General features: G+C 69.9%; 33 protein-coding genes, 1 tRNA gene and 15 pseudogenes (1 of these 49 only partly in view). 21 read left to right on the top strand and 28 right to left on the bottom strand.

Features of this window, described 5'->3' with window-relative positions; genetic code table 11:
* From CES90_RS48530 to CES90_RS51085, 3 genes and pseudogenes are all read left to right on the top strand, one after another.
* A protein-coding gene (locus CES90_RS48530) for an SDR family NAD(P)-dependent oxidoreductase (RefSeq protein WP_208921781.1) crosses the window boundary here: on the top strand, positions 1-159 show its final stretch. The gene continues 2,154 nt to the left of window position 1, outside the view; only the last 159 of its 2,313 coding nucleotides appear in the window; the start codon falls outside the window, past its left edge; the stop codon is at positions 157-159.
* A gap of 188 nt (positions 160-347) precedes the next feature.
* Positions 348-1,655 (top strand): annotated as a pseudogene (locus tag CES90_RS48525) (type I polyketide synthase); the annotation flags it as partial.
* Positions 1,656-1,666: 11 nt separating this feature from the next.
* Positions 1,667-1,873, top strand: a pseudogene (locus CES90_RS51085) (helix-turn-helix domain-containing protein); the annotation flags it as partial.
* 38 nt (positions 1,874-1,911) lie between these two features.
* On the opposite strand, the pseudogene CES90_RS52555 reads toward CES90_RS51085, so the two are convergent.
* Positions 1,912-2,082 (bottom strand): annotated as a pseudogene (locus tag CES90_RS52555) (HAD domain-containing protein); the annotation flags it as partial.
* A gap of 68 nt (positions 2,083-2,150) precedes the next feature.
* Between CES90_RS52555 and CES90_RS48520 the strand changes: the two are divergent.
* On the top strand, positions 2,151-2,312 hold the full coding sequence (locus tag CES90_RS48520) for a hypothetical protein (RefSeq protein WP_189788470.1): 162 nt from the start codon (positions 2,151-2,153) through the stop codon (positions 2,310-2,312).
* Between the two features lie 400 nt (positions 2,313-2,712).
* A complete protein-coding gene (locus CES90_RS48515) occupies positions 2,713-3,738 on the top strand; it encodes a hypothetical protein (RefSeq protein ID WP_189788471.1) in 1,026 nt (341 codons plus the stop codon).
* Between the two features lie 178 nt (positions 3,739-3,916).
* Here CES90_RS48515 and CES90_RS51080 read toward each other — a convergent pair.
* Positions 3,917-4,253 (bottom strand): annotated as a pseudogene (locus CES90_RS51080) (HAD domain-containing protein); the annotation flags it as partial.
* Positions 4,250-5,504 (bottom strand): annotated as a pseudogene (locus tag CES90_RS48510) (IS256 family transposase). The pseudogenes CES90_RS51080 and CES90_RS48510, both read right to left, overlap by 4 nt.
* A 440-nt stretch (positions 5,505-5,944) precedes the next feature.
* On the opposite strand from CES90_RS48510, the gene CES90_RS48505 reads away from it, so the two are divergent.
* Entirely contained in the window at positions 5,945-6,949 is a 1,005-nt protein-coding gene (locus CES90_RS48505) for a helix-turn-helix domain-containing protein (protein WP_189788791.1), read from the top strand.
* A gap of 105 nt (positions 6,950-7,054) precedes the next feature.
* Here the strand turns inward: CES90_RS48505 and CES90_RS48500 are convergent, their stop codons facing one another.
* Together CES90_RS48500 and CES90_RS48495 are read right to left on the bottom strand one after the other, a co-directional pair.
* Positions 7,055-7,453 carry a hypothetical protein gene (locus tag CES90_RS48500; RefSeq protein ID WP_189788790.1) on the bottom strand — a complete coding sequence of 133 codons (399 nt, stop codon included), beginning with the start codon at positions 7,451-7,453 and terminating at the stop codon, positions 7,055-7,057.
* 134 nt (positions 7,454-7,587) lie between these two features.
* Positions 7,588-7,875, bottom strand: a pseudogene (locus tag CES90_RS48495) (transposase); the annotation flags it as partial.
* A gap of 65 nt (positions 7,876-7,940) precedes the next feature.
* Here CES90_RS48495 and CES90_RS52550 point away from each other — a divergent pair.
* Positions 7,941-8,544 (top strand): annotated as a pseudogene (locus CES90_RS52550) (transposase); the annotation flags it as partial.
* A 47-nt stretch (positions 8,545-8,591) separates the two neighbouring features.
* Here the strand turns inward: CES90_RS52550 and CES90_RS48485 are convergent.
* The 3 genes and pseudogenes from CES90_RS48485 to CES90_RS48470 all read right to left on the bottom strand — a co-directional run.
* Positions 8,592-9,083 carry an SRPBCC family protein gene (locus CES90_RS48485; protein ID WP_189788789.1) on the bottom strand — a complete coding sequence of 164 codons (492 nt, stop codon included), beginning with the start codon at positions 9,081-9,083 and terminating at the stop codon, positions 8,592-8,594.
* A complete protein-coding gene (locus CES90_RS48480) occupies positions 9,080-9,472 on the bottom strand; it encodes a metalloregulator ArsR/SmtB family transcription factor (protein WP_229914566.1) in 393 nt (130 codons plus the stop codon). Before CES90_RS48480 ends, CES90_RS48485 begins: the two co-directional genes overlap by 4 nt.
* A gap of 199 nt (positions 9,473-9,671) precedes the next feature.
* A pseudogene (locus CES90_RS48470) lies at positions 9,672-14,609 on the bottom strand (SDR family NAD(P)-dependent oxidoreductase); the annotation flags it as partial.
* 192 nt (positions 14,610-14,801) lie between these two features.
* Between CES90_RS48470 and CES90_RS48465 the strand changes: the two are divergent.
* Positions 14,802-15,230 (top strand): hypothetical protein, encoded by a 429-nt coding sequence (locus tag CES90_RS48465; protein WP_208921777.1) that lies wholly within the window; start codon positions 14,802-14,804, stop codon positions 15,228-15,230.
* A 350-nt stretch (positions 15,231-15,580) separates the two neighbouring features.
* On the top strand, positions 15,581-16,624 hold the full coding sequence (locus CES90_RS48460; RefSeq protein WP_208921775.1) for an acyl-CoA dehydrogenase family protein: 1,044 nt from the start codon (positions 15,581-15,583) through the stop codon (positions 16,622-16,624).
* A gap of 137 nt (positions 16,625-16,761) precedes the next feature.
* On the opposite strand, the pseudogene CES90_RS51060 reads toward CES90_RS48460, so the two are convergent.
* Positions 16,762-16,985 (bottom strand): annotated as a pseudogene (locus CES90_RS51060) (LLM class flavin-dependent oxidoreductase); the annotation flags it as partial.
* A 34-nt stretch (positions 16,986-17,019) separates the two neighbouring features.
* A complete protein-coding gene (locus tag CES90_RS48455; protein ID WP_208921773.1) occupies positions 17,020-17,403 on the bottom strand; it encodes a hypothetical protein in 384 nt (127 codons plus the stop codon).
* Positions 17,404-17,576: 173 nt separating this feature from the next.
* Between CES90_RS48455 and CES90_RS48450 the strand changes: the two genes are divergently transcribed.
* Together CES90_RS48450 and CES90_RS48445 are read left to right on the top strand one after the other, a co-directional pair.
* Positions 17,577-18,020, top strand: a complete 444-nt coding sequence (locus CES90_RS48450) for an SPW repeat protein (protein WP_208921771.1) — start codon at positions 17,577-17,579, stop codon at positions 18,018-18,020.
* 181 nt (positions 18,021-18,201) lie between these two features.
* The gene (locus tag CES90_RS48445; protein ID WP_232791406.1) at positions 18,202-19,431 is read left to right on the top strand and encodes an aminoglycoside phosphotransferase family protein; all 1,230 of its coding nucleotides are present in this window, start codon (positions 18,202-18,204) and stop codon (positions 19,429-19,431) included.
* A gap of 118 nt (positions 19,432-19,549) precedes the next feature.
* Here CES90_RS48445 and CES90_RS48440 read toward each other — a convergent pair whose 3' ends face one another.
* Positions 19,550-20,773 carry a hypothetical protein gene (locus tag CES90_RS48440; RefSeq protein WP_208921769.1) on the bottom strand — a complete coding sequence of 408 codons (1,224 nt, stop codon included), beginning with the start codon at positions 20,771-20,773 and terminating at the stop codon, positions 19,550-19,552.
* Between the two features lie 48 nt (positions 20,774-20,821).
* Positions 20,822-21,760, bottom strand: a complete 939-nt coding sequence (locus CES90_RS48435) for an aldo/keto reductase (RefSeq protein ID WP_208921767.1) — start codon at positions 21,758-21,760, stop codon at positions 20,822-20,824.
* Positions 21,761-21,903: 143 nt separating this feature from the next.
* Between CES90_RS48435 and CES90_RS48430 the strand changes: the two genes are divergently transcribed.
* The gene (locus CES90_RS48430; RefSeq protein WP_232791405.1) at positions 21,904-22,416 is read left to right on the top strand and encodes an NUDIX hydrolase; all 513 of its coding nucleotides are present in this window, start codon (positions 21,904-21,906) and stop codon (positions 22,414-22,416) included.
* 111 nt (positions 22,417-22,527) lie between these two features.
* Positions 22,528-23,010: a hypothetical protein gene (locus tag CES90_RS48425; protein ID WP_208921765.1), complete on the top strand. Its 483-nt coding sequence runs from the start codon at positions 22,528-22,530 to the stop codon at positions 23,008-23,010.
* Positions 23,011-23,258: 248 nt separating this feature from the next.
* Here CES90_RS48425 and CES90_RS48420 read toward each other — a convergent pair whose 3' ends face one another.
* Together CES90_RS48420 and CES90_RS48415 are read right to left on the bottom strand one after the other, a co-directional pair.
* The gene (locus CES90_RS48420) at positions 23,259-23,915 is read right to left on the bottom strand and encodes a response regulator (protein ID WP_208921763.1); all 657 of its coding nucleotides are present in this window, start codon (positions 23,913-23,915) and stop codon (positions 23,259-23,261) included.
* Positions 23,912-24,478 (bottom strand): annotated as a pseudogene (locus CES90_RS48415) (sensor histidine kinase); the annotation flags it as partial. The gene CES90_RS48420 and the pseudogene CES90_RS48415, both read right to left, overlap by 4 nt.
* Positions 24,479-25,169: 691 nt before the next feature.
* Between CES90_RS48415 and CES90_RS48410 the strand changes: the two are divergent.
* Positions 25,170-25,667: a hypothetical protein gene (locus CES90_RS48410; RefSeq protein WP_189787991.1), complete on the top strand. Its 498-nt coding sequence runs from the start codon at positions 25,170-25,172 to the stop codon at positions 25,665-25,667.
* A gap of 186 nt (positions 25,668-25,853) precedes the next feature.
* On the opposite strand, the gene CES90_RS48405 is transcribed toward CES90_RS48410, so the two are convergent.
* The 3 genes from CES90_RS48405 to dcd all read right to left on the bottom strand — a co-directional run bounded on the left by CES90_RS48405 (position 25,854) and on the right by dcd (position 27,495).
* A complete protein-coding gene (locus CES90_RS48405) occupies positions 25,854-26,150 on the bottom strand; it encodes a hypothetical protein (protein WP_189787992.1) in 297 nt (98 codons plus the stop codon).
* A gap of 257 nt (positions 26,151-26,407) precedes the next feature.
* On the bottom strand, positions 26,408-26,917 hold the full coding sequence (locus CES90_RS48400; RefSeq protein WP_189788019.1) for a phosphoribosyltransferase: 510 nt from the start codon (positions 26,915-26,917) through the stop codon (positions 26,408-26,410).
* 2 nt (positions 26,918-26,919) lie between these two features.
* Positions 26,920-27,495, bottom strand: coding sequence for a dCTP deaminase (gene dcd, locus CES90_RS48395; RefSeq protein WP_189787993.1), 576 nt, complete (start codon positions 27,493-27,495; stop codon positions 26,920-26,922).
* 534 nt (positions 27,496-28,029) lie between these two features.
* Between dcd and CES90_RS48390 the strand changes: the two genes are divergently transcribed.
* The 3 genes and pseudogenes from CES90_RS48390 to CES90_RS48380 form a co-directional block, all read left to right on the top strand.
* Positions 28,030-28,103, top strand: a tRNA-Gly gene (locus tag CES90_RS48390).
* A 452-nt stretch (positions 28,104-28,555) separates the two neighbouring features.
* Positions 28,556-29,416: a hypothetical protein gene (locus tag CES90_RS48385; RefSeq protein ID WP_189787994.1), complete on the top strand. Its 861-nt coding sequence runs from the start codon at positions 28,556-28,558 to the stop codon at positions 29,414-29,416.
* Positions 29,417-29,573: 157 nt separating this feature from the next.
* Positions 29,574-35,024: pseudogene (locus CES90_RS48380) on the top strand (SDR family NAD(P)-dependent oxidoreductase); the annotation flags it as partial.
* 138 nt (positions 35,025-35,162) lie between these two features.
* Here the strand turns inward: CES90_RS48380 and CES90_RS52365 are convergent.
* Positions 35,163-35,654 (bottom strand): annotated as a pseudogene (locus CES90_RS52365) (ISAs1 family transposase); the annotation flags it as partial.
* A gap of 160 nt (positions 35,655-35,814) precedes the next feature.
* On the opposite strand from CES90_RS52365, the gene CES90_RS48375 reads away from it, so the two are divergent.
* Entirely contained in the window at positions 35,815-38,634 is a 2,820-nt protein-coding gene (locus CES90_RS48375) for a glycoside hydrolase family 2 TIM barrel-domain containing protein (RefSeq protein ID WP_229914564.1), read from the top strand.
* Between the two features lie 368 nt (positions 38,635-39,002).
* Here the strand turns inward: CES90_RS48375 and CES90_RS48370 are convergent.
* Positions 39,003-39,331 (bottom strand): annotated as a pseudogene (locus tag CES90_RS48370) (ABC transporter permease); the annotation flags it as partial.
* A 327-nt stretch (positions 39,332-39,658) separates the two neighbouring features.
* Between CES90_RS48370 and CES90_RS48365 the strand changes: the two are divergent.
* From CES90_RS48365 to CES90_RS48355, 3 genes are all read left to right on the top strand, one after another.
* On the top strand, positions 39,659-40,921 hold the full coding sequence (locus tag CES90_RS48365; protein ID WP_232791404.1) for an extracellular catalytic domain type 1 short-chain-length polyhydroxyalkanoate depolymerase: 1,263 nt from the start codon (positions 39,659-39,661) through the stop codon (positions 40,919-40,921).
* A gap of 467 nt (positions 40,922-41,388) precedes the next feature.
* Positions 41,389-44,499, top strand: coding sequence for an RICIN domain-containing protein (locus tag CES90_RS48360; RefSeq protein WP_208921759.1), 3,111 nt, complete (start codon positions 41,389-41,391; stop codon positions 44,497-44,499).
* Between the two features lie 201 nt (positions 44,500-44,700).
* Positions 44,701-46,554, top strand: a complete 1,854-nt coding sequence (locus tag CES90_RS48355; protein WP_232791403.1) for a family 43 glycosylhydrolase — start codon at positions 44,701-44,703, stop codon at positions 46,552-46,554.
* 249 nt (positions 46,555-46,803) lie between these two features.
* On the opposite strand, the pseudogene CES90_RS48350 reads toward CES90_RS48355, so the two are convergent.
* From CES90_RS48350 to CES90_RS48310, 9 genes and pseudogenes are all read right to left on the bottom strand, one after another.
* A pseudogene (locus tag CES90_RS48350) lies at positions 46,804-47,121 on the bottom strand (DUF5701 family protein); the annotation flags it as partial.
* Positions 47,064-47,948 (bottom strand): GNAT family N-acetyltransferase, encoded by an 885-nt coding sequence (locus tag CES90_RS48345; RefSeq protein ID WP_189788764.1) that lies wholly within the window; start codon positions 47,946-47,948, stop codon positions 47,064-47,066. The pseudogene CES90_RS48350 and the gene CES90_RS48345, both read right to left, overlap by 58 nt.
* Before the next feature lie 148 nt (positions 47,949-48,096).
* Positions 48,097-48,294 (bottom strand): hypothetical protein, encoded by a 198-nt coding sequence (locus CES90_RS48340; RefSeq protein WP_229914559.1) that lies wholly within the window; start codon positions 48,292-48,294, stop codon positions 48,097-48,099.
* A gap of 112 nt (positions 48,295-48,406) precedes the next feature.
* Positions 48,407-49,072, bottom strand: coding sequence for a response regulator (locus CES90_RS48335; RefSeq protein ID WP_208921978.1), 666 nt, complete (start codon positions 49,070-49,072; stop codon positions 48,407-48,409).
* The gene (locus CES90_RS48330) at positions 49,069-50,229 is read right to left on the bottom strand and encodes a sensor histidine kinase (protein WP_189788762.1); all 1,161 of its coding nucleotides are present in this window, start codon (positions 50,227-50,229) and stop codon (positions 49,069-49,071) included. Before CES90_RS48330 ends, CES90_RS48335 begins: the two co-directional genes overlap by 4 nt.
* A 13-nt stretch (positions 50,230-50,242) precedes the next feature.
* The gene (locus tag CES90_RS48325; protein WP_189788761.1) at positions 50,243-51,544 is read right to left on the bottom strand and encodes a DUF418 domain-containing protein; all 1,302 of its coding nucleotides are present in this window, start codon (positions 51,542-51,544) and stop codon (positions 50,243-50,245) included.
* A 362-nt stretch (positions 51,545-51,906) separates the two neighbouring features.
* Entirely contained in the window at positions 51,907-52,209 is a 303-nt protein-coding gene (locus CES90_RS48320) for an LPXTG cell wall anchor domain-containing protein (RefSeq protein WP_189788760.1), read from the bottom strand.
* A gap of 272 nt (positions 52,210-52,481) precedes the next feature.
* Positions 52,482-53,294: pseudogene (locus CES90_RS48315) on the bottom strand (beta-ketoacyl synthase N-terminal-like domain-containing protein); the annotation flags it as partial.
* 131 nt (positions 53,295-53,425) lie between these two features.
* Positions 53,426-57,671, bottom strand: a 4,246-nt coding sequence (locus CES90_RS48310) for a type I polyketide synthase (RefSeq protein ID WP_208921757.1), incomplete at its 5' end; no start/stop codon positions are given.

Genomic DNA, 57,671 nt, shown 5'->3' with positions numbered 1-57,671 from the left:
CTCGTCGCCCGCATGGCCGACGCCGGCCAGGGTGGCTCGGCCCTCGCCGGCTCCACTGGTACGGGTTCGGCGGCGGGCCTCGGCCCGGACGTCGAGCTGCTCCTCGACGGAGCCTCGGACGACGAGCTCTTCGATTTCATCAGCAAAGAGCTGGACTGACCTCTCCTCCCTACTCACCCAGTACGTCTCCTGTTCAGGGAAGCACGGCCTCGCGTGGTCCCTTATTCACGCATACATCATGACATCACGTATTTCCCTGAACTCTCCCCCTTTTCTTTGCGGTTCTCGCACCCGGTGCGATCGAGCTCCCTGAGCGACCGCGCCCTGCGCGACGGAGGTTGACTGACATGTCGAACGAAGAGCAGCTTCGCGAACACCTGAAGCGCGTCACGGTGGATCTGTACAAGACTCGCCTCCGGTTGCGTGAGAACGAGCAGAAGGCCCAGGAGCCGATCGCCATCGTGGCGACCAGTTGCCGGTTCCCGGGTGGGGTGACCTCGCCCGAGGAACTGTGGACCATGGTGGCGTCGGGCGGCGACGCGATATCGGAGTTCCCCGCCAACCGCGGCTGGGACCTGGAAGGGCTTTACCACCCGGACCCGGAAAACCACGGCACGTCGTACACCCGTCAAGGTGGATTCGTCTACGACGCCGATGAATTCGACCCCGCCTTCTTCGACCTGAGCCCGCGTGAGGCGCTGGCGATGGACCCGCAGCAGCGGCTGCTCCTGGAGGCATCGTGGGAGGTCGTGGAGCGGGCGGGCATCGAAGCCGGCTCGCTGCGCGGCAGCCGTACCGGCGTTTTCGTCGGGGCCTCCATCCTCGGCTACGGATCCGGATTGGACGAAATCCCGGAGGGTGCCGAGGGTTACCTGCTGACCGGCACTGCGGCCAGCGTGCTCTCCGGCCGGGTCTCGTACACCCTGGGCCTGGAGGGCCCGGCGGTGACCGTGGACACCGCGTGCTCGTCGTCCCTGGTCGCGCTGCACCTCGCCGTACAGGCCCTGCGGGCGGCCGAGTGCGATCTCGCGCTGGTGGGCGGCGTGGCCGTGATGTCCACGCCAGGGGTGTTCGTGGAGTTCTCGCGGCAGCGGGGACTCGCCGTCGACGGCCGGTGCAAGGCGTTCGCATCGGGCGCGGACGGTACGGGCTGGGGCGAGGGCGCCGGTGTGCTGCTGGTGGAGCGGCTGTCCGACGCGGTACGCAACGGCCATCAGGTGCTGGCGGTGGTGCGGGGCAGCGCGGTCAATCAGGACGGTGCGAGCAACGGGCTGACGGCTCCGAATGGTCCCTCGCAGCAGCGGGTGATCCGGCAGGCCCTGGCCGCCGCGGGTGTTTCTGCGGCTGAGGTCGACGCCGTCGAGGCACACGGCACCGGGACCCGGCTCGGTGACCCGATCGAGGCGCAGGCGCTGCTGGCGACGTACGGCAAGGAGCGCAGTGCGGACCGGCCGCTGTGGCTGGGCGCGGTGAAGTCGAACATCGGGCACACCCAGGCCGCCGCGGGTATGGCCGGTGTGATCAAGATGGTGGAGGCGATGCGGCACGGCGTGCTGCCCGCCACTCTGCACGTCGATGAGCCGTCGGATCAGGTCGACTGGTCGTCCGGCACTGTCCAGCTTCTGACGGAGGCGCGGGAGTGGCCGGAGGCCGATCGATCTTGGTTGTGCAGCTCCGCTACAACTACCGGGCCTACCCGGACGCCGCACAGCGCCGTGCGCTGGCCAGTGCGTTCGGGTGTGCCCGCGTGGTGTGGAACGACTGCCTGCGCGACCGGAAACAAGCGCACGCGGCGGGGCTGCCGTATGTGAAGTCGGCCGAGCTGTCCCGGCTTCGCATCACCCAGGCCAAGCGCATCGAGGAACGCGCCTGGGAGTAACTGTCAAATCCTGTGGATCATCGCGGAGAACCTCAAGCCAGCTGGAGCCATTGATCGAGGACTGCGAAGTCCTGGTCGGTGAGGCCGCGGGACGACGCGACGCGATGGAGGATCGCCTGGGCGGGGTGGTGGGTGGATACCCAGTCTCGGTCGGCGTCGGTCATCTCGTCGTCGACCCAGGCGAACGGGCGTCCGTCCGCCCAAGGCCCGGCTCGTCTGGCTGATCGCCGGACTCACCCGGCGGCCGGGCACGGTGCCATACCGGCAGGCGGTGCCGGACGGTCCGTACGAGGCGCTCGCCGCACGCCTGTACGACGGCCGGGTCATCGTCGTCACCCAGCCCACCGGCAGGCCGGTGCCCGACCTCGTGTCGTACGCCCCCGAAGTCCCCGCCTCACGCGAACAGCCCGGCTTGCCGCTTCGCCGCCCCTGACCAGTACTTCAGCGCTACGGTTATCCGTAGATCGGCCCTGGTGCCGCCCTCCCCCCCCGTGGGGCGGCACCAGGGCCGTCTACGTACTCACCATCGGCGAGCTGCTCAACTTCAAGGGGTTCGGCCACGGCCTGCCGGCCGATGGAGATCGTGATGGACCATCTCCTGACCGGCGGCGGTGCGGACGGAATGGACGCGTCAAGGTCGTCCCTGTCCAGGTGGTACGTGGCGACGAACCGCGCGCGTGGACGGACATCCACGCGGCGATCGTGGACCTGCTCGCGGGGCATCTGCCGGCAACGGACCGGCGGTAGCGCTCTCCCGGGTGGCGCCCGTGCCGGAGCTCTTCGTGGGGCGGCCACGAGGGCCGTTGTCAGAGGCGATTGGCAAGATTGCGGCCATGAATGTCACTCCTGTCACTCCGCCACGGCCGATCGACGTTGCCGCGGTCTTTCCCCAACTGGCTCCGCTGGCCCGCACGGCGACCCGCCTGCACCCCCGCCCTGGGGCGCCGACGTGGCACGACAGCTCGATCGGCGGGCCGCTGCTGTGGCCCGCCGAGGAGCCGTGGCCGCACTGTGAGGAACCGCATGTGGTGGATGGCATCAACCCAGCCCAGTCCCCGGCGGATCTGCGGCTGGAACGACGGATCTTCGCCGCCTCGCAGGGCCGGGACCTGACTCCGGAGGAACGGGAGACTCTCGAGCGGATCCGGCCCCCTCGGACGTATCCGGTGAGGCTGGCGGTCCAGGCGTACGACGGCCCCATAGCGATGCTGCCCGTCGCGCAGCTGTACGTAAGGGATGTGCCCGATCTGAGCCCGCCGGAGGGCAAAGACCTGCTGCAGGTTCTGTGGTGCCCCTTCGATCATCCGATCATGCCCAGGACCCTGCTCTTCTGGCGTTCGGCAGCCGCCGTCACCGACGTTCTCGACACGCCCCCCGAGCCGCCCGCAGTGCAGTTCGACGGCTATCTACCGGAACCGTGCATGCTCGAACCGGAGCAGATCACCGAGTACCCCGACCATCTGGAGCTGAGCGAAGAACTGCGGGAGCAGCTCAAGCAGTGGAGTGTGCCGCAGGCAGCAGAGGAAGACATGGACCCGGACACGTACTACGACTGTGTGCTGTCCAACGCACCCGGCTGGAAGGTCGGCGGCTGGCCCGCTTGGAACTCCACCGACCCCAGCCCGCAGCCCTGCTCCGAGTGCGGCACCGGCATGGAGGTCCTGATGACCGTCGCCACGTTCGAGGAAGGGGACGACGCCGGGAACAGCTGGTCTCCGCACCCCCACCCAGGTGCTGGACCGTACCCCGGCCACCGCGGCTACAACGCGACCGGTGTCCAGATAGGCAGCGGCTACCGGCAGCACCTGTTCGTCTGCCCGGCGGAGCCCGAGCATCCGCACATCGAGTTGATGACGTAGCCCGTCCGCAGTGTGCAGCCGGGGCGTCACGTGCGGGCATGCCGTGACGCCGGGTGGCCGCGAGGCTCAGGGTGCCTACCTGCGGCCCGACATCCGAGAAGGAAGCAGGCCGTCCCTGACACGACCGCGACGCATCGCCCCAGGTTGAGCGCGTCCCGGTGAGCTCGCCGGTCGGTAAAGCCGCGCGCGCGACGAGGGTTCGGGTCTTCCAATGGAGCCCGAACCACTGGTCTTCGCGTTCGTGGGTGGCTGAGGGCTCTGGCCAGTTCACGACCGGCAACTGCGGCAGGCCGAGTCGCGGTGCCAGCTCGATATTGGCCTCTTCCTCCCAGGTGGTGGCCCAGACCAGGTCGCACGGCAGCGCCGCGAGCTGCGGCCCGATCTGCGGGTTGAGCCGCGCCAGGTGCGAGTTGGATGCGGTGCCCGCGAGATCGCGCTGCGGGTCGTCACCGAACGGCAGGAGCGGGCCCGTCGACGTCCAGGAAGAGCAGTGGGCGGTTCCCGTGCCTGGTCATGCTGCGCTCACCTCGGGACGCTCGACGAGGTAGCCGTTGTGGAATGTGGCGCCGTTGCGGACGAGGGCGACGCGGTGGGGTGCGGTGATCGCGCGCCAGCGGGTCTGGGCGGACTCGGTGCGCTCGAACACCATGGCCAGGGCCGCTGCGGGGCTGCCAGCTCCGCGGGTGACCCGGGTCCTCAACTTGACGGTGCTGAAGGTGGATTCGATCGGGTTCGTTGTTCTGAGGTGGATCCAGTGTTCGGCGGGGAAGTCGTAGGACGCCAGGAGTTCATCGGTCTCGTCGGTGACCTTCTTCACCGCCTTGGGCCACTTCGCGCCGTAGGCGCGATCGAAGTCCTTGACGGCCTTCTCGGCGTGGTCGCGGTCTTCGGCGTTGTAGATCTCCTGCAATGCCTTCTTCGCTCCGGGCTGGGACGACTTCGGCAGGGCGTTGACCACGTTCCGGGTTTTGTGAACCCAGCACCTTTGGTGCCTGGCCTGCGGAAACACCTCCGTGAGAGCCCGCCACAGGCCCATCGCGCCGTCACCGACCACGAGCTCGGGGGCCCGCATGCCGCGCCGCCGGCAGTCACGTAGCAGGTCGGCCCAGGACTCGGTGGACTCGCGCAGTCCTTCGGCGAGTGCGATGAGCTCCTTGCGGCCGTCGGTGCGCACTCCCATGAGGACCAGGACGCAGGAACGGGCCTGGCCGAGGCGGATCTTGGGGGTGGACGCCGTCGGCCCACACGTAGACGTAGTCGGATTCCGACAGGTCGCGGGCTTGGAAGACGGCGTGGTCATCGCTCCATTGCTTGGTCAGCCGGGTCACGGTGGCCGGCGAGAGCCCGGCCGAGCTGCCGAGGAACTGCTCCATGGCGGGCACGAAGTCGCCGGAGGACAGTCCGTGCAGGTAGAGCAGGGGAAGGACCTCGCTGATCTTCGGGGACTTCCGGCACCAGGGGGCCAGGATCCTCGACGAGAACCGCTCGCGCTCGCCCGTGGCGGCGTCAACGCGCTTGTCGTTCACGCGCGGCGCCTTGACCGGGACCGGGCCTGCGGCGGTGGTCACGGTGCGCTCGCGGTGGTGGCCGTTGCGGACCACCAACCGGCGACCGGCTTCGTCACGCCGGTCGGCCAACTCGGCTATGTACTGGTTGACTTCGGCCTCCAGGGCCGCGGCGAGCATCCGCCGGGCGCCCTCGCGGACGATGTCGTCCATCAGGAAGCCGGTCTCGGTGGTTCCGTCGTTGTTGACTACGCTGAGCACGGGCGTGCCTTCCCGACCCGCGCGCCAACGCGGGCCTACTCGATGACCAGAAGTCGATCACCCGGGAAGGTACGCCCTCCGCGTTCCGCGAGGCACCCTTCCCGAGGCCGATCCACAGACATCCGAGCTTGCTAAGAAGTCAAGCCGCGAGCGTTACCGGCGCCGTGGACACGGCGGGGAACGCCTTGCCGGCTCATCCGACGACGGCTTCACCTGTCCGGGCCTTGGCACACCACACCCAACGACCCGAAAGCCCCAAAGTCACCGGTATTGCATCTAGGCGCGGGCAGTCGCCTGGGGCTCAACTCGGCCGAATCGTCCCGCGATCCGGGCCATGGTCTGGTCGAACAGGCGCCTCACGTCTGTTGAACCCCCGTTTATCGCGTATTGATCTCCGCGACCTACGATCTCCCAGCCGACCATGCCGAATGGGGGACGACATGCTCCGCATTCATTTCAGCGATACAGATCTGGCGAGAACCAGGATTGCCGCCGCGCCTGATCCGCTCTGGGAAGTCGCCTCGAGTCTGCACCGATTGCAGTCGCGCAGAGGGCGGTGGGCCTACGCCGGGTGGTACCGCATGGCAAGGCAGCAGACGCGGGAGAGGGGGCTGGGGCGTGTCCTGCGGAGCGTCTTCCTGCCTTTGTATCCAAGGGCCGCTTACTTTCCGGACTTTCTAACGCCCGCTGATGCGGTGGGTGATTTGGACGCCGGACTGGAATCCATTCTGGCCACGCCTCCGCGACGGGTCCTGAAGGAAGTGACCATCCTCGACCGGACCGTCGGTGCTCCCGCGTGGGCCGGGCAACTGGCCCGGCTGGAGGCGCGCAAGGAGTTCGTGGGGATGCTGCGGGCGTACCACGACGCGGTGATCGCCCCGTACGAGGAACAGGCACAGTCCCGGATCGAGGCGGAGCGAGCGTCGCGTGCCCGTGGGCTTCTGGACGGCGGAGTCGAGGGCATGCTCTCGGGACTCGGGCCGATGCTGCGCTGGCGCCCTCCCGTCCTGGAGGTCGTCTATCCCAAGCAGGTCGAGGACCGGAACCTGTATCTGAACGGACGTGGGCTCACCCTCGTCCCTTCGTATTTCAACTGGGGGGAGCCGGTCGCCTTCGCCGACCCGGAAATGCCGCCCGTGCTCTGGTACTCGCTCCTCCACGAGCCGAGCCCCCCGGATGCCCCGCATGGCGTCGATGCCCCCGAGAAGTCTCTGATCACCCTGCTCGGGCGCGCCCGAGCGGTCGCCTTGCGCGCCGCGTCCACTGGTGCCACGACCGGCGAGATCGCCCGTGCCGCCGGAGTATCGGCATCCTCCGCCAGCAGACACGCCACCGTGCTGCGCGACGCGGGCCTCATCACCACCATCCGCAACGGCCCGACCGTGCTGCACACCCTCACCCCGGCGGGAGCGTCCTTGCTGCGCGCCGCGAGCCCGATGGAGTGACCAGCACTGGTTCGTCGCCGTCGGCACGAGCATGAAGCGGGCCCGCCGGTTGTCCACCGGCGGGCCCGCCCCTTGCGTACCGACGAGTCAGCGCGGTTGTTGCGGTCAGGCGGCGTATGAGCCCGACGCGGAGCTGGTGGAGTCGAAGAAGAACACGAACTCCTGGAAGTCGCGGACGTCGGTGGCGATGACCTTCCAAGAGCCCGAAGGGGCCCACTTGTAGTCGCTCTGGCAGTCGAAGGAGCCGCTGCTGAGCTTGAAGCACACCTTCACGTAACGGCCGCCGGAGCTCATCTTGATGTTGATGTCGTTGCACCTGGTCGACGTCCTGAAGACGCTCGTCGTGTGCCGGCCGGACGCCTTCGAGAAGGACGAGGCCCCGTCGTAGCAGCTGACCTGGGCGCTCACGTCGCCCTGCGGATTGGCGACGGCCACCGTCGATCCGCCGAGTGCCAGAGCGAGACCGCCGACGGCCACGGCGAGCGTCTTGAGGTTCTTCCGCATGTTTACCCCCTAGAACTGTTGTGCATGGCGAGACCAACTCTGCTGAGTGGCACCGCGTCCGGCCATGCTGTTGCGGCGGGCTGCAAAAGCCGAGTTCATCGGGGGAGAACGAGATGCTGGGCTTCCGCTTCGACGGCAGAGGCGTGGCCCTTCTTCACCAAGCCGGCCTCGTCCACGATCAGCGCTCCGCCGTCGGTGCCAAGGTGGTCGGCGACGTAGGAGCGGATGTCGTCGCGGACGGCGTCGGCGTCCCAGCGGGCGTAGCGCAGCAGGCGCTGCATCGGCCCGGGCCGGGCGTGACCGGCCTGTTCGGCCAGCCGCCGGCAGTTCTTCCGCAAGGCCTTGGACAGCAGCCCGAGCAGGTAGACGCGGGCCGTCGCCCGGGGCTCAACTCGGCCGAATCGTCCCGCGATCCGGGCCATGGCCTGGTCGAACATCTCCCGCCAGCGGGCAGGCTCTACGCTATTGCCTGCGGCCACCGCACGATCCCGCTGCGGTACGCGAAGCACTGCGCTCACTGACCACCACCGAGTTGATACGGCGCCTGGCGGCCAGCCGTCCCGGCACCGATCTGACCGCCCCGGTCGCCGCCGTCAAACTCGCGCTCAAGCGCCTGGCCAAGCGCTACCAGCACCTGAGCGAGGAGATCGCAGACGCGGACGCCGAGCTGCGCGCCCTGATCACCCGCACCGCGCCCGGCCTGCTCGCGCTGGCGGGCGTCGGAACCGAGACCGCCGGGCAACTGCTGGTCACAGCCGGGGACAACCCCGACAGGCTCGTCTCGGAAGCATCCTTCGCCCACCTGTGCGCCGCCGCACCCGTGCCGACCTCCTCCGACCTCCTCCGGCCGCACCGACCGCCACCGACTCAACCGCGGTGGCGACCGGCAGGCCAACCGTGCGCTGCACACAATCGTGCTGGTCCGCATGCGTCACGACCCACGCACCTGCGACCACGTCGCACGACGCACCCTCGAAGGGCTCAAGACGAAGGACATCCTCAGATGCCTCAAGCGCTTCGTCGCGCGCGAGGTCTACCACCACCTCACCAGCGCCTTCAGGAGCGGACCCTCGGCATCTCCAGCCACTTGACGATCTATAGGAGCTTCAGAGCCAAACTCAGGCCAGGGACTAGACACTCAGGCCAGGGACTCGAAGTATGCCTTCTGCGCGGGGTAGTAGTCCTCGAAGTCAGGCCGTGGCCCGCCCGTGCGTGCGGCGGTGAGCATGTCCAGGTAGTACTCCCAGCCCGGACCGGTCTGGCCGAGGTGCTCTGTGGAGGCGAGGTGATGGACCAGCCGGAGTTCGGTGGTGCCGTCGCTCTCGGCCAGCAGCAGCTCCATCGACCAGGATCCGGCCTCGTCTTCCATCGAGACGGCGAGTCGGCGCGGCGGTTCGCAGGCTTCGATTCGCAGTGGGCACCACGGCGCCGACTCCTCGAACACCATCTGCACTTCGATGGTGCGGCCGGTCGCCGCCTGGCCGCGCCACGGGCCGAACCAGCGGGCGGTGCGCTCCGGCTCGGTGACACTCGCCCAGACGTCGTCGGCGGAGGCGCGGTAGCTGCGAGTGAGGATCAGGTCGTGCCCCGTCGGCGTGGGGGTGAGTTGTCCGGTGGGCTCAAGGGTCATGCCGTGTTCTCCTCGGAGTGGCGCGCGGTGTGCTGATCGTCGGCGGGCTCATCCCGATTGCGGTCCCGTCGGGTGCGGTGAATTTCGGTCTCCAATGCCCCCAGACGCTGCGACCAGTCGACACGCTGGGTGTCGAACTGGGTGAGCCAGGCGGCGAGGTCGCCCAGCCGGGAGCGGGCGAGGGAGTAACGCCGATGGCGTCCGATCTGCTGGTCCCGGACCAGGCCGCTCTCCCGCAGCACGCGCAGGTGACGGCTGACCGCGGGTCGGCTGATGGCGAACCGGGCAGCAATGTCGCCTGCCGTCAGCGGGGTACGGCGCAACATCATCAGGATTTCCCGGCGCACCGGATCGGCGATGGCGTAGGCCACCTTGCTCAGGTCGTCCACACCAGAAGCGTAACCCATAGGTTACGCGTCAAAATGGCCAGCCTCAGGTTGTCCGCAACGGGAACTCGCGGCGGAGATTCAACGCGGTCGACGGCTACGTCCACGAACGGCTGGCCATCTTCGCCGGCCGGAAACACAGACTCCGAGGCCGGAACTGGACCACCCGGTTCACTTACGGATGGGTCTCCCGGCTTGGGGTCTACCGCCTCACCGGAAACGTGCACAGGGCGACGGTGCATGCAAAGTCGGTGAACGGGTGGTCGTACCGGAGGTGGCGGCCGCGACCGGCGTACCGACCGGATTGAGCGCCGCCGCGGTGACGGTGGCGGTCGCTGTGGCCTGGAGGAATCTGCGGCGGGATGGCGGGCCGAGATGGGGGGTGTCTGGGGTTTCCGCGGGGGTCCAAGGAAGCTCCCATTGGGCCGAACAGGAGAGACCACTGGTGGCAAGGTACGGGGCGGAGCCCGGTCACGGGCCCCGTCCCGGCGTTGCTCGGCCCTTCTTCGTGCCTGCTATTGATCCGAAACTCAAAGGGTTCTATTCGAGGATGTAGCGGACGTGGGGTCCGCCGAAGTAGCCGCGGACGATGTGCGGCCCCCAGCCACAACGGCCGCTCGTCCGGCCGGTCCTGCCCATACGTCGCCAGCAGCGCCTGCGCCTCGATCGGGTCACCCAGCGAAGTCCCCGTACCGTGCGCCTCGACCGCGTCCACGTCCGAAGCCTTCAGCCCCGCACCGGCCAACGCCGCCCGGATCACCCGCTGTTGGGACGGACCGTTCGGCGCCGTAAGACCGTTCGACGCCCCGTCCTGATTGACCGCGCTGCCCCGCACCACGGCCAGCACCCGGTGGCCGTTCCTGCGCGCGTCGGACAGCCGCTCCACGACGAGGACGCCCACGCCCTCGCCCCAGCCGGTGCCGTCCGCGGCATCCGCGAAGGCCTTGCACCGCCCGTCCACCGCGAGCCCCCGCTGCCGCGAGAACTCCACGAACGCACCCGGCGTCGACATCACCGTCACACCACCGGCCAACGCCAGATCACACTCACCGTTCCGCAGCGCCTGCACCGCCAGATGCAGCGCCACCAGCGACGACGAACACGCCGTGTCCACCGTCACCGCCGGACCCTCAAGCCCCAGCGCGTACGACACGCGACCGGAGAGGACGGAGGCCGCGTTGCCCGTGCCGAGATGTCCTTCGAAGTCCTCGTCGGAGGCGAGCAGCAGCCCTGTGTAGTCCTGGCCGTTCGTGCCCGCGAACACGCCGGTACGGCTGCCGCGCAGCTCACGGGGTGCCATGCCCGCCCGCTCCAGCGCCTCCCACGAGGTCTCCAGCAGCAGCCGCTGCTGCGGATCCGTGGCCAGCGCCTCTCGGGGGCTCATGCCGAAGAAGCCCGCGTCGAAGCGGTCCGCGCCCTCCAGGAAGGCGCCGACGTCGACCAGCGTGGTTCCGGGGCGTTCGCCCTCGGGGTCGTAGAGGGAGGTGAGGTCCCAGCCCCGGTCGGCGGGGAAGGCTCCGACCGCGTCCGTGCCCTCCGACAGCAGACGCCACAACCCCTCAGGGTCGTCGGCCCCGCCCGGGAACCGGCACGCCATCCCGACGATCACCACCGGATCGTCGGCGGCACCCGTCCTCAGGGGCTCACCGCCAACGGGGTCGGCCTCGCTCGCGGCACCCAGCAGCTGCTCGCGCAGATGCCGCGCGAGTGCCACCGGCGTCGGATAGTCGAAGACGAGGGTCGCGGCCAGGGCGGGGACTCCGGTGAGGGCGGCGAGGCCGTTGCGGAGTTCGACCGCGGTGAGCGAGTCGACGCCCAGGTCGCGGAAGGCTCGTTCGGCGGCCACGGCGTCGGGGCCGGGGTAACCGAGGACGGCGGCGGCGCAGGACCGCACGGTGTCCAGCAGGACGCGGTCCTGCTCGGCGGGGGTCAGTCCGGTGAGCCGGCCGAGCAGCCCGGCGCGGTCGTCGGCACGCGTGCGCCCCGAGGTGGCCTCGGCGCCGGCGACCGCCGTTCGCGCCTCGGGCAGGGCGCCGATCAGCGGGCTCGGCCTGGTCGTGGTGAAGGCCGGTGCGAAGTCGGCCCAGTCGAGGTCGGCGACGAGTACGGCGGGCGGGGCGGCGTTCACGACACGGGCCAGGACGTTCACGGCCGTGTCGGCGTCCAGCGGAAGCACTCCGCCGCGCCGCATCCGCGCCGTCGTACCGGCGTCGTCGGCCATGCCGCCGTCGGCCCACGGTCCCCAGGCGATCGACGTCGCCGGGAGTCCGGCGGCCCGGCGGCGCTCGGCGAGGGCGTCGAGGAAGGCGTTCGCCGCCGCGTAGTTGCCCTGGCCTGCCGCGCCGACGGTGCCCGCGAAGGAGGAGAAGAGGACGAAGGCGTCCAGGTCACGGTCGCGGGTGAGTTCGTCGAGGTGCAGCGCGCCCAGCGCCTTCGTCCGGGACACCGTGGCGAACCGCTCCGGCGTCAGCGCGTCGATGACGCCGTCGTCCAGCACACCCGCCGTGTGCACCACGGCGTCCACGGGGTGCTCCGCCAGCAGCGCGGCGACCGCCGTACGGTCCGACACGTCGCACGCGGCGACCGTCACCCGTACACCCGACGCGGCCAGTTCGTCCCGCAGCGCTACGGCACCGGCGGCCTCCGGGCCGCGACGGCTCACCAGCACCAGGTGCTCCGCGCCGGCCGAGGCCGCCCACCGGGCGACCCGGGCGCCCAACGCACCCGTACCGCCGGTCACCAGTACCGTGCCGCGCGGCCGCCACCCGTCTGCCGCTTCGGCCGTGTCACCGAGAGCCCGGCTCGGGGTCACCCGCGCCAGCCGGCGCCCGAACACGCCCGACGCCCGCACCGCGACCTGGTCCTCGTCGGCGGTCCCGCCGGCCAGGACGAGGGAGAGCCGGCGCAGGGCGCGGCTGTCCGGTGTCTCGGGCAGATCGAGGAGCCCGCCCCAACGGTCCGGGTATTCCAGGGCAGCGACCCTGCCCAGACCCCACACCGCGCTCTGCACGGGATCGACGGGACCGTCGGAGCGGCCCACCGACACGGCGCCACGGGTCAGCACCCACAGCGGTGCCGACACACCCGCGTCCCCCAGCGCCTGGAGCGCCACGGCCACGGCAGCGCACATCTGCGTCGCGTCACCCTGGCCGGCGGGGGCAAGGGCGGCGAGGATCACACCCGAGACGGGATCGGACGCGTCGGCAGCGGCAACGGCGGTCTTCAACTGAGCCGCGAGAGAAGCTCGTTCAGGTGCGGCCGGGAATTCTACGACCACCGGGTCGGCGCCGCGCGCGGCTAGTTCCGCGACGACGGCTTCGGTGTCGGCGGCGCCACCCGTACCGCCTTCCGGCACGAGCACCAGTCGGCGACCGGTCGGCGCGGCGGCGGACGTCGTGTCGAGCGGCTTCCAATGCGTTCGGTAGAGCCATTGGTCGGCCCGGGAGCGTTCCTGGCGACGCCGCCGCCAGGACGACAGAGCCGGAACGAGACCGTCGAGGGTCTCCTCGGCGAGGCCCAGGGACTCGGCCAGCGAACCGACATCGCCCTGCTCGACGGCGTCCCAGAACTCGGCGTCGGCGGAGCCGCGCGGCGGCTGCTGCCCGCCGTCGCCCCCTCGTTCCTGATCCTGGTCCTTGTCCTGATTCGCCAACCAGTAACGCTGGTGCTGGAAGGCGTACGTGGGCAGCTCCACCCGGTTGCCGCCCGGCAGTACGGCGTTCCAGGCGACCGTGGCTCCGTGGGTGTGCAGACGGGCAACCGCCGTGAGGATGCTGGTGGGTTCGTCGCGGTCCTTGCGCAGCGTGGCGGAGAACAGGACGCTCCCGGCGTCGACGGCCTCCGGGCAACCCTGGGCAAGGGCGGTGAGCGTGCCGTCCGGGCCGAGCTCGACGAACCGGGTCGCCTTCTGCCGGACGAGGGCGCGTACGGCGTCGGCGTAACGGACGGACTGGCGGACGTGCCGCACCCAGTACTCGGGCGACATCAACTCGTCGGCGGTGGCGGTCTCTCCGGTGACGGTCGAGACGATCGGCAGGCCGGGCTCGTCGTAGGCCAGGCTCTCCGCGACCTCGCGGAAGTCGGCGAGCATCGGCTCCATCAGCGGCGAGTGGAAGGCATGGCTCACCCGCAGCGCGGTGACCTTACGGTCCTGGGCGCGGAAGTGCGCCGCGATCTCGTCGACCGCGTCGGCGGCGCCGGAGACCACAACGGTCCGCGGTCCGTTGACGGCGGCGATACCGACCTGGTCGTTCAGCAGGGACAGTACCTCGTCCTCCGCCGCCTGCACCGCGACCATCGCACCACCCTCGGGCAGCGCCTGCATCAACCGGCCACGCGCCGCCACCAGACGGCACGCGTCGGCCAGCGACCACACCCCCGCCACATGCGCCGCCGCGATCTCACCGATCGAATGCCCGGCCAGCACATCCGGCCGCACACCCCACGACTCCAGCAACCGGAACAGCGCCACCTCAAGCGCGAAGAGAGCGGGCTGCGCGAACTCCGTCCGGTTCAGGGCCTCTTCGTCATCACCGAAGACGATCTCCCGCAGAGGGGCAGTCAGTTCGGTGTCGAGATGAGCACGAACCTCGTCGAACACCTTCGCGAAGACGGGGTAGGAGTCGTACAACTCCCTTCCCATTCCGAGCCGTTGGGATCCCTGTCCGGCGAACAGGAACGCCGTACGGCCTTCGGCCCGGGCCGTGTCGACGACGATGCCGTCGGCCTGCTCGCCGCCGGCCAGGGCCGTGAGTCTCTCGATGAGTTCGGTGTGGTCGGTGCCGATGACGGCGGCCCGGTACGGCAGGGCCGACCGGTGTGCGGCGAGCGACCAGGCGACGTCGAGCGAGTCGATGCCGGGGTTGTCCCGCAGGTGGGCGAGGAGTCGTGCGGCCTGGGCGGGCAGGGCCTCCGGGGTCCGGGCGGAGAGCGTCCAGGGCAGGGCGGGCAAAGTCGTCTTCGGCAGCGCCTCGGTGGTGGTGGGCGGCTCGTCCGCGTCGGCAGAAGTGGGCTCTTCGCGAGGTGCTTCCTCAAGGACGGCGTGGGCGTTGGTGCCGCTCACGCCGAAGGCGGAGACGGCGGCGCGGCGCGGCCGTCCCTCCTCCGTGGGCCATGCGCGTGCCTCGGTGAGCAGACGCACGTCTACCGCGCTGGTCTGCACAGGAGTTCAACCCCGTGTGCGACGCGGGTCGTACGCGGCGGACCGTACGTTCTGGGAACACAAGGAGACCAGGGCGGACGGAATAGTTCCGCCGGCAGTCTCTCTCCTCGACCGAAGCACAACCTCGAGCGCTTGGGGGAAACACTCGTGAAGCTACGAAAGACACTCGCCATGGCTGCCGGCACGCTGATGCTCGCCGGTGGAGCCGTCACCGCCGCTCAAACCAGCGCGTTTGCCGATGACACCGACCCCGGAGACGAACTCGTAGAGGTCGGCTCCACCGGCTTCTGCACCTACAGCAACTGGGGCGGACGCTTCCTGTGCGGGTCGAACAAGGCCCACAGGCTTCCCAACGGCCACACCCAGGTCTTCGTCATCGGCACGAACAACGTCCCGTACACCAAGTGGAGTTCGGGCAGCGGTCTGAGCGGCTGGAAGCCGATGGGCGGCAAGTGCTACAAGGGCAGGAAGTCGATGGGTGTGGAGTGGGCCAACGGCTGGAACTTCGCCGTCACCTGTATCGGAGGTGACGGCAACCGCTGGTACAACGAGCGCTACACCAGCGGCCACTGGTCCGGCTGGGACCGCACTCGCACCTGACATGCCCTCTTCGTGACCGCATGACTGCGGCCCCGCCCCCTGGAAAGCGCCGAGAAGGGAGCGGGGCCGTAGTCATGGTTCAGGCTTGTGACAGGGTAAGTCGTCCACGAACACAAGCGCCTCCTCGACGCTCAGGGGCGCGTTGGCCGGCTGGGCTTCCTTGAGCGGGGTGGCCGCGGGCCGGAAGCGGTCGGGGCGCGACCCCGACGATCACATGGAAACGCAGCGGCCTGACCGCTCGCGGCCACCGACCTGACATGAGCCCGAGGTGACACAGGTCACGCACATCTGCTCCGGAGCCGTACCACCGCTGAGTGATCTTTGGGTGCGGAGGCGGGGAGAATCTCCCTATGACCACGTCACCGCACCCTCTCGTCGTCCAGGCGCGCAGACTCGCCGCCGAGGTGCTGGCGCCCCAGGCCGAACGCGTCGACCAGGAGGGGGTGCCGGCCGGCAGTATCGAGGCCATCAAGAAGTCGGGGCTGCTCGGGGTGAACGCGCCCGTGGCGTACGGCGGTTCGGGGGCCCCCAACTCCGTGGCGCGCGAGATCGCGGAGATCCTGGCGGGCGCCTGCTGCTCGACCTGGTTCGTGCAGACACAGCACTACACGCCGGTGCTGACCCTGGCGAGGAGTGAACTACCGGCGCGAGAGCGCCTGTTGGGGAAACTGGCCACCGGTGAGCTGCTGTCCGGAGTCGCGTACGCGCATCTGCGACGGTATCCGCAGGTCCCGGTCCGGGCGGTGCCGAAGCGCGGCGGGTGGCGGTTCCACGGGACGGTTCCCTGGTACACCGGGTGGGGGCTGAACGATGTGATGCTGCTGGCCGGGGTGACGGACGCCGACGAGGTGGTCTTCGCCTTCACGGAGGCCGAGCCGCAGTCGGGGTTGAAGGCGTCGGCGCCGATGCGGCTGGCGGCGCTCACTGCCGCCCGTACGGTCTCGCTCCACCTCGACGGGCTGTGGATCCCCGATGACAACGTGGCCCTGCATGCCCCGTACGAGACCTGGGCCGCGGGCGACCGGCCCAAGCCGACGAACGCCTCGCCGGCGGTGTTCGGGGTCGCCGAGTCGGCCCTCTCGCTGCTCGACCAGGACGACGCCACGACGAAGGCGCTGCGTCTGCGGCTGGACCGGGTGCGGCGCCAGGCGTACGCCCTCGCCGACCATCCGGCGCCCCATGAGCACATGGAGGAGCGGCTGGCGCTCAAGACGAAGGCGTACGGTCTGCTGCGCAAGGCGACGACCGCCGCGGTCGTGGCCGGCGGCGGACGCTCCCTGGACCTGGACAACCGGGCCCAACGGCTGGCGCGCGAGGCGTTGTTCCTGCTGGTGCAGGGGCAGACCGCCGAGGTTCGCCAGGCACATCTCGACTCGCTGTCCGCCGCGTCCTGACCCCTGCGGGGGTCTTGCGCTCGCGCGTCAGCCCCCGCTGGGACGCCTCGGGTCAGCTGCTCGCGAACGGTACCCGCACCCGCGTCGTCGGAGCCGCCACCGGCTCGGCGGATGCGTGTCGCCACAGGCCCTGGGCGGCGCCCGGCGACGTCGTCGTCGTTGCCGACCAGGGCGGTGCTCGCGCCGCCGCGCACCAGGCCGATACCCGCCCACAGGTTGGGGGATCTCCAGGAAGTCCCGGCTGCCGCCGTGCAGGGCGAGCATCCGCTGCTGCCCCTCGGACTCGCTGCCCCTCGGACTCGCTGCGGGCGAGGCCCGCCTGCACAGACCGTACGGTTTCCGGATCGAGCCCGTCGAGCAGGTGCGGCCCTCCTTCGCGGAACGAGTCTGACCCGCTAGGGGGCTGCCGCGCGGAAGAGGGCCAGGAGGGCCTGGGCGGATGAGGCGTCGGCGTCGAAGAACTGCGTGCTCAGCGCAGGTGACACGGCCGGTCCGTGCATGCGGACTTCGTGGCACGTGAAACAGAACGCCGCCTCGAACAGGGGCAGTTCGAGAGCGTCCTCGTACGCCCGCACGCTCCAGCCCGGCGAGAAACCACAGCGGTGCTGTTGGCTGCCGGGCAGGTTCTCGATCAAGGCCAGAGCGTCGGCGACCTCGCTCCCTGCCCAGTGGGCGACCACCTTGCCGGGGTACGGGGCGCCGTGCCTGGTCGGGAGGGCGGATATGCGTATGACCTCGATCAGCGCGGTGGCGGCAACGGCTTCGGCGGGAAGCATCATCGGCACAGTCTGCCAACAACCCGCCAGTAACTTCTGAGCACCCCTCCCCCACCCCTCGCCCTGGGACCACCACTACACATAAAGGGGAAATAAGCGCAGAATGAATGTACGCGGCGCTTACCGCATACCCCACCAGACGCGGTCAGGCCTGCCGAGTTCAAAGGAGTCGAGTCATGGCCAACGTCTCACCCAGGAGTGACATAGCCAGCCACCCTGATGTAACCGAAATGCAGGCTAGGTACGCCCGCATGCTCGGTGGTCGCGATGTGGCGCTCGTGGACGGACCAGTGTTCCTGCTCGGTCTGTACTGCGCCGTGTCCCCGTGGATACTTCACTACACGACCAGCCAGCCCTCGCTGGTGCCCCACAATCTGATCGTGGGCATCGCAATCGGCCTGCTGGCCCTCGGCTTCACGGCAAGGCCGGAGAGGATGTACGGCCTGAGCTGGGCCATGTGCGCCACAGGCATCTGGATGATCATCTCGCCGTGGATCGTCGGCGACAGCCCGGACGCCGGTGTCGTGGTCAACAACATCATCATTGGCGCCCTGGCCCTGCTCCTGGGGCTGACGTGCGCCGGCGCATCGGCGAAGACGTCACGCACGCCACAGATGTAACCGAACGCCCGCGAGGGGTAACAGCGGCCGACCCGCTCAGGCGGGTCGGCCGTCTCCATGTCCGTGTCACCGTTTCACGTGAAACGCAGGGTCAGTACGCACATACGGTGAGTAGCGCCGAGGCAGTAGCTGCCGCGATATTCGTTCGCCGAGCGTCGGTTGCGCGTCCACACTGGCGCCCGTGAGTCGAACCGTGAGCGCATGGGTGACATCGGGTGGGGACATCCTCGGTGTCGCGGGGCCCTTTTCCGTCGACGTTCCCTGGTGGGCCGAGGTCGGGCCGGTCGTCGGACAGTTGGAACGCGCACTCGGGGTGCCGGTGCTGGTCGTGCGTCTCCTGGATGTCGACGGGGGTGAGGGCGGGCGGGACGGCCATGTGACGTATCACGTGGAGGCGTTGGAGCCACCCGAACCAGGTGCTCTGAAGCCTCCGAAGCAACGGGCGGTGCATCAGGGGCTGTTGGGCGGGGACGAGGCACTGCGATCGCCATGGGCGCGCACCGACGGGCTGCGGGAGTTGCTCGACTGGGCCTCGCGGACGCTGGCCGCACTGGGGCGGCCGGTGACGGGGCCGGTCGAGCAACGGCGGACGTGGAATCTGGCGGGCCTCTTCCGGCTTCCCACGGGCCAAGGACCGGTCTGGCTCAAGGCGACGCCGCACTTCGCCTCCGAGGAGGCCACCGTCATCGCCGCGTTCGCCGAGGTGGACGCGGGTCTCGTGCCCACCGTTCTCGGCTCCGGCGAGCGGCGGGTGCTGCTGGAGCACATCCCCGGTGAGGACTGTTGGGCAGCCGATGCCGCCACGGTCGAGGCCGGGGTGCGCCGGTTCGTCGCCGCGCAGGCCGCGCTCGTCGACCGGCGGCCACCCGGGCTTCGGGACCGGCGCGACGAGGTGCTCGGCGAGCGGCTGCGCGAACTGCTGGACCACACCGCCGACTTGGGCCTCAGCTCCCAAGAGCGGGCCGCAGCACGGAGGTTGGCGGACCGCTGGGGACGGCTCGCCGAGTGCGGGCTGCCCGACACCGTCGTGCACGCCGACTTCCATCCGGGCAACTGGCGCAGCGACGGCGGACCGCCCGTCGTCGTGGACTTCGCCGACGCCCACTGGGGCAACCCGGTCCTGGACTGCCTGCGCCTGTACGACTTCCTCCCCGAGGCAGCACGCTCGACAGCCGTCCGCACCTGGGTCGACGCCTGGAAGAGCCACGTTCCGGCGAGCGATCCCGCCCGCGCGCTCGCGCTCGCCGAGCCGCTGGCGCATCTCGCGTACGCCGTGCGGTACCAGGAGTTCCTCGACGGCATCGAGGCGTCCGAGCGGCCGTATCACGAGGGGGATCCGGCCGGGGTCATCCGCGAGGCGGTACGGTGCGCCGCGCGTCCGAGTCTCGCCGCGATGGAGGTGGCCGGCTAGATGCAATACCGGTGATTTAGGTTGTTTTCCGGCGGGTCGGCCTGGCCTTGGTCGGCCCGACGAGGGTCACGTGAGGCCCTGCGGGGGGCCTCACGCATGCCGGCGCCGGCGTCCCGGCTCACTCGCCCGGGGACACCTTCCGGAGCGCGGCGATGCACGTGTTGAGCGCCTCCTGGAGTTCCTCCAGGCGCTGGAGCATGTCGTCCTCGTAGATGGCGTCGAGGTCGACGGCGTCGTCGAGGGTCAGCTCCTCGAAGACCTTCGTCGCCTTCTGCAGGCTGCTGTAGAACTTCGTACGGCGTTCCTGGACCCGCAGCTCGGGGTTGGCCTCGACGGTCTGGACGACGAGTTCCTTGACGGTGTCGTACGCCTCCGTCGCCCACTCGCCGGTGTCCTCGTCCTCGTCGAGCTCGTCGATGAGCGACAGATGCCGCTCGGCCTCGGCGCGCAGTTCGGCGGGGGCGTCGATGACCTGCCCGGCCGGGGTCTTGACCTGCCCGTTCTCGACGATCTGCCGGACGTACCCGATGCGGCTCGCCGCCTGGGTCTCGTTCGCGACCGCCTTCTTCAGCTCGTCGGTGCGCGCGATGTCACGGGCGAGTTCCGTCTGGAGGGAGGGGTCCTCCTTCAGCCGGTCGAGGAGTGCGGTGCGGGCCGCCTGGGCGGTGGAGGGGTCGGCGAGGATCGCGGCGCGCAGCGCGGTGGGGTTCTCGGCGACCTCCAGGGCCTTGGTCGGGCGGATGCCCTCGGCCTCGGCGGCCGCGGTGATCGCGGTGCCGCGGTCGGAGGTCGCGCTGTTGCGGGAGCTGTAGTAGGACAGCCACACGTCCGAGTCCGGCAGGTCGACCTCCTCGCCCGGGGCGAGTGCCTCGAAGTGCGGGACCATGCCGTCGTCGGCCGCCTTGTCCCAGGCCTTGTAGTAGCGCATGACCCGCTCCGGGGAGCACCCGGCGAGCTCCGCGAACCGCTTGGCGGACACCTTCGGCGTCTCCCCGGCCAGCTCGCCGCCGGGCCGCACACTCCGCGCGACCTTGAGCGCGAACGCCCAGCCGCCGGTGCGGGCGTACACCCCGAACTCCCGTGCGTCGCGGGCGACTTGTTCGTCGACCACCTCGGCGTCGGCGTCATCGCCATCGTCCACGGCAGTCCCCGCGGCTTCGTCGCCCGAGTTCTGAGCGGGAACCGCGACGCCGGCCTGGGCAGGCGTCTCGGCGTCGGAGGCGCCCGGCTCGACCCAGAATCCCTCGTCCTGCGACGGCGCTCCCCCTGCGGTCTCCGGCGTGGCGGGCGTCGCGTCGGCGGGTGGTACGGCCGATGCGGAGTGGGCGGTGGTTACGCTCACGGGTGACTCTCCCGGGTGGTGACGAACAGCAGGGACAGAACCGGCAGCCTATATGAACCCGTTGGCGCCGCTTTGCCCTTGGGGCCCTTGATGCACGGCGTCCAGCAGGGCCAGCTCGTCCTCCGTGAGCCGGAGGGCGCCCGCGGCGACGTTCTCCATGAGGTGGTCCGGGTTTCCGGTGCCGGGAATCGCGAGAACGTGCGGGCCCTGGTGAAGGGTCCAGGCGAGCCGGACCTGGGCGGTGGTGGCGTCGTGGGCCCGCGCGACGGCGAGCAGTTCGTCGCGGTCCGCCAGGCTCGCACGCTCCGGACCGGCCTCACCGGAGATCGCGTAGAACGGTACGAACGCGATTCCCTGTTCGCCGCAGAGCCGCAGCATCTCGTCGGCGTCGGGGTCCGGGGAGTGCAGCCCGTACTGGTTCTGTACGCACACCACGGGCGCGATGGCCTGCGCCTCGGCGAGGTGCCGGGGTTCGACGGCGGAGATACCGAGGTGGCGGATCAGCCCGGCCTCCCTCAGTTCGGCCAGCGCGCCGAAGTGCTCGGCGATGGAGTCCTGTCGCATCCGCCTCAGGTTGACCACGTCGAGGTGGTCGCGGCCCAACTGCCGCAGGTTCTCCTCGACTTGCCCGCGCAGCTGGTCGGGTCGGGCGGAGGTGCCCCACTCCCCCGAGTACTCACGGTGCGGCCCGACCTTGGTGACGATGACGAGGTCGTCCGGGTACGGGCCGCCCAGCGCACTGTTGATCAGTTCGTTGGCGGAGCGCAGTGAGGAGAAGTAGAAGGCGGCCGTGTCGATGTGGTTGACGCCCAGCTCGACCGCGCGGCGGAGCACGGCGATCGACTGCTCACGCTCCCTGGGCACCCCGAGGTGAAACGCGGCGCTGCCGGTCAGCCGCATCGCGCCAAGGCCGACGCGACCGACGGTCGAGTCCCCAAGTTTCCAGGTACCGGCGGCAGTTGCGGTGATCGTCATCGGTGAGGTCATCGACGCAGTCTCGCACGCGCGGCGAAGGCAGCGACCGGGCTGGCATCCGGAGTGGCGGCCGCCGCGCCGGGGGCGCACACCACAATCCGCCCCATCGCGACCGGAGTGGAGAGTTCCGGCAACATACCGGGAATCACGGCAAGGTGCTGTCTCCTGACCTACCACCGCTGGCGGTCGACGACCGCGGGAACGCCTTGGTCTCCTTCATCCGCGGCGCGGAAGAGACCCCACCTCCTGACGCACCACTGCCGGCGGCATTGGTCGCCCTCTGGCACGCCGACCGTGTCCTCATGGTCTTCGACCGCTGGCGCCAGGGCTGGGAACTGCCCGGTGGGGGCCTGGAACCGGGGGAATCCCCACGCCAGGCGGCCGTACGCGAGTTACTGGAGGAAAGCGGCCAGCGACCCGACGGCCCATTGCGGTTCATCGGCTACGCGGGCTTCCTCCTGGCACCAGATCACCGACCCGAGTACGCGGCACTGTTCGCGGGCAGCACCACAACGATCCGCGATTTCCAGGCCAACGAGGAGATCGCGTGCATCCGCTGGTGGAACCTTCGGACAGCCGTCCCTGGACGCGTCCAGCCCCTGGACGTCTACCTGGCCCACTTGACGCACGAGCGGGATTCCGGCCTCCCCGCCGAGCGGTCCTCATGATCCGCCCAAACACGCACCGCCGCTTCCCGTGACCGCCCCGAGAGGCACCTCCGGGTCCGGTGGTCCTCACGCACGACGCCCGGCCGAGCCTTCAACGCGTCTGCTGGATGTATGGACTTCGACAGGCGTATGGCGATGGCGGCAGGACTCGGGGCAGCGGGGGCGTCCGTGGTGGGGGCGAACCGGGCGGCCGGGGTGATGGGAAGCGGTGCGGCACCGGTGGTCATCACCGTGCAGGGCGAGTCCCCGATGCGTACGAACATCCCGGTGGCCCGTGACCGACGTGCCTCGCGGGGGCGGTACCTGGCGCTGCTGACAGCGGAGGAGGCGCCTCGTGGGAGCAGCTGGTTCGCCGCGTACCGCGTTCGTGCGCCCGAGGGCGGGGTGTACGCGCTGACCGCCGTCGCCACGGCTCCCCTCGAGACGCCGCACACGGAGGCGGTCGGCTCGTACCTGCGACTGCGCGTGAATGACGGGCCGTTCACCGAGGTCGCGCGGGCGACTGCCGGACCGGACCGCTCGACCCGCCACCGCTTGGCGAGCATGGCGAAGCCGTCCTGGTCCTTGCGGCGGGGCGGCGGGGCACCGTCTTGAGCGTGATGCCGAGGAAGGAGTGGGACCAGTCGACGAGGGTCCCGCCGTAGGCGGAGTCCGCCCAGGCGACGGAAAATACCGCGACTTCGGGTGGATCGCCGCCGCAGTGCTCGCCCTGCACCGCGACAACGACCGGCCGAAGGACCGAGGTCGCCGGTCGGCGAAACCCTAGTCCCCGCGCGGTGCATTTGATCGTTGGCGGTCGAATGGAGCCTCCGGGCCCGTGGGGCCGCCAGAGCACCCAGTCTTTATCCGCCCGGGGTCACGAGACCTGATTCGTACGCCACCACTACCGCTTGTGCCCTGCTGTCCAGGTCCAGCTTGGTCATCGTGCGGTTGAGGTGGGTCTTCACGGTCGCCTCGCTGATGTAGAGGCGGTCGGCGATCTCCAGGTTGGACAGGCCGCGGGCGATCAGCTTCAGGACCTCGAGCTCACGGGAGGTCAACGCGTCCAGATCCGCGGGCTGCTCGCAGGCGGTCTGCCGGGCGTACGCCTCCACGAGGCGGCGGGTGACGCTGGGCGCGAAGAGCGCGTCGCCTCCGCCCACCGCGGCCACTGCGGCGAGCAGCCGTTCCGGGCCGGAGTCCTTGAGCAGGAACCCGGAGGCTCCGGCGCGCAGTGCGCCGTACACGTACTCGTCGAGGTCGAAGGTGGTCAGCACCAGGATGCGGGGCAGGGGGTCGGCGGCCTGGGCGAGGATGCGTTCGGTGGCGTCGATGCCGTTCATGCCCGGCATCCGGATGTCCATCAGGATCACCTCGGGGGCGGTCTCGGCGGCGAGCGTCACGGCCTCCGCTCCGTCGCCGGCCTCGCCGACCACCTCGATGCCGGGTGCGGCGCGCAGCAGCCCGACCAGTCCGGCCCGGATGAGGAACTGGTCGTCGACAACGAGCACGGTGGTCATGTGGTGGCGTCGTCCCCCCGCACGGCGGCCTTCGCGGAGGTCGGCAGGGTCAGCCGCACGGCGAAGCCACCTTGGTCCTGCGGGCCGATGCTGATCTGCCCGCCGTAGAGCTTGGCCCGCTCGCGCATGCCAATCAAGCCGTGTCCGCCGTCGGTTCGTACTCTGTCCGGAATCACCCCCTCTCCGTCGTCCGTGACCGAAACGGTCACCTGGTGCGGCTCGTACCTCAGCCGTACCTCGGCGCTCGCGCCGGGCGCGTGTCTCAGGACGTTGGTCAGGGCTTCCTGCACCACCCGGTAGGCGCACAGTTCGACGCCGGGGGCGAGCGGGCGCGGGGTGCCCTCGACGGTCAGGGCGACCGGGACGCCGCCGGCGCGCACACGTTCGGCCATCTCGTCGAGGCGGGCGAGGCCGGGCATCGGGGCGGCCGGGGCGCCGTCGCCGTCGGCGCGCAGCACCGTGAGCATGCGGCGCAGCTCTTCGAGGGCCTCCTTGCCGGTGGCGTCGATGGTGTCGAGTGCGGTCCGCGCGGTGCGGCGGTCGGTGTCGAAGACGAACCGGGCGCTGTGGAGAGGAGTCCAGCTCCAGGTCTTGAGTAGGGGTCACCCGTCACCGCGCACTGCTATTAGGTCTTGAGCATTGCTCGGCCATCCAAGAGTCACATCGATGGCGCGAGCGTCCCACCCAGGAGCATCCACCGCCACACGCACGTTCCATGCACCGCGGTCCCCCACTAGTCGGACGAAGCGGGTCAGTCCCTCAACGTCCCCGACAGCCAAACGGCCGTCCGACAGGAGGAGCTGGCCGTCGAAGACGGTCGTGAACGTTGGATCGGCGCCCGAAGTCTCTCCAGAGTCCCGAAAGATGCGCACTCGGATGAGGTCGGACTGAGGCCGGACCCGGACCGCAACATGAGTGTCGCAGCTCGCCGCAGCTGCATCCCCCAGGTCGAGCGAAGTGGGGACCCAATCGGTGGCACCCAGGTGCAGCACCGGATGGTTTACGTACACATCCACGCCCGCGATTTGCAACGTACCGTCTCCGCTCGCTCCGGCAGTAGCCCTGCCACAAGCGTGCCAGATGGAACGGTCAGCCACGGTCAACGATGAAGTTTGAGGGAGACTGCCAAAGCTGCAACAACGCGCCTTCAACGCAGGCCAGAGCCCCGTCGGCAGCAAACCCATCCGCGATTCCCAAGCTGAGGGCTCGGCCACACGGCGCCTGAGTCCATAGAGTCACCACGGAGGAGGGGAGATGCCTTCCCTAGCGATCACATGGATGTTGGGCAGTCACGGCTGGGCGAGTATCAAGGTGGCTGATGAGCATGGTGAGGCAGAGGCCATTGCTTCCTACATCACTGACGCGCCCGAGGAGTTCCTTTACGCCGTTGCCCGGCTCGTCCTCGGTGACGAGGACACACGCGCCGAGTTGGAGGGAGAGCCACAGACGTACCAGTGGTTCTTTCACAGAGACGGATCTGTGGTCGATGTCCGCCTGGTCCTGGCCGACGACGCCCAAGCTCCGGACAGCTCAGGGGTAGTTCTCTGGTCAGGCCGCCACACCGTCACGGCACTCGCGCGGTCCGTCGTCCGTGCCTTCGACCGGATCGACTACGAGCAGGGCGAAGAAGCCTACGAGTCTCAATGGGGCCGGCCGTTTCCTCGAACCGAACTCGAAGCTCTGCGAACCGCAATGCGGTCACACAAGAGAGCCACATCAGCCAACGGCACCGCCTCCGAGGCGGGCCGATGAGCGGGAGTCTGGGCCGTCTCTGGGCCGTCCGAGGCCGCCCACCAGTGGCCAAGGGCGACCAACAACGACCACCAGGCGCACGAGCCCACCGCCCCTGACCAGCGAAAACCCAGCTCACCAAGATCCCCGGCAAGACCCAGGGCAAGAAGAAGTAGTGCACGGAGCGGTTGAAGTCTGTCGTTTGGATCAGACCGTGGGACGGCGGCGAGCGCGGAGCCAGTGGACACCCTTCACGGCGTAGACGGCGGCCATGAGCGCGACGCCAGCGAAAGCGAGCCAGAACCAGGATTCCGCCACTGCGAGGCTCAGCAGCAAGCCGCCGAAGAGCAGTAGGGAGCTGGCGACGTCCAGCAGGTCAAGGCGCGCCTTGAAACGCACCGACGAGTCGGATCCGCGCAGTCGGCGGATGACGGGAACGAGGCCGAGGGCCTGCAAGACGGTCAGACCGAGAGCGATCCAGAGGAACCAGCCGGGTATGTCCACGGCGCGCACTGTATCGCGCCCCCGGGACCCTTGAGTGTCTACCGGTAACTGCGTGCAACACAGACGAACAACGGCGGACAAGCGCGGACGTCTGCGGGCCATCAGAGCAGGTAGGAACCACAGCAGCTCAAGACTCCGCCCCACCCCAGTTGCTTCGGGACGAGGAAGTCTGTCAGTCGGCTGCCTTCGGCAGGCGGGTCGGGCACAGGAATGGCCCCTCGATGATCAGTCGAGTGGCCATCGTGTTGCCTCGCAGGTCAGAGCGCTTCCCTGTTCACCTTGGAGGCCTCCCCCGACTTATGTACTGGAGGCAAGACACTCCACGGGAAATTGATCCACTCATCGGTCCGCTTCCACACGTACTCGCACTTCACGAGAGAGTGGGACTTCTCATAGATCACGGCGGACCGAACCTCGGCGACGGTCTCAGTACAGAAGTCGTGAACGAGCTTGAGCGTCTTGCCCGTGTCGGCGACGTCGTCCGCGATCAGCACCTTCTTGCGGGAGAAGTCGATGACATTCGGGACAGGGGCGAGCATGACGGGCATTTCAAGCGTCGTACCCACACCCGTATAAAACTCGACGTTGACCAGATGCAGATTCTTGCAATCAAGGGCGTAAGCGAGCCCACCCGCGACGAACACGCCCCCACGCGCGATGGACAGGATGATGTCCGGTTCGTACCCGTCATCGGCGATGGCCTGCGCGAGCTCGCGCACGGCGACGCCGAACGCGTCGTACGTGAGGTTCTCTCGGACCCGGGACATGCTCACACCTGCGTCCGGTGGAAGTTGCGGAAGGACCGGGAGGCGGTCGGTCCCCGCTGCCCCTGGTACCGCGATCCGTACCGCTCACTGCCGTAGGGGAACTCGGCCGGCGAAGTCAGCCGGAACATGCACAGCTGCCCGATCTTCATACCGGGCCACAGCTTGATCGGCAGCGTCGCGAGATTCGACAGTTCGAGCGTCACATGCCCGGAGAAACCGGGATCGATGAACCCGGCGGTGGAATGGGTAACGAGTCCGAGCCGCCCCAGCGAGCTCTTCCCCTCAAGCCGCGACGCAAGATCATCGGGAAGCGTGATGACCTCATACGTACTGGCGAGGACGAACTCCCCGGGATGAAGAATGAACGGCTCGTCGCCCTCCGGCTCCACGAGCCGCGTGAGATCCGCCTGCTCGATGGACGGATCGATGTGGGGATACCGGTGATTCTCGAAAACACGGAAGAACCGGTCGAGACGCACATCAATACTCGACGGCTGCACCATGGATGGGTCGTACGGTTCGATACGCACCCGACCGGCGTCGATCTCGGCCCGGATGTCCTTGTCTGAGAGAAGCACGTCCCGAGGATACGCAAGACGCGCGGACCCCCCACAATCGGGCGGACCGCGCGTCCGACGAACTCCTACCGTTCCTCCTCGGCTACCGCTTCTCCAAGGCCACCGGCACGACGCTGCGCAGCCGCGCGCAGCGAGGGCAGCGCATGAGCCGACCAGGGCCGAGGCGCTCGGCCTGCTGCATCGGGAACGAAGCGGTGCTGAACACGTGCCCATCGGCACAGCGGACGACGGTGCGCTCCATCAAGTCCAAGAGTCCCTTCCCCAAGAGCCGCGTCTGGCTGTCGAACTGACGTCGACCTGACGACGAAAGCCACATTACGGGATGAAAGGGACGGCCCTCCAGGCGGCACTCCGAGTCCCTCGAAGGCCCACCCAGACCCTCTTCCACCCCTCCACCGTACGCCCCAACTCCCGCCCCCCGCAGCCCCATCCCCACCCCTGAAACGAACCCGAGCCCCACGCTTCCAGCACGCGGGGCCCGACATGAGGTAAAGTAACGACGCGTTCCGACACCGGCACCAACCGGCGTCTTACGCGGGTGTAGTTTAATGGTAGAACATCAGCTTCCCAAGCTGAGAGCGCGAGTTCGATTCTCGTCACCCGCTCCATGATGAAACCCCAGGTCAGCGGCCTGGGGTTTGTTTGTTGTCTAGACCAATTTGGAGGCTCCGCGCCCTTCGCGTGCCCTAAGTGGAGGTCAGGCGACCCTCTCACACCCCTTTAGCGGCAGTTCGGCCACCGCGACGCCCAGTCGTCTCGAATCCTGAGATCGTTTTTCGGTGACCCGGGTCACAGTGTGCGCAAATGGCGCACAAGTCGCTCCAGCAAACCGGCAGTTGTCGAGGGTTGAGCACGCTGCCCCTTGGTCGTTCCGCTCCGACCTTACGAGCCTGACCGAGACAGCGGGCGTCCCAGCCGATGGCAGAGTGTGCGGATGCTTCCTCCGCCTGGGGCTAGCGACATCGCGATGTCTGCGCCCGATGCTTTCGACGTACCGGTATTCGTCAGACGCAGCTCCCCCTTGAAACCCGCGAAAGGTCCCTCGCGCACAGAGGTGGAGATGGCCCGGCAGTCCTGGCCGGCATCGAGCAGCGTCCCTCCCGACGGGGACTATCTCGTCACCACGACCTGGCGAGCCCTGCTCGACGCCACCACCACAGTCGGCCGCGACATCACTCCTTGGGTCGCCTCCGTACCCCGACTGGCCCGTCGCGAGATCATGGCACGGCGGTATCCGTTGTCGGCGTACCTCGTGCGCGACAGCGTGCAGACAGATCAAGGGCCACAGCCGGGACGGAAGATCATCCCCAGCGCCGTCTACTCCCACGGAACGGAAAGCTCGACCCGTACGGCGTTCGGCTATCACATTGGTATGACGATGGCCGAATGGGCCTGCCGCACACTCATGGGGCTCGGCCCTACGACGCATGCTGAAAGCGCAGCACCGCCCGGAGCCACTCCGGGTTGGGAGAAGAGCAGCAGCCTGCCCGACCTGTTCGGCACACATCCGGCAGATTCCGAAGTCTGGTTGGTCGAGGCGAAGGGAGGTCGCTGGCTACGAACGCCCTCCCGTCTGAAAGGGGCGAAACAGTTGGACGTGGGTACCCTGCTCCCCGCGCCACACCACAAAGTGCTGTGCGGCACAAGCCTTGAACAACGCCTCTTCATGGTGATCGACGTGGAGAGCGAGGACCATGGTGCCGACAACAGCGGAGCCGGTACTGACGACCAGGCTCAGGACAGCGACGAGATGCTGTTGGGACTCGCGCGTGCCCGCATGATGACGTACTTCACCCTGGCGTCGCTGCCGCCGGCCCTACTGCGAGTCACCCCCGTCGGGAGGCCCGAGGCCAGACAGGGTCTGCAGCACTCGGACCCCTTGCGCCTGTTGGAACGCGACTCAGTGTCCCTCCCCTCGTAGCGTGAAGACCGTGACTGCAGGGGAAGTTGGGAGTCATGGCGGAGAAGCGACGGAAGTTTGATCCGGAGTTCCGTCATCATGTCTCCTCTTTGTTGGTGTGTGCCCCGGTCAGCGGACGCTGACCGGGAAATCGGTGTACGCGAGCACGACGACCGGTTTCCACTCGCCGCTGATGGAGCCGATGCTGGCCGACTTCCGCGAGGTCGCCGAGAGCCTGACGTACGCCGAGCCCCGTCTGCCTCTCGTCTCCACGGTGACCGGAGAGGCCGTCGCCGCCGAGTTGACGTCGCCCGAGTACTGGGTGCGACACGTCCATCGGCCGGTACGGTTCGCCGATGCCGTCCTGGCCATGGAGGCGGCCGGTGTCACGCGGTTCGTCGAGCTCGGCCCGGACGGCACGCTCGCCGCTCTCACCCAGGGAGTCCTCCCCCAGCCGGTCGAGGACGACCCGGTGGCGGCAGGAACGCCGTACGTGGTCACGCCGGCCCTGCGCAAGGACCTACCGGAGGCCGAGAGCCTGCTGCGGGCGGTCGGGTCGCTGCACGCGTACGGGCACAGCCCGGACTGGTCCGCGCTCTTCCCCGGTGCGGATCGCCGCGTCGAACTGCCGACCTATGCCTTCCAACGCCGCCGCTACTGGCTGGCGGACGAGGCTTCCGACCCCGACGACGAAGCGGGGACCGACGCGGTCGACTCGGCGTTCTGGTCGGCCGTTCGGAAGGGGGACGTCCAGGAACTCGCCGAGCGGCTGGGGCTGGACCCGGACGTGCTCGCACCCGTGCTGCCCGCCCTGACGTCCTGGCACCACGACAGTGTGCGGCGGGCGACGGCTGAATCCTGGCAGTACGGGGAGACCTGGACGCCGCTGGAGTCGCCGTCGGCCTCCCTGGACGGGGACTGGCTCGTGCCCCACTGCGACGGCGACCCGGATGCCGCCGACACGGCGGCGGTCATGGTCGAGGCCCTGTGCGCCGCGGGGGCGCGGGCGCAGTCGCTGCCGGTGGCGCACGACGCGGATCGCGCCGCGATGGTGCGGGAGTTGACCGAGGCGACCGCTCAACTCGATGGTCACGTACGCCTGTTGTCACTGCTCGCCCTCACCGAGACGCCCCACCCGGCTCATGGCGAGGTGCCGCTGGGGCTGCATCTCAACACCCTGCTGGCGCAGGCGCTCACGGAGGCCGGCAGCGGCGTAAGACTGTGGGCGGTCACGCGGTCGGCCGTGTCCGTCGGCGCCGCCGACCCGCTGACGAACCCGGTGCAGGCCACCACGTGGGGCCTCGGCCGGACCGTGGCCGTGGAGCACCCCGACCTGTGGGCCGGGCTCGTCGACCTCCCCGCCCGGCTGGACCGGCGCGCCCTGACCCGGCTGGCATCCCTTCTCGCCGAACCCGGCGACGCGAACGAACTGGCGGTCCGGGACTCCGGCGTCTTCGCCCGCCGACTGGTCCGTATCACCCGCGCCGCCGATACCCGCCCCGCCGACACCCGCCCCGAACTCCGGCTCGACGGAACGACGTTGATCACTGGTGGCACGGGCGTGGTCGGCGCCCAGGTCGCCCGCCGTCTGGCACGGGAAGGCGCCGCGCATCTGCTGCTCGTCAGCAGGCGCGGCCCCGACGCCACCGGTGCCGGCGAACTCCGTCGCGAACTGGAGGAGTCGGGAGCACAGGTCACCATCGCCGCCTGTGACACCGCCGACCGGGACGCCCTCGACGCCCTGCTCGCCACCGTCCCCGCCGACCGGCCGCTGACCGCCGTACTGCACGTGGCGGGCGTCCTCGACGACGCCCCGCTCGCGGCGATGGACGCCGAGCGCTACGCCACCGTGCTGCGGGCCAAACTCCGGTCGGCGGTCACCTTGGACGAGGCCACTCGGCGACTGGACACGCCGCTCACGGCGTTCGTGCTGTTCTCGTCGATCGCCGGCGCCCTCGGCTCGGCCGGACAGGCCGGATACGCGGCCGGCAACGCCTTCCTCGACGCCCTCGCCCGACAGCGCCGCGCGGCCGGACTCCCGGCCACCTCCGTCGCCTGGGGCCCCTGGGCGGGCGGAGGCATGGCCGACGACCCCGCCGTACTGGCCCGCCTGCGACGCGGCGGCCTGACCCCGATGGAGCCCGAACCCGCCCTGACCGCCCTCGGTCACGTCCTCGCCCACGACGACACCTGGGCGCTGGTCTCCGACCTCGACTGGTCCAGGATCGCCATCGCGCGGCGGGGACTGCCGGGTGCCGCGCTGCTCAGCCGTATCCCGGAGGCCGTACGAGCCATGCGGCGGGCCGGCGCGGACGACGACCCGCAGGCCGCCGGGCACGGTGGTCGCCTCCGCACCCGCCTGGCCCCGCTGGGCGCGGCCGAGCGCCGGCAACTGCTCCTCAAGACGGTGCGCGGCAGCGCGGCCGCAGCGCTCGGTCATCCGACGCCGGAGACCATCCAGCCGACCCGCGCCTTCCAGGACTGCGGCTTCGACTCGCTCACCGCCGTCGAACTGCGCAACCTCCTGGCCGCCGAGACAGGCCTCGCCCTGCCGACGACCCTGGTCTTCGACCATCCGACACCGGTCGCCCTCGCCGACCACCTGCTCCACGAACTCGACGGTTCGGCCGTCGAGACCGTTGAGACCTTTGAGAACGGCCGAACCTCGACCGTGACCGCCGTGACACCGGTCCCGGCTGTGGCGGGCGGCGCGCACGACGATCCCATCGCCATCGTCGCCATGGCCTGCCGCCTCCCCGGCCGGATCAGCTCACCCGAAGAACTCTGGGACCTCGTGGCCGCCGGTGGCGACGCCATCACCTCCTTCCCGGCCGACCGGGGCTGGGACCTCGACGCGCTCCACGACCCCGACTCCCTGCGCCCCGGCACCAGTTACGTCGACCAGGGCGCCTTCCTGTCCGACGCGGACGCCTTCGACGCCGCCTTCTTCGGTATCTCGCCCCGCGAGGCGGTCGCCGTCGACCCGCAGCAGCGGCTGCTCCTCGAGGTCTCCTGGGAGGCCGTCGAGCGCGCGGGCCTCGACCCGCGCGCCCTGCGCGGCAGCCGCACCGGTCTGTTCGTCGGCTGCGGCTACCAGGGCTACGGCGCCGCCCTCTCCGACGTCCCCGACGACGTACGCGGACACCTGCTCACCGGCAGCGCCACCAGCCTCGCCTCCGGGCGGGTCGCCTACGCGCTGGGGCTTGAGGGTCCGGCGGTGACGGTGGACACGGCGTGCTCGTCGTCGCTGGTGGCGCTGCATCTGGCGGTGCAGGCGCTGCGGAACCGTGAGTGCGACCTGGCGCTGGCCGGTGGTGTGACGGTGATGGCCAGTCCCGCCGTGTTCGTGGAGTTCGCGCGGCAGCGGGGTCTCGCTGTCGACGGGCGCTGCAAGGCCTTCGCCGATGCCGCCGACGGCACCGGCTGGGGTGAGGGCGTGGGCATGCTGCTGGTGGAGCGGCTGTCCGACGCCCGGCGCAAGGGTCACCGCGTGCTGGCCGTGGTGCGGGGCAGCGCGGTCAATCAGGACGGCGCTTCGAACGGTCTTACGGCGCCGAACGGCCCGTCGCAGCAGCGAGTGATCAGGGCCGCGCTGGGCGCCGCCGGGCTCACGCCGGCCGACGTGGACGCGGTGGAGGCGCACGGTACGGGGACGACGTTGGGCGATCCGATCGAGGCGCAGGCGCTGCTGGCGACGTATGGGCAGGGCCGGTCGGACGAGCGGCCGTTGTGGCTGGGGTCGGTGAAGTCGAACATCGGTCACACGCAGGCCGCCGCCGGTGTCGCCGGTGTGATGAAAATGGTGCTGGCGATGCGGAACGAGGTGCTGCCGCGGACGCTTCACGTGGATGCGCCGTCGTCCCACGTCGACTGGACCGCCGGTGACGTACGCCTGCTCACCGAGGCGCGCGACTGGGCGAGGCGGGAGGACCGGCCGCGTCGTGCCGGGGTCTCCTCCTTCGGGCTCAGCGGCACCAACGCCCACGTGATCCTTGAGGAACCGTTCCCCGCCGACGCCGCTGAGCCATCGGGGCCGTCGGCCACCTTGCGGCCCCCGTCGCCGGTCGTGCCCTGGCTGGTCTCCGGCCGCAGCGCCGAGGCGCTGCGCGCGCAGGCCGCCAGGACCGCCGAACACCTCGCGGCCCGGCCCGAGTCGGACCCGGTGGAGATCGGACACTCGCTCGCCGTCTCCCGCACCGCGTTCGAACACCGCGCCGTCGTCATCGGCGAGGACCGTGACACTCTGCTCGCCGCGCTCAGGTCCGTGGCTCGTGGTGAGTCCTCCGCGCTCGTATCCACCGTCGGGAGCGTCGAGCTGGAGGGAGGCCTGGCCTTCCTGTTCGCGGGGCAGGGATCGCAACGCGTCGGTATGGGGCGTGAGTTGTACGAAGCGTTCCCGGTCTTCGCGGATGCCTTCGACTCGGTGTGCGCGTACATGGATACCGAACTGTCCCTTCCGCTGCGGGAGATCGTCTTCGGCGACGATGAAACCGCCCTGAACCGGACCGAGTTCACCCAGCCCGCCGTGTTCGCCTTCGAAGTGGCGCTGTTCCGGCTGGTGGAGTCGTGGGGGGTGCGGCCGGACGTACTCGCCGGGCACTCCATCGGCGAGATCACCGCGGCCTACGTCGCCGGTGTCTGGTCACTGGAGGACGCCTGCCGACTGGTCGCCGCCCGTGGCCGGCTGATGCAGGCGCTGCCCCCGGGCGGTGCCATGACCGCCGTGGAGGCGTCCGAGGACGAGGTGCTGCCGCTGCTCGGCGAGCGGGTCGGTATCGGCGCCGTCAACGGGCCGCGGTCCGTCGTCGTCTCCGGTGCCGAGGACGACGTGGTGCGGATCGCCGAGCACTTCTCCGCCCTCGGCCGCCGGGTGAGCAGGCTGCGGGTCAGCCATGCCTTCCACTCACCGCTGATGGAGCCGATGCTGCGGGACTTCCTGCACGTCGCGGAGAGCCTGACCTACCACCGCCCCCAGATCCCGATCGTCTCCGACGTCACCGGCGCCCTCGCCGACCCGGGCGAACTGTGCGCCGCCGGCTACTGGACCGCCCACGTCCGCCAGCCTGTCCGCTTCGCCGACGACGTCCGCCGACTGCGGGAACAGGGCGTCACCCGCTACCTCGAAATCGGCCCCGACGGAACCCTCACCGCACTCGCCCGCGCCTGCCTCGACGACGGTCCGGCTGTTGACGGCCTTGAACCAGTACTGAGTCCCGCTCTGCGCAAGGACCGTCCGGAGATCCCGAGCCTTTACGCAGCCCTGGCCTCACTGCACGTCAGCGGGGTCGACGTCGACTGGGCTCAGGCGTTCGGCGCGGCCCCCGACACGCCGGTGGCGGAGCTGCCTCCGTACGCCTTCCAGCACCAGAGCTTCTGGCTGCGTTCGGGCGGGGCAGCACAGGAGCCGTCGCCGGCCTCCGGCGGCGAGATCGACGCCCGCTTCTGGGAGGCGGTCGAGCGCGAGGACCTGGAGGTCCTGGCCGGGGAGTTGGAGCTGGGGGAGGAGGTCGTGGGCGCGGTACTGCCAGCGTTGTCCGCCTGGCGGCGCAGGAGTGTCGAGCAGGCGCAGGTGGACGCCTTGCGCTACCGCGTCGACTGGCGTCCGGCGGCTGAAATCCCCAACTCGGCGTCCTTGTCCGGGCGTTGGCTGGTGGTTGAGCCGGCTGGCGGTGCGGGTGGTGATGAGTGGGTCGAGTCGGTCGTCGGTGGTCTGGTGGCGCCATCGGACCCAGCAGACCTCCCTTCGAGTCTGTCCCGCCTGCGGCGGGGATGTGTCAAAGCGCCTCGTGGCGCACTGGTTGTCCTTCACGATCGCGATGTAGTCGGCCTTCTTCTCCTCGACGAGGAACTGCGCGTGAGCGTGCTGGGTGTGCAGGGCGTCGAACGTGACGGTGCGGCCGACCAGGTCGAGCGGAGCGAGAAGAGGCTTGAACTCGCTGATCTCACCCTTCTTCCCGGCGACCTGCCGCTGGTTCAGCGTCGCGCCTTCGCCGTGGGTGACGGCTGCCAGCAAATGCACCGCCCTCCTCGCCGCGGTGCGCGATCCGCGCAGGCTCTTGCCGTCGACGGCGATCGCGCACAGTCCTTCATCAGGTGGCGATGAGCCCGGCGGCTGCCGCCTGGTCCCATCCGTACCGCTCGGCGTCGCCGCGCAGCATGCGGGCGAGCGCACCTGCCCGTGCGGCTTTGCAGTGCCGGCGCTGACTTGGCGATTCCGGCGGCGCCTGTACCTTCTGCTGCCCTCTTGTGTTCGATTCATTCGACTCCTAATGTCGTCGTCGCTCCTGCACGTGTGCTGTGAGCTGCGGCGTTGTGTGCGCAAGCGCTTCGATTGGCCGTGTGCCGACCGGGCCCGTCGGCTACCCCGCACGTCCGTGCCGTTCCCCCACCCCGACGGTTCCTTGAAGGCTGGAGAAGTTATGCAGTTGTCACGCCGTGGCGTTCTGATCCTCGGCGCCGCCGGCGCGGCCGTCGCCGGAGGCCTTCCCGCGGGCTCGGCCCGGGCCGCCGGGACAGCCGACGCAGCGGACGCCTCCACGCGCACCGAGCGCCTGTATCTGTCCGGAGAGGACGCCGACCACCCGGTCGACTGGGACTTCCTGTGCACCAGCGGTCGGCGCAGCGGCAGTTGGGGCAGCATCCCGGTTCCGTCCAACTGGGAGTTCCACGGATACGGCACGTACAACTACGGGTGGAACCTGCGCCCGGAGGAGAAAGGCCGCTACCGGCACACCTTCACGCCGCCCGCCCACTGGCGTGACAGACGCGTCTTCCTCGTGTTCGAAGGGGCGATGACCGAGACCGAGGCGTGGATCAACGGCGAGTCGGCCGGGCCCGTCCACCGCGGCGGCTTCTACCGGTTCCGTTACGAGGTGACCGGAAAGCTGCGTCCGGGGCAGGACAACCTCCTGGAGGTGACCGTCAGCAAGGAGTCCACCGACGACTCCGTCAACCGGGCCGAACGCCTGGGGGACTACTGGAACTTCGGCGGCATCTACCGCCCCGTCCACCTTGAGGCGGTCCCGCTCCAGCACATCGAACGCATCGCCGTGGACGCCCGCGCCGACGGCACGCTGCGGATCGACGCCCATCTGTCGGGTACCGGTTCCGCCGACCGTCTCGTCGCCCGGGTCACCGACCTCTCCGGGCGCCCGGTCGGCGCCCCGTTCACCGCGGCCGTCGCTCCCGGCGACACGAAGGTGACCCTGAAAACCGCTGTGGACTCCCCCCGGCAGTGGACGGCGGAGACCCCGCACCTCTACCGCGTCGAGGTCGCGCTCCGCGCCGACGACCGCACCGTCCACCGCGTCGACGAGAGATTCGGCTTCCGCACCGTCGAGGTGCGCCCCGGCGACGGCGTGTACGTCAACGGCGTCAAGATCCTCCTCAAGGGAGCCAACCGGCACACCATCTGGCCCACGTCCGGCCGGGCGACCAGCGCGCGCATCAGCCGCAAGGACATCCTCCTGATGCAGGAGATGAACATGAACGCGGTCCGGATGGCCCACTACCCGCCGGACACGCACTTCCTCGACCTCGCCGACGAACTCGGGTTGTACGTGCTCGACGAACTGGCCGGCTGGCAGAAGTTCTACGACGAGGAGGCGGGCAGGCCCCTCGTCGCCTCGATGGTCACCCGTGATGTCAACCACCCGTCGATCCTGTTCTGGTGCAACGGCAACGAAGGCGGCTGGAACACCGCCCTCGACGCCGACTACGCCCGCCACGACCCCCAGCAGCGCACCGTCCTCCACCCCTGGGCGAACTTCGGCGGCATCAACACCGACCACTACGAGACGTACGACAGCACGCGCCGCATCCTCCAGGAACGCAGCGACGTCTTCATGCCCACCGAGTTCCTCCACGGCCTCTACGACGGCGGCGCCGGCGCGGGCCTCGACGACTACTGGAAGCTGATGGGCCGTGAACGGCTCTCCGCCGGAGGCTTCCTGTGGGCACTGCTCGACGAGGGCATCGTGCGGGACGACCTCGGCGGCGCCATCGATGTGGCGAACAACGCCGCACCCGACGGCATCCTCGGCCCCTTCCGCGAGAAGGAGGCCAGCTTCTACACGATCAAGGACATCTGGTCTCCCGTACAACTCGCCGAGCCCGAGCGGTTCACCTCCGGCCTGCCGGACGACTTCGACGGGCGGATCGGCCTCACCAACCACTACGCCTTCACCAACACCCGTGCCTGCCACTTCACTTGGCGGCTCCTGGACTTCCGCACCCCGTCGCAGCGGCGGGACGGCCACACGGTGCGCGCCGAGGGCACCGCCTCCGCTCCGGACATCGAGCCCGGCGCGCAAGGGGTGCTGCGCCTGCCCCTGCCGTACGGCTGGCGACGCGCCGACGCCCTGGCGCTCACCGTCACCGATGCGGACGGCCGCGAGATCCGCAGCTGGACATGGACCATCACGTCCGCCGCCGACCAGGCCCGACGGCTGGTTCGGACGTGCCCGGGACCAGCCGTACGCGGCTCTCTCTCGGACGACAGGCTCACCCTCGTATCCCGCCACACCACGGTCACGCTCGACGCCACGACGGGCATGCTGGCCGGTGTCACCCACCGAGGGAAGGACTTCGCGCTGTCCCGCGGCCCGCTGCCCACCACCGGCACGGCCGACCTCGCCCGCCTGACGCACGGGCCCGACGGCGACGGTTACACGGTGGAGGCCGAGTACTCCGGCGTGCTGCGCCACGTCCGGTGGCGTCTGCATCCCAGCGGCTGGCTGCAGTTGGACTACCGCTACCACCTCACCGGCGAGCACGACCTCTTCGGCGTCGGCTTCGACCATCCCGAATCGCAGGTGACCGGCGTGACATGGCTCGGTCACGGACCCCACAGGGTGTGGAAGAACCGGCTGCGCGGGGTCGCGACGGACGTCTGGACGAAGGAGTACAACGACACCGCGACCGGTGCCGACGGCTGGGCGTACCCGGAGTTCAAGGGCTACCACGCGGACGTCCGCTGGGCGTCCCTGCACACCACCGCCGGACGTCTCACGGTCGTCTCCGAGGACGAGGACCTCTACCTGCGCCTCTTCACCCCCCGGTTCGGACCCGACCCCCGCCACACCGCGCCGCCCTTCCCGAAGGGAGATCTGTCGTTCCTCGACGCCATCCCGGCGATCGGCACCAAGTTCGACCCGCCGGCCGCGACCGGCCCCAGCGGCGGCCCCACCACGGCGACGGGCGACTACGGCCGAACCCTGTACTTCTCGTTCTCCCGGTAGCGCGTCCACCCAATCACCGACGCCGCACCATGCGGCCGGTCCCCTGCCGACCGGCGCTTCCTACAGGTGCTCGACCGCACCTTCCCGAGGCGTGCGACCGCCCCCACGACCGTGACGGCCAGTGCCGATGTCGTGGGAGGCGGTGATCTCGCCGCCGGCACGGGCAGTTCCTTCCCCCAGGAGGTGACGCAGCGCTGCGCCTGGAACGCCGAGGAGGAGCCCGACGGACTGGTCTTCCTCGGTGAGAGAGAGGTTCCCTTCCGGCACACCTCCGTCGGCGGAAAACGACGACGCGCTCGCGCGGCCGTCGGCCTCCCGGACGGCTTCCGGTTCTACGAACTTCGTCACACCGGACACACCCCGCTGATGGTCGCCTTGAAGTCGGCCGCCGCCCGGGCGAGCGGGACCTTGTCCCATAGGTCCGCGTGCATCTGGGCCCGGGTGAGGTCGTTGGTGGTGTGCTTGGTGTACTGGCCCTGCAGCCCGGAGAACAGCATCTGCAGGGCGAGGCGCCCGCCACCGCGACCGCGATGCCGTTGACCATGCGGGCGGCCGTGCCGCTGCTCAACTGAAGTCGGCGGATGGCCAGTTGCCGGGCGACCCCGCCGGAGCCGAGCCGGTTCACGACCGTCTCCACGACCCACGGCAGCAGCGCGGTCACCCCGACGAGCAGCAGCCGCCACCACAGCCGGCGCCGCGGGGCGCGTGGACCAGGCCGACTCGTCGAGGCGGATGTGCTCATCCTCGTGGAGAAGTATGGGTCCCGCCCGCCGGGCCCCTGCCCAGCGGTTGCGGGATGTCGTACGTCGTCACATGGCCGGTAGCCGCTCGTCGAAGGTGTCGAAGCGCTTCACCTGGCGGCTCAAGTCAATGAGAAGTCTCTTGTGAAACAAGGAGCATGAAGGCAACGTGACCTTGCTTCTCACCCAGGCATTGACACCACATCCGGGTCAATGGGAGCGTCGAAGCGCTTCACCAGTCGGTCATTCCCCCGGCCGCGCCGGATCCAGAAAGGACGCCGCCAATGTCCCGGAAGTCCAAAAAGAGAAGCGTCAGAGATGTACTGGTAGCACTGCTGATGGCGATCTCGCCGCTGATAGCGGCGCTCGGACTGACCGGCACCTCGGCCACCACCGCGTCGGCCGCGTCACTGACCGAGGTGACCAACTTCGGCAGCAACCCCGGAAACCTGCGGATGTACGTCTACAAGCCTGACAGCGCTCCGGCACGCCCGGCGGTGCTGGTGGCAGTGCACTACTGCACCGGCACGGGGCCCACCTTCTACTCCAACACGGAGTTCGCCCGCCTGGCCGACCAGCACGGGTTCATCGTCGTCTACCCGGACGCGAACGTCAGCGGGCAGTGCTTCGACGTCTCCTCGCCCCAGGCGCTCAAGCACGACGGGGGCAGCGACCCCACGAGCATCGCCCAGATGGTCCGGTACACCGTGCAGAACATGAACGCCGACGCCGGCCGGGTCTACGTCACCGGCGCCTCGTCCGGCGCGATGACGACCAATGTCATGCTCGGCGCGTACCCCGACCTGTTCAAGGCCGGGGCGGCGTTCAGCGGAGTGCCGTTCGGCTGCTTCGCCACCACCGACGGCTCCGGCTGGAACAGCGACTGCGCCACCGGCAAGATCAGCAAGACCCCGCAGGAGTGGGGTGACCTCGTCCGGAATGCCTATCCGGGGTACACGGGCCCCCGGCCGCGGATGCAGCTGTGGCACGGTACCGAGGACGACGCGCTGTACTACGCGAACTTCGGTGAAGAGATCAAGCAGTGGACCAACGTGCTCGGGGTGAGCCAGACCCCGGTCTTCACCGACTCCCCGCAGTCCAACTGGACCCGCACCCGCTACGGCTCCGCCGGCGCGCAGGCACCGGTCGAGGCGAACAGCTTCCAGGGTGTCGGGCACAGCCTGCCCGAAAGCGGCATGGCGGCCCGGGCCATCGCATTCTTCGGACTCGACGGCTCCGGCGGTACCACCACGGGTCCGGTCCGCGCCACCGGTTCCGGCAAGTGCCTTGACGTGCCCGGCTTTTCGCAGACCAACGGCACCCAGACGCAGATCTGGGACTGCAACGGCGGCACGAACCAGCCCAGATCTGCGAGGCGCACGGCACCACCCTGCCCGCCGCAGCGATCGCCTTCCCGCACACCCACCCCAGTATCATCAACGTCACCCTCGGCATGCGCGACCGCGCAGAGGTGGCACGGAATGTGGAACTCCAGCGAAGCGCCGTACCCCGGGAGCTCTGGGACGACCTCAGATGCCGAGGGCTGATCAGGCCCGACGTCCTCCTCACCAGCGATACCCAGGGCACCGCCGACCGTCCCGTGCCCGCCGGGCGGTCCGCGGCACATGATGACGGCCCTCGCGGGGGGAGTTCCCCATGCCGCTGATCGACAAGAGCGACCACCACCACGGGGCAGCCGCCGTGGACGAACTGCTCCACGACCTCGTAGCGGACACGATCAACGCGCTCACCGCCGGCGCCACGACCGTCCTCTGCCGCCCGCCCGAGCGATTACACAGGCCACTCCGTGTCCGTCGTGAGCAAAGCCCGCACCGCCTCTGCCGCTGCGAGGCCCCTCCACCATCCGCGACGTTGTGCCACTCACCGACGCCCCTGAGCACTCGGGACGCTCAAGGGCCGGGCGATGAAGATTCCCTCCAACCGCACTGACAACACCCCGGAGCCGCCACATGAACGCGTTCACGACCGTCCGAACCAACAGGAGGGGCAGACGATGAAGCCCGTCACCTCCGCCATCGGCAAGTTGTCAGCAGTGATCGCGATGGCTCTCCCCGCCGCGCTGCTGACATCCATCACGACGCCGACCCCGGCCTCGGCCGCGACCCAGGCGACGTACTACGTCAGCCCCGACGGCAACGACGCCAACGCCGGGACGATCACCGCGCCGTTCAAGACCCTGCAGCGCGCACGGGACGTCGTGCGCACGGTCAACGACGACATGACCGGAGACATCAACGTCTATCTCCGCGGTGGCAACTACCGGGTGAGCAGCACGATCGACTTCACGCCGGCCGACTCCGGAACGAACGGCCACCGTGTCGTGTACGCCGCCTACCAGGACGAGAAGCCCGTCCTGAACGGGGGTGTCAAGGTGACCGGCTGGACACAGCACAGCGGGAACATCTGGAAGGCCCCGCTGAACCGCGACAACAAGCTCCGCGCGCTCTACGTCAACGACAAGCGCGCCCAGATGGCCTCGAAGACGATCACCTCGGCCGGATGCTACGGCACCTACACCGTCACGGCCGGTCAGGCTCCCTGGGCCTGGGAGTCGGGTTCGCATTGCGACGGAGCCAAGTACAGCCCCGCCGATCTGCCCGCGGTAGCCTCCAACCAGGACGACGTCGAGATCAAGTCGGCGACGACCTGGACCACGGCCATCGTGGGAGTCCGTCAGATCACCACGAGCTCGGACGGAGCCAATCGCGTGGCTCTGTTCCAGCAGCCGGGAGCTGCCATCGCCCAGGGTCCGCCGAACGGCAACTTCAACCCCGGCGGCACCCACACCCTCATGAACGCCTACGAGTTCCTGGACCAGCCGGGCGAGTTCTTCTTCGACAAGACCAACCACCTCGTCTACTACTACAAGTCCAGCTCGGAGGACATGACGTCGGCGCAGGTGTTCGCGCCGGACAACGTGTCCACCCTCATCAAGATCGCCGGCACGTCCACGACCAACCACGCGCGGAACATCACGTTCTCCGGGCTCACCGTCGAACACTCCGACTGGAACCTGACCAACGTCGCGGGCTCCGTCTTCCGGCAGGGCCAGCAGGGCAACGCCGGCTCGAAGGTGTACGCGAGGAAGAACTTCCACGCCTACACCTATCGCAACGTCGACCTGCCGCCGGGAATCATCCAGATCGAGAACGCCGACGGAATCGTCCTGCGGCGCAACACGGTGCGGCACACCGGCGCCGACGGAATCCACATGGTCAACGACGTGACGGACTCGCAGCTGACCGGCAACGTCACGAATGACATAGCCGGATCCGCCGTGACCGTGGGGCACCCCCAGCACGTGTACGTCGGGGACTACACCTCGACCAACAACGAGAAGTACCCGGTGAACGTCGAGGGAGTCTGCAAGAACATCTCGATCACGAACAACTACCTCTACGACAGCGCGGTGTTGTTCCAGGGGTCCAACCCCGTGTCGGCGTACTTCGTCGAAGCACTGTCCGTGCAGCACAACCGGATCGAGAAGTCCCCGTGGGCGGGCATCACCCTCGGCTGGGGATGGTGGAACTTCGACGGCTCGGCGAACTCGATCCGACCCGGCGTGCCGACCACCACGGCGAAGAACAACACCATCAGGTACAACGAGATCGTCGACACGATGCAAGTGCTCAGCGACGCCGGACCCATCTACACGCTGGGCAGCCAGCCGGGAACCGAGATCAGCGACAACCACATCCAGGGTGTTCCGGCCGGCCACAAGTACGGACTCCACCCCGATGAAGGCTCCGCCTACATCAACTACCACGACAATGTGCTCGACGTGGACAAGGACCTCAGATCCACCATTCACTCCGGCACGTGGGGCCGGCAGCACGACCTGAGCATCACCAACACCTACGGCACCGTCAACAAGATCTTCGACAAGAGGGTCCCGAACAGCACCATCGAGGACGTGCGCGCGTACGCGGACAACGTGTGGCCGTCACCGGCGTACAACATCGCCGTGAACGCGGGCCTGGAGGACGCCTACAAGGACATCGTCCCCCGGAGCAGCCTCGGCCTGCAGGACTACGCCCTGCCCGCGAGCACGTTCACCGGCAAGGGCGTGTCGTCCATTCCCGTCCGCAGCATCGGTGACGGGACCAGGACTCTCTGGCTGGCTCCCTCCGGTACGACGACGTTCGCCGTCGGCCCCACCATGACGAAGGCAGCCGGAACCGCGACGACCATCACTGTCCCGCCGACGGTCGGCGACTACCGCCTCTACGTCGTGGACGCCCAGGGGAGCGCATCGGCCGCGTCGAAGTCGCTCGTGCGGCAGCGATGGGCCTACGTCGACGACAAGGACTCCTCTCTCACCTACTCCTCCGGCTGGTCGAACTGGAACGACTCGCAGGACTTCAGGGGATCCGAGAGGTTCACCAGCAGGGCGGGCGACTACGTCCAGTACTCGTTCACCGGCACGGGCATTCGCTACCTGAGCATGAAGCAGCCGAACATGGGCAAGGTCGACGTCTACATCGACGGCGCCCTGGCGCAGTCGGGCATCGACGCCTATGCCTCGACGGTGACGAAGCAGGTGCCGCTGTTCGAGAAGACGGATCTCGCCGCGGGTCCCCACACGATCAAGGTCGTGTGCACCGGCACGAAGAACGCGTCCTCTTCCAACACCGTCTGCGCGCTGGACGCGTTCGCCTCCATCGCCTTCCCCGCGAAGAACGCGTTCTACAAGGTCCTCAACAAGAACGGCGGCAAGGCGATCGACGTCTCGGGCGGATCGCTCTCCGCCGGGGCGAACGTCGTCCAGTGGAACGACACCGGAGCGCAGAACCAGCGCTGGCGGTGGGTCGCGGTGGGGGACGGCAGCTACGAGATCGTCAACCAGAACAGCGGTCTGCCGCTGGGCGTTACCAGCGGGTCCACCGCGGACGGCGCGACCATCACCCAGCAGACCGCCAACAACAGTGCGGACCAGCGCTGGACACTGATCGCCGCAGGAAACGGCTACTACAAGATCAGGAACGTGAACAGCGGCAAGCTGCTCTCGGTCTCCGGCTCGTCGACGACAGCAGGCGCTCAGCTCGTGCAGACGACGGACACGAACGCCGACAGCCAGCTCTGGCGAGCTGTGAACGTGGACTGATCCTCTCCGCGCCCCGGCCGCACACACCTCGCTCAGCCGCCTCGGTGTGCTGCTGCTGAGGCGGACGGAGGGAGGCAAAGGACCTGAGGGGCGGTGCCGGCGAAAAGCGGGCCGGCACCGCCCCTGCAAGCCTCCACCACCGCTTACTCGCGTCGAAACACCGCCAATACACGTATTGGCTCCTATCCGAGGACAGAAATCGTGGACATCACCAGAAGACAGCTCGGCCGGCTCGCCGCGGTCGGTGCCGGGGCGCTCGTGTTGCCGGGCCTGCTGCCGGCGAGCAGGGCGGCGGCAGACTCATTTCCGGCCACAACGTGGGGCGATCAGGGCGACGGCACGTACGTCAACCCGATCATCCCCGGCGACCTCAGTGACTGGGACTGCATCCGGGTCGGGTCCGACTACTACGGCATCACCAGTACGTTCGGGTACTCGCCCGGTATGGCCGTCCTGCACTCGAAGGACCTGGTCAACTGGCGGACGCTCGGCGGCGCGGTCGACGATGTCACCCGTATCGGGCCGGAGTTGAACTGGGACCGGATGAACCGCTACGGCCGTGGCGTGTGGGCCGGGGCCATCCGCCACCACGCGGGCCGGTACTGGGTGTACTTCAACACGCCCGACGAGGGCTTCTTCATGACGTCGGCCCCGTCGCCGACCGGGCCGTGGGAGCCGTTGCACTCGATGTGGCGCACCTCGGGCTGGAACGACGTGTGCCCGTTCTGGGACGACGACGGCCAGGGCTACCTGGTCACCACCCACTACGCGGACGGCTACAAAATACATCTGTTCAAGCTGTCCGCGGACGGCAGGTCGCTCATCGGCCCGTCCACGGTCATCCACCAGTCCTCACGCAGCGAGGCCAGCAAGCTGTACAAGATCGACGGTGTCTACTACCACCTGTTCAGCGAGGTGAAGTCCGAGGGCCGGGTGCTCATGATGAACCGCGGCTCCAGCCTCTACGGCCCGTTCGAGACCAGGCAGTTGCTGCACGTCAACACCTCGGTGGACCGCGAGCCCAACCAGGGTGGGCTGGTGCAGACCCCGGGCGGCGCCTGGTACTTCGTGACCCACCACGGCCACGGCGGCTGGGAAGGGCGCGTGCTGTCCCTGCTGCCGGTGACCTGGGTGGACGGCTGGCCGATCATCGGCACGGTGGGCTCGGACGGCATCGGCACCATGGCGTGGACGGGCCAGTTGCCCGCCGCCGGCACCCCCGGCCTCCCCGTCGACGCGCTGCCCGCCGTCGTGACCAGCGACTCGTTCACCGACACCCGCCTCAAGCCGCAGTGGGAGTGGTACTACCAACCCCGCGCGGGCTACTGGTCGCTGACCGAACGCCCCGGCTATCTGCGGCTGAAGGCGTTCGCACCGCTGGCCGGGGACAACCTGATGAAGGTGGGCAACACCCTCACCCAACGAGTGCTGCGCACCGCGGGCGGCGCGACGGTGACCGTCCGCCTCGAACTGGCCGGCCTCGCCGACGGCCAGCACGCCGGGCTGTGCCACTACGCCGCCACCTACGCCGGACTGGGCGTGCGGCGCTCGGGAACCACCACCACGATCGAGCACAACGCCGGCGGCACCCTGACCAGCGGCGCGGTCATCACGCAGAACGCCGTGTGGCTGCGCACCTCCTGGGACGTTAACGGGGTCAGCCGCTTCTCCTACAGCCTCGACGGGAGCTCGTTCACGCAGGTGGGCGGCACCTACCAGCTCACCTGGGGCGGCTACCGCGGTGACCGGGTCGGCCTCTACACCTACAACCCGGGCGGCACCGGCCACGTCGACATCGACTCGGTGCAGTACACCATCGCCCCCACCAGGGCCTACACATGCGTCAGCGTGCGCAGCGGCAAGGTCGCCGACGTCTACCGCGCCTCGAACGCGGACGGCGCCGCCGTGATCCAGTGGCCCGACAACGGCAAACCGAACCAGCACTGGGCCTTCCAGTCCACCTCGGACGGCTACCACACCATCACCTGCCTCCACAGCGGCAAAGTCCTCGACGTCGCCGGGTCCTCCACGGCGGACGGCGCCGAAGAAAGCTGACAAACAGCCAGCACAACCAACCCGAGCAGCAGGCCGCCCACGACACCGCGGGCGGCCTGCTGCTCGACTCTTCGAACTCGCGCTCTCAGCTCGGGAAGCGACGGCGCTTGGGCGGCTGCATGGCTGCTGACCTGTGTGCGCTCATGCCGACCGCAATAAGCCGAGAAGTGGGGTCGCCGTCCGTACCCGTGGGCGGGCCGGGCCATCGCCGACGGCCCGGCCCGAAGCGCTGGGTCGCGCTGTGTTCCGTCAGGCGCCGGCGTTCCCGGTGGTGGCGCGCAGGTCGTCGGCGGAAGCCATGCCGAGCCAGGTGTGCGGGTTGCCCTCCCAGCACCAGCCCAGCTTGGGAGCTTTCTGGCTGATCCAGATGGCGGGTACGCGACGGTCGCCGCTCCGGGAGCCGCCGAGCGAGAAGCACTTGTTCTTCACCAGGACCTGCGGGAAGTGGGTGATGAGGGCGATGCCCTCCTCGATGGTGAGGAGCGTGCGCCCCCGTACGGCGATGGTGGTCATGGCGTCGAGTGGTACGGCGCCGCAGAACTCCTCACCGCGTTCGACGTCGAGCAGACGGCGGTGTCGTACTGCTGGGCGCGTGCCGCCGTGCCGCCGGGGATCACGACCTCGGTGAAGCCCGCGATCTCGGCGGCCCCGTCGCCGGTCCCGTCACCGTGGACCGCGGCGACGGTCAGCAGTGTGTCGCCCCGTCCGGCCACGACCGCCGCCATGGCGCGCACCCGCTCGGCGTCCCAGGCGACCGTGCCGTGGTCGAGGTCGCCGGTGGGCATGTCGTTCATGACGCTCTTGGCGTCGGCGAAGGCGTCCGCGAGTGCGTCCGGCACCGCGCCGTTCCACTCGGCCACGCGGTAGCCGGGGCGCTCGACGGAGGTCAGTTCGTCGAGCCAGCCGCGGTGCACCTCGCTCAGGGACAGCAGGAGGTGGTGCAGCGTCAGGGCATGACGGAAGCCGCGCCGTACGCAGAAGAGTTCGGCGGCGGTGCACGCGGGTACCTCTGCGATCAGGCTGCGGCGCCCCGCCGAGACCGCCGCGGCGACCACGGCGGACAGCAGCTCCGTGCCGGTGCCGCGGCGCCGCGCGTCGGGGCGTACGTACAACTCCATCTCGGCCAGGTGCTCCTGGCCCTCGCGGTCGAACAGACACAGGGTCGCCGCGCCCACCGCCCGGCTGTGGCCCCGGCCGTCGTCCTGGTACGCGAACCAGGTCAGCAGCCTGGTGCCCAGCCGCGGGCGGGTGAGCCGTGCGTGCGCCTGTGCGCGGGGCGGCGGGGGTACGTCGGGCAGGTCCTCGGCCATCGACGCGGTGACGACCTCGTGCCAGGCGTCGGCGTCGGCCTGGGAGACCGGCTCGGCGGAGCGGATGCTCGCTGGCGTTCCCATGAGCTGGCTGATCTCCTCGGGTCAGGGTCCTGGCAGGGCGTTGGTCCAAGGGGGAGGGCGGCGTGGAGCTGCGTGACATCGAGATCCTTCTGACGCTGGCGGAGGAACTGCGCCGCGCTGGTCGAGCGGACCAGCCGCCGGGTCGCCCTCACCCGGCAGGAGGCGCCCCCCGCTGGGCCGGATCGAACCCCAGCGCGTCCAGCGCGGTGACGAGGGTGGCCTCCTCGTAGGCGAAGTGCCGCTCCAACCGGTCGATGACCAGGTCGAGTTCGTCCATCACTCCGGCCGGGTCACCGACCTCCAGCTTCTCCAGCCTCTCCGCGATCTCCGAAGGGAGGCGGGTCACGGTGCGGTGCTCCTCGCGCAGCCGGGCGAGGGTCGGGGCGAGACCGGGGAACCGGGGTGTGTCGCACCCAGGCGCTTGATCCGCTCGCCCTCGGCGGACTCTCCCAGCGTGTTCATCTCCTTGGCTCGGCCGATCCGTTCTCGACGAGCCCGGCCCGGCTCGCGATGAGCGCCGCCTCCACCCGCGTGCGGACGTCGAGCTTGGCCAGCAGTTTCTGCACGTGCGTCTTGACGGTGCTCTCCTCGACGCGCAGTCGGCGGGCGATCTGCGCGTTGCTCAGGGCGTGTCCGACCAGGGCGAGGACTTCGCGTTCCCGCGGTGTCAGGCCGTCGGGCAGCGTGACGATCCCGATGCTGTGGCTGGACGCTCGGGCGATCAGCCTTCGGGTCGGGCCCGGTGAGACGAACCCGTCACCGCGGGCGACCGCCCGGATGCCGTCCAGCAACGTGGCCGCCGGGTCGTCCTTCAGCACGAACCCCGTGGCTCCGGCCTGCAACGTCCCGAACAGGTACTCGTCGAGGTCGAAGGTCGTGAGCGCGAGGATGGCGGGCGGACCTGCCTGGGCCATGATCTGCCGAGTGGCCGCGACGCCGTCCAGCCGCGGCATACGCACGTCCATGACCACCACGTCGGGGCGTAGCCGGGCGGCCAGCTCCACCGCGGCCCCCCCGTCGGAGGCCTCTCCGACGACCACGAGATCGGGCTCGACATCGATCATCATGCGCATGCTGGTACGCACCAGATCCTGATCGTCGGCGAGCAGCACGGAGATGGTCACTGGTGCCATGCCGCCCCCGTCGGAAGGGGCAGCGTCGCATCGACCCGCCAGCCGCCGTCCGGCCGGGGGCCCGCGGTGGCCGAGCCTCCGCACAGCGCGGCGCGTTCCCGCATCCCGATGAGCCCATGACCGGCGGTCGGGCTGGTCCGCGGCCCGCCCTGGGGCGCTCCCTCGTCGTCGACGCGGATGCACAGCCGATCCCTGCCGTAGTCGAGACTGACCGTCGCGCGTGGTGGACGGGCGTGCCGAGCCACGTTCATCAACGCCTCCTGAACGATGCGGTAGGCCGCGAGGTCGACCATATGGGACAGGGGGCTCGGCTCGCCGGTGGTCACGATGTCCACCGCGGCGCCGGCCCGGCGCGCCTGGTCGGCCAGCGCCTCGACCTCACGCAGCGACGGCCGCGCCACGAGGTCGGCGGCGGCCTCGTCGTCCCGGAGCGAGTCCAGCGCGCCGCGCAGCTCGCCCAGCGCGGCGCCGACCTCCCGGCCGATCTCGGCGAGGGCCTCGCCCTCCGGGGTGTGCCGGTCCCGGTGGACATGACCGACGGCCGTGACCCGCATCGCCACCGCACTGAGCCGGCCCGCCACCGCGTCGTGCAACTCACGGGCCAGGCGCAGCCGCTCGTCGCGAGCGGCCGCGCGGGCGTCCAGCTCCCGCAGCCGTTCGGCCTGCTCGGCCTGCGTGGCGGCCAGCTGGACGCGGCTGCGCGCCGCATCGGCCATCGCCACCACCACGACGGGCATGAAGCCGAAGACCGCTGTGTCGTAGAGGAGCCCCACCAGCCCGAAGTCGTACGCCTCGGCGCTCCACAGGACGCGGCAGGCGTCCGCGGCGACGAACGCGCCCAGCGTGGCGATGGCCGCCAGTCGCAACCGAGCCGTGCCCGCTGCGATCGCGCTGAACGCGGCGACCCACACGCCTGCCTGCGCCAGGGCGGGCGTCGGCGTGACCTGGTCACCCGGCCAGGCCGACGTGACCAGGTACCCCAGGCCGACGACGGCCAGAGCCGTCACCGGACGCGAGCGGCGCCACAGGACGGCGAGCGCGAACACGGCCGCGGAGACGGCCAGGAGCACGGCCCGGGCCGTCGTCCGCTCCAACCACAGCAGCTCCCCCAGGTCGATCGAGGCCGCGACAACCGCCAGCCCTGCCACGGCCACGACGCCGCTACGGGGCGCCGACGGAGGTCCTGTCGGCCGTCGCTTGCTTCTCGTCCTCATCGCGCTTTTCCTGTCGCCTGCGGTCGGCGCGTTGGAAGGGGGCGTTGACCGCCCAGCGCCAGACGAGTTCGAACGGGCCTTGGCGGAAGTGCCGCAGCCACCACCAGGCGCCGAGCATCAGCAGGGCGCTGATCGCCGCCCAGGACAGCACCGTACCAAGGGGGCCGAACGGTCCCAGGCCAAGTCCCCACTGGGAGAAGGCCACTATGGCGACGACGTTCTGCAGCATGTAGCACGACAGCGCGGTGCGGCCGACATCTGCGAGGCGGCGGCTGAGGAACCCGGAGCCGCCACGGCGGCGCAGCAGGATGAGGATCAGCCCCAGATAGCCGAACGCCACGATCGGAGCGACGGTGTAGCGGGACAGTGCCCCGATGATGTCCTTCCCCGCCAGGGGCAGATATTCCCACGCCGTCAGCGTTCCGCCGATGGTCAGCCCGCCCACCGCGAGCCAGCGGCTCATCGCGTGCGCCCGCGCGTCACCCCTGAACAGTCCCGCCCGCCACAGCAACACCCCGCACAGGAAGAGGAACGCCGACAGGGGTGGGGCAATGATGAACGCCTCCTCGCGGAGGGCCCAGAAGTTCCCCATCCGATCGGCGACTTCGGCGAAGTAGGTCATGGGCACTTCGCCGTCCCAGGCGCCGCCGAACCCGGACCCGAGCGAGCCCCCGCCGAACCCGGACCCGAGCGAGCCCCCGCCGAACCCTTCCGCCCAGTCGCCGTCCCCGCCACGCCCACCGGCGGATCGGCCCGCCAACATGCGGTTGAACTCCAGGACCAGGTGCAGTGCCCCGGCGAGCACGGTCGCCACCACCAGCCAGCGGGTGCGCAGAAGCAGCAGCGGGGCGATCACCATGCCGACCAGCGCGTAGCCCATGAGGATGTCGAACTGCACGACGAGCGCGAAGTGGAGAAAGCCGTCGGCCAGCAGCAGGAGCGAGCGCCACTCGTACCGCCATGGCCAGCGCAGCCCGTTCCGGACCGCCGACTCGAACTGGATCGCTATGCCGACGCCGAACAGAATCGACAGGAGCCCGAGAAACTTACCGTTCGAGATGGCGTTCGATAGTGGAGCCAGGAACTCCTCGGACTTGCCGAGCAGGTAGACAGGATCGCCCCCGGAGCCGATGGCGAAGATCCATATGTTGGTCAGCAGCGTTCCGATGATGGCGACACCGCGCAGCACGTCCAGCGACTGTACGCGCCGACTCGCCTGTGCTTCTTTCGACTTGGTTTCCCTTGACACCAGGCGAAGCTATGGCGGCGGTGCCCGCGGACACGTCAGACCGACGTACAAGACCGCCTCATCACTTCGGCGGAGGGACGACCCTCAGAAGGGATGACGCCACCTGACGCCGCTCGGGGCTTCGTCTGGGGCTCGGGCTGGCGCTTGAGCGCCGTCAGGCGGTGTGGGTCTGCGAGCACCCACTGTCCGACGGACATGACGGACGGGGGATGGTCCGTGGTCCGACCGCTGCTGCCGAGGCGGGCCGGCTGCTGGAGTGAGCAGTGTGCATCGACGCAGTGCACCTCGTCGGTGTGGCCCAGCGCTCCGGCTCGGCGACGGCCAAGCATCGGGTGCTGTATTCCGCCGTCGTCCGCTCGTGGCTACGACGCCCCGTGGCGCCCCCGGTCGCGGCGGCGCAGCAGGAGCAGGCCGCCGGCGACGGCGGTGGCGCCCGCGGCGGCCGCCCAGCCGACGATCTCGCTGGAGCCGGTCGCGGCGAGGTCGTCCCCCGTGGTGGGGGAGGCGGAAGCGGAGGCCGACGCGGTGGCCGTCTGGGGTCGCGGGTCGGAGGCGGCGCCCGAGGCCGAGGCCGAAGCGGCGGGCTTCGGTTGTGCTGCGCGGGGTGAAAACAGCAGGTCGTACGGTAGACACCGGCTCGACGAGCAGGGGCTGGCTGGCCTCAACCAGGCGCCCGTGCCCTCCGCGTGCCCGATCTTTGAGCGCGTGGCGGAGTGAAAGCCCCCGAGGGACCGTGGCAGCCACAAACCCCAGGCCACTGACCTCGGGTTTCATCGTGGAGCGGGTGACGAGAATCGAACTCGCGCTCTGGGTTTCCAGGGCCCGGCGTTGTTCGTGGACGGCGGTTAGCGACTTGGCCGGTCAGGACGCGCCCGAAGGTGGCGAGCTGGACGTCGGTCACGATGAGATTGAACTCGCGCTCGGCGATGGCGGGGTCGTCGGCCCAGCCCGTGCCGCCCGCGTCGGCCGAGAACGAGCGGCACCGGCCGTCCTCGGACAGACCGCGCTGCCGGGAGAACTCGGTGAACGCTATCGGAGTGGACATGACCGTCGCTCCGCCGGCCAGCGCCAGCTCGCACTCGCCCCGGCGCAGCGCCCCCGCGGCCAGGTGCAGCGCCACCAGGGAGGACGAGCAGGCCGTGTCGACGGTGACCGCCGGCCCCTCCAGGCCGAAGGTGTAGGCGATGCGGCCGGAGGCGATGGAGCCGGCGCTGCCGCTGAACAGGTAGCCCTCGAACCCGTCCGGCGGAAGGTGGGGTCGGGAGCCGTAGTCGTTGTACATGACGCCGGTGAACACCCCGGTGCCGGTGCCCCGCAGCACCGCCGGGTCGATACCCGCCCGCTCGAAGGTCTCCCAGGCGGTCTCCAGCAGCAGCCGCTGCTGCGGGTCCATGGCGAGCGCCTCGCGCGGCGACATGCCGAAGAAGTCCGGGTCGAACAGCGCCGCGTCGTGCAGGAACCCGCCTTCGCGGGCGTACGACGTGCCCGGCCGGTCCGCGTCGGGGTGGTAGAGCCGCTCCAGGTCCCAGCCGCGGTCGGCGGGGAAGCCGGAGACGGCGTCCACACCGTCGGCCACCAGCCGCCACAGGTCCTCGGGCGAGGTCACGCCGCCCGGGTAGCGGCAGGCCATGGAGACGATGGCGATGGGCTCCCGCGCCCTGTCCTCGACCTCGCGCAGCCGTCGGCGGGCCTCCCTGGCGTCGGCTATGGCCTTCTTGAGGTATTCGCGGAGTCGGGCCTCGTCAGCCACGTGAATTCAACTCCCCCTGATCGGTGGGTTCGGATGCGTGAGGTGGAACCACGGCACGGTGCCGGGGCACCGTGCCGTGGCGGGTCCGGGACCGAGGGACGGTCTCGGCGGTGGTGCGTGATGGAACGGCGTCAGTCCTGTCCGTCGAGCAGCGCGAACAGTTCCTCGTCGCTCGCCGTGTCGAGGTCCGCGTCGTCCTGCTCCGCACGGTCGGCGGGCGACGCGCCCTGGGCCTCGGTCACCCTGAGTAGTTCCCGCAACCGCGTCGTGATCCGGTCGCGGGCCTCGCGGTCCGATACCGCGGAGGTGATGGCCTCCTCCATACCGGCCAATTCGCCGAGCACGGCGTCGGCGGCGGAGGCCGGTTCCTCCTTCTCGACGACCAGTTCACCGAGCAGGTGGGCGGCCAGGGCCCCGGGGGTGGGGTGGTCGAAGACGAGCGTGGTGGGCAGCCGCAGTCCGGTGACCCGGTTCAGCTGGTTGCGCAGTTCGACCGCGGTGAGCGAGTCGAAGCCGATCTCCTGGAAGGAGCGGTCGGCCTCGACGCGGTCCGCGTCGGCGTGGCCGAGCACGGCGGCGACCTGGTCGCGCACGAGGTGGGTCAGCACCCGTTCCCGTTCCACCGGACCGAGCGCCGCGAGCCGCTGCGCCAGCGGGACCTCGTCAGCCGCGGTACCGTGCGCCGCAGCGGTCCTGCGACCTGCGGATCCCGCGAAGCCGCGCAGCACCGGCGGGAGTTCGGCGCCCCGGCCGCGCAGTGCCGCGGAGTCGAGCCGGCTGACGGCGAGGACGGCCTCACCGGTCGAGGGGGCCGCGTCGAACAGGGCGAGCCCGTCGTCGGTGGCGATCGGCCGCAGGCCCACCCGGGCCAGCCGCCGCAGGTCGGTCTCGTCGAGGCCGCCGGAGACGGTGCTGGACTCGGCCCACAGACCCCAGGCGAGCGAAGTCCCGGGCAGGCCGTGGGCCCGTCGGTGGGCGGCGAGCGCGTCCAGGAAGGTGTTGGCGGCTGCGTAGTTGGCCTGCCCCGCGGTGCCGAGCAGACCGGCCACCGAGGAGTACAGCACGAACGCGGTCAGCTCCTCGTCCCGGGTGAGTTCGTGCAGGTTCCAGGCCGCGTCGACCTTCGGCCGCAACACCCTGTCGAGCTGCTCCGGGCTGAGCCGGGCCACGATGCTGTCGTCGACGACGCCCGCGGTGTGCACCACCGCCGTCAGCGGACGGTCCTTCGGAATGTCCGCGAGGACCCTCGCCAGGGACGCGCGGTCGGTCACGTCACAGGCCGCGAGGACCGCCTCGGCCCCGAGAGCCTCGATGCCGGCGCGCAGTTCGGCCGCTCCGGGGGCGTCCGGCCCACGGCGGCTGAGCAGCAGGAGCCTGCGGGCCCCGTGTTCGGCCACCAGGTGACGGGCGAGCATGGATCCGAGCGTGCCCGTCGCACCGGTGATCAGGACGGTCCCCCGGTCCCAGCGTGGCGCGCCGGCCTCCGGATCGCGTGCCGCGCGGGCCAGGCGCGGTACCAGCAGGGCGCCCGAGCGGACCGCGACCTGCGGCTCGCTGCCCGCCAGAGCCGCCGCCAGCGCCGCACCGGCCGGGGCGTCGTCGGCCGGGTCGAGGTCGATCAGCACCAGGCGGCTCGGGTTCTCGGTCTGCGCGGACCTGACGAGCCCCCAGACACCGGCGTGCGCCAGGTCGGTGACGTCCTCGGCACCCACGGCCACCGCGCCCCGGGTGACGACGACCAGCCGCGAGGCCGCCAGCCGGTCGTCCGCCAGCCACTCGCGCACTGCGAGAAGGACCCGCCGTACCGCGTCGCCCGCCCGCTCGGAGAGCCCGGAGGGGCCGTCCGCCGCGTGCGACACGGCGGGCAGCAGTACCACCGGCGGAGCCGGTGCACCGGCCGCCACGGCGGCGCCGAGCGCGCCGACGTCGTTGTGTGCGGTGAGGCCGGGCAGCCCGAGGGAGTCGTCGCCGAGCCCGGCCCAGCCGGCCGTGTCCGCGGCCGTGCCGGGGGCGGGCACCTCGCTCCAGCCGACCCGGAACAGCCCGTCCGCCGAGGTGTCCGCCGCAGCGAGCAGCGCCTCCCGCGCCAGCGGCCGCAGCAGCAGCGACTCGGCCGTCAGCACCGGGACACCCGTACCGTCCGCCACGGTCAGCGCGGCCCGCAGTGAGCCGTCGCTGTCGTCGGACAGGGACAGCCGTACGCGCAGTACGGTCGCCCCGGTCGCGTACAGGCTCACTCCCGACCAGGCGAACGGCAGCCAGGAGGTCCCGTCCGCCTCCACGACACCCGGCAGCAGCGGATGCAGGGCGGCGTCGAGGAGCGCCGGATGGAGCCCGAAGGCCGCCGCGTCCCTCCGCTCCTGTTCGCCCAGGGCCACCTCGGCGAACACCTCGCCCTCGCCACGCCACACACGGCGCAGCCCCATGAACGCCGACCCGTAGGCGTAGCCGGACGCGGCGAGCCGCTCGTAGGCGCCGGCCAGGTCCACCTCGGCGGCGCCGGCCGGCGGCCACACCGTCAGGCCCTCGGGCACGGTCGCTTCGGCGGACAGCAGGCCCTCCGCGTACAGGGTCCAGGCCTCGGCGACGTCAGCCCCGCCGTCCCGCGCGGAGCGGGCGTACACCTGGACAGGTCGGCGGTGCGCGGCGTCCGGCTCCGCCACCACCACCTGCAGCTGTACGGCGCCACGCTCGGGCAGGACCAGCGGCGCGGCCAGCGTCAGGTCCTCGACCCGGTCGCAGCCGACCTGCTCGCCCGCCGCGAGCGCCAGGTCCAGCAGGCCCGTCGCGGGCAGCAGCACCAGGTCGTGCACGGCATGCCCGGTCAGCCACGGGTGGCTACGACCGGAGATGCGGCCGGTGAACAGATACGCGTCACGGTCCGCGACCCGCACCGCTGCCCCCAGCAGTGGGTGACCGGCGGCGGCGAGCCCCAGCCCGGCGGCGTCCGCGGGCTCCTCGGCGCCCTCGAGCCAGTAACGGCCGTGCTGGAAGGCGTAGGTGGGCAGATCCACCCGGCGTGCGCCCGGGAAGAAGGCGGACCAGTCGGCGTCGGCCGCACTGTCCCGCAGGAGGGCCGCGGCCAGGGCCGACGCGACCGACTCGGGTTCGTTCCGGCCCGCGCGCAGCATCGGCACGAGCATCCCGGCCTCCTCGGACAGGCAGTCCGCGGTCAACGCCGTGAGCACACCGTCGGGACCCAGTTCCAGGTACTCGGTCACGCCCAGGCCCGCGAGGCACCGGACGCCGTCGTGGAAGCGGACGGCCTCGCGGATGTGCGCGGCCCAGTAGTCGGGGGACGCCAACTGCTCGTGGGCGGCGAGTCCGCCCGTGACGTTGGACACGATCGGAATGCGCGGCTCGTGGAACGTCAGCTCCGCCGCGACGGCCCGGAACTCGTCGAGCACCTCCTCCATGTGCGGGGAGTGGAAGGCGTGGCTGACCGGCAGCCCCTTGGTCTTGCGGCCGCGCTTGCGCCAGTACGTCGAGATCTCGGCCACGAGCTCGTGGTCGCCGGAGACCACGGTCGCCCGGGGGCCGTTGACGGCGGCGACGGACACGCGCGAGGCGTCGTGGCGCAGCAACTGCTCCCTGACCTCCTCCTCGCCCGCCTGCAGGGCGGCCATCGCGCCGCCCTCGCGGGCCGCCTGCATCAGCCGGCCCCGCTCCGCCACCAGCCGGCACGCGTCGGCCAGGTCCAGCACACCGGACAGATGGGCCGCGGTGACCTCGCCGATCGAGTGGCCGAGCAGGAAGTCCGGCCGCAGACCGTGGTGTTCGGCGAGCCGGAACAGGGCGACCTCGATCGCGAACAGCCCGGCCTGGGTGAAGACGGTCTGGTCGATCAGGGCCGCGTCCGCCGAGTCGGCGGACGCGAACAGCACGTCCTTGACCGGACGGTCCAGCACGCCGTCCAGGTGGGCGCACACCGCGTCCAGGGCCGCGGCGAACACCGCCGAGGTCTCGTACAGGTCGCGTCCCATGCCCAGGCGCTGACTGCCCTGGCCGGTCAGCAGGAACGCCCTCTTGCCCTGCCGCCGGGTGCTCGCGTGCACCACTGACAGCGCCCGTTCACCGCTCGCCAACGCGTCCAGGCCGGCCAGCAGCTCCGCACGGCTGGTGCCCACGACGGCGGCGCGCCGCTCGAGGCGGGCCCGGGTGGTCGCCAGCGAGAAGCCGACGTCGGCCGGGTCGAGCTCCGGGTGCGCGGTCACGTGGGTGTGCAGTCGGCGTGCCTGCTCCCGCAGGGCCGTCTCGTCGCGTGCCGAGACGATCCACGGCAGTACGCGCGGCTCCGAGGCCGGGCTGTCGTCCGCGGGCGGACCCTGGTCGGCGGGTGCCTGCTCCAGGATCACGTGCGCGTTCGTCCCGCTGATG

This window comes from Streptomyces capitiformicae (assembly GCF_002214185.1).
Lineage (GTDB): Bacteria > Actinomycetota > Actinomycetes > Streptomycetales > Streptomycetaceae > Streptomyces > Streptomyces capitiformicae.
The sequence above is the reverse complement of the archived record's forward strand: the minus strand, read 5'-3'. Positions and strand labels throughout refer to the sequence as shown.

What these genes read in the sequence shown, in the direction of transcription:
- CES90_RS48515 (WP_189788471.1), top strand. Translation starts at nt 2,713, where the DNA reads ATGAATGTCACTCCTGTCACTCCGCCACGGCCGATCGACGTTGCCGCG.
- CES90_RS48505 (WP_189788791.1), top strand. Translation starts at nt 5,945, where the DNA reads ATGCTCCGCATTCATTTCAGCGATACAGATCTGGCGAGAACCAGGATT.
- CES90_RS48500 (WP_189788790.1), bottom strand. Translation starts at nt 7,453, where the DNA reads ATGCGGAAGAACCTCAAGACGCTCGCCGTGGCCGTCGGCGGTCTCGCT.
- CES90_RS48485 (WP_189788789.1), bottom strand. Translation starts at nt 9,083, where the DNA reads ATGACCCTTGAGCCCACCGGACAACTCACCCCCACGCCGACGGGGCAC.
- CES90_RS48465 (WP_208921777.1), top strand. Translation starts at nt 14,802, where the DNA reads ATGGCTGCCGGCACGCTGATGCTCGCCGGTGGAGCCGTCACCGCCGCT.
- CES90_RS48460 (WP_208921775.1), top strand. Translation starts at nt 15,581, where the DNA reads ATGACCACGTCACCGCACCCTCTCGTCGTCCAGGCGCGCAGACTCGCC.
- CES90_RS48455 (WP_208921773.1), bottom strand. Translation starts at nt 17,403, where the DNA reads ATGATGCTTCCCGCCGAAGCCGTTGCCGCCACCGCGCTGATCGAGGTC.
- CES90_RS48450 (WP_208921771.1), top strand. Translation starts at nt 17,577, where the DNA reads ATGGCCAACGTCTCACCCAGGAGTGACATAGCCAGCCACCCTGATGTA.
- CES90_RS48435 (WP_208921767.1), bottom strand. Translation starts at nt 21,760, where the DNA reads ATGACCTCACCGATGACGATCACCGCAACTGCCGCCGGTACCTGGAAA.
- CES90_RS48425 (WP_208921765.1), top strand. Translation starts at nt 22,528, where the DNA reads ATGGACTTCGACAGGCGTATGGCGATGGCGGCAGGACTCGGGGCAGCG.
- CES90_RS48420 (WP_208921763.1), bottom strand. Translation starts at nt 23,915, where the DNA reads ATGACCACCGTGCTCGTTGTCGACGACCAGTTCCTCATCCGGGCCGGA.
- CES90_RS48410 (WP_189787991.1), top strand. Translation starts at nt 25,170, where the DNA reads ATGCCTTCCCTAGCGATCACATGGATGTTGGGCAGTCACGGCTGGGCG.
- CES90_RS48400 (WP_189788019.1), bottom strand. Translation starts at nt 26,917, where the DNA reads ATGTCCCGGGTCCGAGAGAACCTCACGTACGACGCGTTCGGCGTCGCC.
- CES90_RS48385 (WP_189787994.1), top strand. Translation starts at nt 28,556, where the DNA reads ATGGCCCGGCAGTCCTGGCCGGCATCGAGCAGCGTCCCTCCCGACGGG.
- CES90_RS48375 (WP_229914564.1), top strand. Translation starts at nt 35,815, where the DNA reads ATGCAGTTGTCACGCCGTGGCGTTCTGATCCTCGGCGCCGCCGGCGCG.
- CES90_RS48365 (WP_232791404.1), top strand. Translation starts at nt 39,659, where the DNA reads ATGTCCCGGAAGTCCAAAAAGAGAAGCGTCAGAGATGTACTGGTAGCA.
- CES90_RS48360 (WP_208921759.1), top strand. Translation starts at nt 41,389, where the DNA reads ATGAAGCCCGTCACCTCCGCCATCGGCAAGTTGTCAGCAGTGATCGCG.
- CES90_RS48345 (WP_189788764.1), bottom strand. Translation starts at nt 47,948, where the DNA reads ATGGGAACGCCAGCGAGCATCCGCTCCGCCGAGCCGGTCTCCCAGGCC.